The following is a 44,723-nucleotide window of genomic DNA, read 5'->3' on the forward strand; positions in this document are numbered from 1 at the left end:
CGACCTTGGTGGCGTCGGAGTCGACGCCGGGCGCGTCCGGGTCGGCGACGAAGTAGACGACGTCGTAGCGGGAGAAGTCCACGTGCGGATCGGCGGCGGCCAGCGCGTCGCGCAGATAGGCGGCCCTGCGCTGGGCGTTCCAGTCACGCTGTATGGCGTACTCCGTGGAGGTCCGCGGCATCTCCACCCACTCGCGCCCCGGATGCGGGCGCAGCCTGAACTTGCCGTACGAGGCCCGCTCGAAGAACCGGCTGGTGGCGGGGAAGTGGTCGGCGGCCAGCTCACGCGGCGCCGTCAGCGGCGGCGAGTCGGGGAAGGAGAGGAAGACCATGACCGCGTCCAGGGTCCTGACCGGGCGCGGGTAGCCGCTGTTCCAGGTGTCGAGCCCTTCCGAGTGGTGCGCGGCGGTGCGGCGCAGGGCGCAGGGGCCCGCGACGGGTTCGGCGATCGCGGGCCCCGCGACCAGCGAGGTGGCGGCCAGGGCGGTCAGCGAGGTGAGGATCGCGGCGGTGCTGCGCAACCGGGGATTTCCCCCTCCACGAGTGAGTCCCCAAGAGGGGAGCTGACGCGGCACGTCGACCTCCGGGTGCGGAATGCGGGACACCCCACCCACCTTGTGGCGTTCTTATGCTTTACGCCCTGTTTGCCTGGCCCTTCCGGGTGAGGACCGGACAGAGGGCGACACCCCGAGCGCTCACGGAACGTCACAAGTGATCGGCCTGCGGAGAAACCGGGCCACGGCCGAGCAGAAACGATCTGTCACGGAGAACGGAACGCGCTCGGGGTGGCGGAACGGCTGGCTGGCGTCTCCGGTCGGCCTCTATGATCGGCACACTTTCCTGCGCGGGCCCGTCCCCCACATGGGCCCCGCCGGCTGAACGACGCCCGACGAGACCTGTTCGAGAACGACTGCACTGCGGGAGCAAGCGGTGAACGGAACGTCCGAAGGGCCCGCCCCCATGACCGCCACACCGTCCGGCGGCCACGCTCACACCGTGACGGAACGTGGCGGACCGGAGCGCGCCGACTACCGCGGCGCCTTCGCGCACGCCCCTCTCCCCCTCGCCGTGGTCGACGGCGAGGGACTCGTGGTCGACGCCAACGACGCCTTCGCCGCCCTCCTCGGCGCGCCCCCCGACGAGCTGGCCGGGCGCGTCGCCGCCGACCTGGTCGACCTGGCGTCCGACGCCCGCACCTGGCACACGTACCGCGAGGTGCTGCGCGGCCGGCAGGCCGAGCTGCGCTGCACACGGCGCCTGAAGCACCCCGACGGGCACTCCCTCTGGGCGCGGATCACGGTCTCGCCGATGCCGGAGTCCGCCGACCGGAGCGGCGGCGGGACCGTGCTGCTCGCCGCCGCCGACATCAGCGCGCGCCGCGAGCTCCAGGCCAGGCTGCGCCATGTGCAGATGCACGACCCGGTGACCCGGCTGCCCAACCGCAACCTGTTCTTCGAGCGCCTCGCCGCCGCGCTCGAAGCCGGGGCGTACGACGACGCGAGCACCGGCCGGGTGGGCCTGTGCTACCTGGACCTCGACGGGTTCAAGGCGGTCAACGACACCCTCGGCCACCGCATCGGGGACCGGCTGCTCGCCGCCGTCGCGGAGCGGCTCACGCGCTGCGCCGACCTGGCCTGCCGCGGCAGGCCCACGCCGCCGCTGGTGGCGCGGCTCGGCGGCGACGAGTTCGCGCTGCTCGTGGAGGAGTCGACCGGCACCGAGGAACTCGCCGACCTCGCCGAGGCGACACTGCGGGCGCTGCGGGAGCCGTTCGACCTGTCGGGGCAGCGGCTCTCCGTCTCGGCGTCCGTCGGCGTGGTGGAGCGGCGCGCGGCCGGCACCACCGCGACGGGTCTCATGCAGGCCGCCGACACCACGCTGTACTGGGCGAAGACGGACGGCAAGGACCGCTGGACGCTCTTCGACCCCGAGCGCAACGCCCACCGCATGACCCGCCAGACGCTCTCCAGCTCGCTCAGGCCCGCCATCGACCGGGGCGAGTTCGTCCTCGACTACCAGCCGCTGGTGGGCTTCGACGACGAGGACGTGCGCGGGGTCGAGGCGCTGGTGCGCTGGCAGCACCCGCAGTTCGGTCTTCTGACGCCGAATCGGTTCATCGGTCTGGCCGAGGAGGACGGGTCGATCGTGCAGCTCGGCTGCTGGGTGCTGCGCACGGCCTGCCGTCAGGCGCGCCGCTGGCAGCTCGCCCATCCGGAGCGCGAGCCGGTCTTCGTCAGCGTCAACGTGGCGGTGCGGCAGGTGTGGGACTCCGACCTCGTCGCGGACGTCGCCGGCATCCTCGCCGAGACCGGGCTGCCGCCGCGGCTGCTGCAACTGGAGCTCACCGAGTCCGCCGTCATGGGCTCGACGGGCCGCCCGCTCCAGGCTTTGAGGGCGCTCAGCGAGATGGGCGTGCGCATCGCCATCGACGACTTCGGCACGGGCTACTCGAACCTGGCGTACCTGAGCAGGCTGCCGGTCTCCGCCCTCAAACTGGACGGCTCCTTCGTACGGGGCTTCCAGTACGAGGAGGGGGAGACGCAGGGCAACCCCGCCGACGCGGTCATCGTCGAGGCGATGGTGCAGCTGGCCCACCGCCTCGGTCTGACGGTGACCGCCGAGTGCGTGGAGACCGCGGCCCAGGCCACGCGGCTGCGGCGCATCGGCTGCGACACCGGCCAGGGCTGGCTCTACTCCCGGCCGGTGGCGGCGGATCGTATCTCCGTACTGCTCGGCGAGGTGAACACCGGCGCCTGAGAGTCCCGGGTCACGCCGTGGGCAGGCCGTAGGCGTCGGCGATCAGGTCGTACGAGCGCAGGCGGACGTCGCCGCTGTGGGCGTTGCCCGTGATCATCAGCTCGTCGGCGCCGGTGCGCTTGGCGAGGTCGTCGAGGCCGGTGCGGACCTGGTCGGCGGTGCCGTGGATGACGTTGGCGTTCCAGCTCTCGACGAAGTCGCGCTCCATCTCGCTGAACGCGTACGCCTCCGCCTCCTCGGGGGTGGGGACGAGGCCGGGGCGGCCCGTGCGCAGGCGGACCATGTTGAGGGCGGCGGCGAGAACCTGGCGGCGGGCCTCGTTCTCGTCGTCGGTCGCGAGCGCGGAGACGCCGATGAGAGCGTACGGGGCGTCCAGGACCGCGGAGGGCTTGAACGACTCGCGGTAGAGGTCGAGCGCCGGGATCGTGTTCTGCGCGGAGAAGTGGTGCGCGAAGGCGAACGGCAGGCCGAGGACGCCGGCGAGGCGCGCGCTGAACCCGGAGGAGCCGAGCAGCCACAGCGGCGGCCGGTGCGGGGACTGGACGCCGCCGGGCGAGGTCGCCTGGACGGGGCCCGGCACGGCGTGGATGCGGCGGTAGGGGTGGCCGTCGGGGAAGTCGTCGTCGAGGAAGCGGGTCAGCTCGGCGAGCTGCTGCGGGAACTCGTCGGCGCCTTCGTTCAGCCGTTCCGAGCGGCGCAGGGCGGCGGCCGTGGCGCCGTCGGTGCCGGGAGCGCGGCCGAGGCCGAGGTCGACGCGGCCCGGGGCCATGGCCTCCAGGGTGCCGAACTGCTCGGCGATGACCAGCGGGGCGTGGTTGGGCAGCATGACGCCGCCGGAGCCGAGGCGGATGCGGCCGGTGTGGGCGGCGAGGTGGGCCAGGATCACCGCGGGGGACGAGGAGGCGACGCCGGGCATGGAGTGGTGCTCGGCGACCCAGTAGCGGTGGTAGCCGCGGGCCTCGGTCAGCTTGGCGATCTCGACGCTGGTGCGCAGCGCGTCGGTGGCCGTGCGGCCGGCGCCGACGGTGACGAGGTCCAGGACGGACAGGGGGACGGGCGCGGTGCCGTGCCGCTCGCCGCGGATGCCTTCGTCGGTCGGGTCCACTGTCACTGGGGCCTCCTGCACTGCGTACGTGCTCTCGCGTTCTTACGTGGGTACGGACGGGCCAACAGGAGGCTCACTCCGTTTATTCCCCCCGCCGCTCCGCCTTCCGCCCGCTACCGTGACCGCCATGGCTGATCCGCTGAAAACCCTGGTCGACGGAGTCGAGGTCGAGGTGCCCAACACCATCCCTGACATCCGCGCCGCCCTGCCCCACGAGCGGCGCGCGGAGTTCGACCGGGCCATCAACGCCGCGGGGGTCGACGAGATCCACGCCGTGATGCGGCACTGGATGCTGGAGGCGGTGCCCGACCCGGACGCCGAGGAACGCCTCGCCAGGCTGGCCTCCGACGAGGCGGAGCGACGGGGCACCGACGGCCCGGAGGGGCGGGGCACCGACGGCCCGGAGGGGCGGGGCGCCGACGGCCCGGAGGGGCGGGGGTCCCGTTGAGCCCTCGCCACCGCCGCGTCCACCGCGTCACCTACGCGCCGCCCGCCGACGACACCCTCGCCAAGATGGGCGACGCCGAGGCCTTCCGCGCCGCGCTCGTGCGGACCCTGGGCCGCGACCCGTACGGCTACGGCTCGACCCCCGTACGGGACGACCCCGACCGCAGGGAGGCGACGGTCAGGGGCGCCATAGTCCTCTACTACGTCTCCGCCTCGGTCCACACGCTGACCGTGGTCAGGCTGATCCTCAGCCCGTGACCGCCGCGGAGGCCCGCGCGGCCCGGGTCAGACCTGTACCGGCGGCTCCTTGGTGAACAGGGTGCCGAGCTCCGGGGCGTTGACCCGGCGCTCGGCGAGGCGCAGGGCCTCCCAGACCGTGACCTGGTTCGCGGTCAGGACCGGCTTGCCGAGGGCCGACTCAAGGTCGCGGACGTGGGCCGCCGTGTGCAGGGCGGTGTCCGGCAGGAGCACGGCCCCGGCGTCCGGGTGGTCGCCCGCGCGGGCCAGCGCGATGACCTCGTCGCGGCCCCAGGTGCCGACCTCCGCCGCGGTGACGACGCCGCTGCCCCGCACCGAGACGACCTCCGTGCCCGCCGACTTCAGGAACGCCGAGAAGTGCGCCGCGACGTCCTCCGGGTAGGTCGCCGCGACCGCGACGCGGGCCGCGCCCAGCTCCCGTACGGCGTGGGCGAAGGCGAACGACGTCGACGAGGCCGGCAGGCCCGCCGCGACGGCCAGGTCCCGCACCTGGTCGTGGGCGCCGTCCCAGCCGAAGACGAAGCTGCCGCTGGTGCACGCCCAGACCACCGCCTCCGCGCCGGTGAGCCGCAGCTCCTCGACGCCCGCGGCGAGCCGCGCGGCCGAGCCCATCTCCAGGAGCGCGTCGACGCGGTGCGCGTCCTCACCGATGTCCGTGTGGACGACCTGCAGCCGGACGTCGCTGCCGAGCATCTGCTCCATGCGGGGGTAGTCGTCCTCGGCCGAGTGCCCCGGGTAGAGAAATCCGAGTGCCGTCACGTCCAGCCTCCTCCTTCTGCGGGTGGAACTTCGGGCAGGCCCCGCGGCGGCGGGGCGAGCGGCCTCGCGTCCGGCCGCGCCCCCAGGTCGATCAGCGCCTGGTAGGGGCCTACCGCACGCGTACCCAGCCGGCGCAGGGCGGACCACATCGTCACCTGGTTCGCCGAGATCACCGGCATCCGCAGCTCCGCCTCAAGCTGCGGGATCACGTCGTACGTCGGGAGGTTCGTGCAGCTGATGAAGAGGGCGTCGGCGCTGTCACGCACCGCCTGGCGCGCCATGTCGGCGACGTCCCGGTAGGAGACCTTCCAGATGTGCCGGGTCAGACCGAGGTAGGCGCGGGCCGTGACCGAGACGCCCGACTCGGCCAGGTACTCCTCCAGGACCTCGGTCACCGACCAGGTGTAGGGCGTGACGAGTGCGACGCGCCGCGCGCCCAGTTCGCCGAGCGCCTCGATGAGCGCGCCCGACGTGGTCACGGAGGCGACCGCGCCCTCGCGGGTCATGGCCTCGCACATCGCGCGCTCACCCGCGATGCCGCCGACGAAGCTGCCCGACGTGCAGGCGTACGCGAGTACCTCGGGTTCCGCGGCGCTCAGCGCGCGGACCGCGTCGGCGAGCGTCTCGTGCTCGCTCACCAGGCGCGCCAGGTCGAGGCTGACCTCGACCGGCACGTACGGGGTCCGGGTCAGATGGAGGGAGACCTCGTCCGGAACCCAGCGCCAGAGTTCGCGGTCGAGGACGAAGTCGAAAGGGGCTACGACGCCCACACCGCGCTGTGGGTGCGGGCCACCGAGGAAAGAGACGTCCATGAGCAGGCCCCATGTTCTTACGTGGTGTCAGGGACCGGCCGAGGGCCGGGGGGAGCGGGGAGCCGGCGACGCGCCGGGACGTCGGGACGGGGAACTCCGCGCGGCCGACCGCGCGGACGGAGGGTACGAGCGCGGGCACGGAGAGCACTCGTTTCCCGGAGTGCCGATGCGCCATCGCCTCTGTTGACGAAGGTAGGTTCGGGTGCCAGCGTGGTCAATCCGCACATCTCAGACGGCTGGGCCGCGCCCCTCCAGGGAAGCGGCACCCCTTTGCGAAACGGTTTCCCCCCGATGTCCGAACCGTCACTCCCGTCCCGTTCGCAGACAACTGTCCTGGTCCTGGACGCCACGCCTCCCACCCCGCCGCCCCGCCTCGGCAGCCTCACGGGACGGGCCCGCGTGCTGCACGCGGACGACACCACGCTGGCATCTCAACTCCCTTGCGCAGACGCCCTGTTGGTGTGGGACTTCACCTCGGACGCGGTGCGCCGCGCCTGGCCGGGCGAGGGCCCGAGGCCGCGCTGGGTGCACACCGCGAGCGCCGGCGTCGACCACCTCATGTGTCCTGAACTCGCCGCGTCGGACACCGTGGTGACGAACGCCCGCGGCGTCTTCGACCAGCCGATCGCGGAGTACGTCGCCGCGCTCGTCCTCGCCATGGCCAAGGACCTGCCGCGCACCCTCGAACTCCAGCGGGAGCGCTCCTGGCGCCACCGCGAGAGCGGCCGGGTCGCGGGCACGCGCGCGTGCGTGGTGGGTTCGGGGCCCATCGGCCGGGCCATCGCCGGGACGCTGAAGGCGCTCGGCATCACCACCGCGCTGGTGGGCCGCGCCGCGCGCCCCGGCGTGCACGGGACCGCCGAGCTCGACCGGCTGCTCACCCGCGCCGACTGGGTGGTCTGCGCGGCACCGCTCACCGAGGAGACGCGCGGCATGTTCGACGCGCGGCGCTTCGGCGTCATGCGGCCGTCGGCCCGCTTCGTGAACATCGGGCGCGGCCCCCTCGTCGTCGAGGACGACCTGGTGGCCGCCCTGTCGAAGCGGTGGATCGCGGGCGCGGCCCTGGACGTCTTCACGCACGAGCCGCTGCCCGCCGACAGCCCCCTGTGGACCGCTCCGGGGCTGATCGTCTCCCCGCACATGAGCGGTGACACGTTCGGCTGGCGCGATGAACTGGGAGCCCAGTTCATGGAGCTGTACGAGGACTGGGCGGCGGGAAGGCCGCTGCGGAACGTGGTCGACAAGGAACGCGGGTACGTCCCGGGGCACTGAACGCGACGCCCCGGCCGCCCGGCACCGCCGACTCATCGCTGAGGAGCGCGCATGACCCAGCTCACGGAGCTCACCGCCGTACAACTCGTGGACGGCTACCGAAAGGGTGAATTCAGCCCGGTCGACGCGGTCCGTGCCGTGCTGCGGCGGGCCGAGGAGACACAGCCGTCCCTGAACGCCTTCGTCCGGATCGAGGCGGAGCGGGCCGTCGAACAGGCGGGTCTGAGCGCGGCACGGTGGCGGCGCGGGGAGCCCCTGGGCCTGGTGGACGGCGTTCCCGTGTCGGTGAAGGACCTCCTGCTGATGCGCGGCGGCCCGACCCTGCGCGGCTCGAAGACCGTCAGCGCGGACGGGGCCTGGGACGAGGACGCCCCCTCGGTGGCGCGGCTGCGGGAGCACGGCGCGGTGTTCGTGGGCCGCACGACGACCCCCGAGTTCGGCTGGAAGGGCGTCACCGACAGCCCGCTGAGCGGCGTCACCCGCAATCCGTACGACACCTCCCGCACCTCCGGCGGCTCCAGCGGGGGCAGCGCGGCGGCGGTGGCGGCCGGCGCGGGCCCGCTGTCGCTCGGCACGGACGGCGGCGGCTCGGTGCGCATCCCGGCGGCGTTCTGCGGGATCTTCGCGCTGAAGCCGACGTACGGCCGGGTGCCGCTGTACCCGGCGAGCCCGTTCGGCACGCTCGCCCACGTGGGCCCGATGACCAGGGACGCGGCGGACGCGGCGCTGATGATGGACGTCATCGCGGCACCCGACGCCCGCGACTGGTCGCAGCTCGGTCCGGCGCGGGGGAGCTTCCGCGCGGACCTCGACGCGGGCGTACGCGGCCTGCGCGTCGCCTACTCCCCCTCGCTCGGCGGTCAGGTCGCCGTGCGGCCCGCGGTGGCGGCGGCCGTGCGGCGCGCGGTGGAGACCCTCGCGGCGCGGGGGGCGTACGTGGAGGAGACGGACCCCGACTTCTCGGAGCCGGTGGCCGCCTTCGAGACCCTGTGGTTCAGCGGCGCGGCCCGGGTCGCGCAGCACATGAGCCCGGCGCGGCGCGCGCGGCTCGACCCGGGGCTGCGGGAGGTCTGCGGGCGGGGCGCGCGGTACAGCGCCCTCGACTATCTCGCCGCGGTCGACGTCCGCATGGACCTCGGGCGGCGCATGGGTCTCTTCCACGCGGCGTACGACCTGCTGGTCACGCCGACGCTGCCGATCACGGCGTTCGCCGCGGGGGTGGAGGTGCCCCGCGGGTCGGGGTTCCGCCGCTGGACGGGGTGGACGCCGTTCACGTACCCCTTCAACCTCACGCAGCAGCCCGCGTGCACGGTCCCGTGCGGGACGGACGAGGAGGGGCTGCCCGTGGGGGTGCAGATCGTGGCCGCGCGGCATGCCGATGCCCTGGTGCTCCGCGCCGCGCAGGCCCTGTACGCGGCAGGGACCGGGGGGATCGCGCCGCCGGCCCAGAGTCCTCGCTAGACGCGCCGGAAGGTCAGCGTCTCCCCCCGCGCCCCCACCCGCCACAGGTCGTTGCAGGCCTCCGCCATGCGGTCGAGGCCCTCGACGACCTGGCCCCAGACGATGCCGGGGACCCAGCCGACGTCGCCGTTCAGGAGCAGGTTGTTCCGTTCGTAGAAGAGGGCGAGGTCGACGACGGTGGTGCCGGCCCGGACGTCGGCCGCCTGTTCGTAGCCGTACGCCTGGGTCCCCAATTCCGTACCCGAAAAGGAGAAATAACAGAGATCTCCTGGGATGGGGGTGACTGTGGGGTTTTCGAGGGGCGGCTCACGGTCCGCGAATGCCGGGAAAAGGGCGTAGATCTCATTGCGCGCGTATTTCGCGTGGTAGACGTCCGAGCCGAGCGGAAGTGCTTCCCACACCGCCGCGCAGGCCATGGGGGCCCGGTCGTCGAGCAGCTTCGCCGTGCACTGGACTCCCCGCTTGGCGAGGGAGACTTCGATGAATCGCTCTGCCATGTGTCCCATGCTCCTCTCCGGAGTCAAGACCACAACGATTGCATCATGGGCCGAAATTGAGCGGCATATTCCGCGTCGGGTCGGGTAGCCGCGCGCCCATGGCTCCACCACGTGGGAACAATGAGGGATCAATAGGCAGAGCGGTCCGCCGCCGCGCCCTGCTCAGCGGAGCGGGAGGGGCGGCGCTGGCCGCGTTCGGCGTCTCGGCGTGCAGCCGGGTGCCAGAGGAAGGGAAGGTTGAGGGGGGCGATCTGCTGGACCGGCTGCGTGACAGCGGCACGGTCAGGATCGGGGTCGCGGGCGAGGTCCCGTTCGGCTACATCGACGAGAACGGCGAGGTCACCGGTGAGGCGCCGGAGATCGCCAAGGTCATCTTCCCGCGCCTCGGCGTACCCGAGGTCAAGGCGGTGCCCACCAAGTTCGGCGCCCTCATCCCCGGCCTCACACAAGCACGGCAGTTCGACGTGGTCTCGGCGGGCATGTACATCAACCCGACGCGCTGCGAGCAGGTCCTCTTCTCCGACCCCGACTACCTGATGCTCGACTCCTTCATCGTCGAGAAGGGGAACCCGCACGGCATCAAGACGTACGAGGACATCGCGGAGAAGGGCCTGAAACTGGCGAGCGGCACCGCCTACGCGGAGATCGACTACGCCAAGGCGGCCGGGGTGAAGGACGTGCTCGTCCTGCCCGACCAGGTGGCCGGGCTCGACGCCGTGGCGCAGGGCAGGGTGGACGCCTTCGCCGGCACCAACGTCACCGTGCGCACCGTGGTCAAGGGCAGCGCGCGCGCCGAGGCGACGGAGCCCTTCCAGCCGGAGGTCGACGGCAAGCCCGCCTACGGCGCGGGCGGCTTCGCCTTCCGGCTCTCCGAGAAGAACCTGCGCGACGCCTTCAACAAGGAGCTGCACAAGCTCAAGAAGAGCGGTGAACTCCTGCGCATCGTCAAGCCGTTCGGCTTCACCGAGGACGAGATGACGGATCTGACCCTCGCCAAGCTGTGTCCGCCTGCGAAGGGCGCCTCCTCATGATGTCGTCGGAGTTCTTCCAGAACTGGTTCCTTCCCGGGATCTGGATCACCATTCAGGTGACCTTCCTCAGCGCGGCCCTCGCCTTCGTGATCGCCTTCCCGATCGGCGTGCTGCGCACGTCCCGCCTCTGGATCGTGCGGTTCCTCGCCGGGGCCTACTTCGAGATCTTCCGCAGCACGTCGTCGCTGGTCTTCATGTTCTGGATCGCGTTCACCGTGCCGCCGGTCTTCAACATCAGCTTCCAGCCGATGTTCGCGGGCGTGCTCGCCCTCGGCATCACCTACGGGGCGTACGCGTCGGAGATCGTCCGCGGCGCGCTCGCCGCGGTGCCGCAGGCCCAGCGCGAGGCGGGCATCGCCCTGAACTTCACGCCGCTGCAGCGGCTGCGCCGCATCGAGCTGCCGCAGGCCTGGCCGGAGATGCTCCCGCCGTTCAACAACCTGCTCATCGAGCTGCTCAAGGGCACGTCCCTGGTGTCGCTCATCGCGGTGGCCGACATGACCTTCGCGGGCGACCTGCTGCGGCTCGTGACGAACGAGAGCGCGCCGATCTACACCCTGCTGCTCGGCCTGTACTTCGTGCTCGCGTTCCTCCTCACCCGCGGCATGCGGCTCCTGGAGCGGCACGCCAAGAAGCGCGTCGGGCAGACGCCGGAGAGGACGAGCCTGTTCGGCGGGATGCGGTCCCGGTCGTCGATCGACGCCGTGACCGGGACGGGGGTCGCCAAGTGAACTGGGACTGGTCGCACGTCGACGACTTCATGCCGCTCTTCTGGGACGGCGTGGAGCTCACGCTCAAGGCGCTGTTCTTCGGCACCCTGATCGCCTTCTCGCTCGGTCTGGTCTGGGCGATCGCCCAGCGCTCGGAGAAGAAGTGGGTCCGGTGGCCGGTCACGGTGGTGACCGAGTTCATCAGGAACACCCCGCTCCTGGTGCAGTTGTTCTTCCTGTTCTACGTGGTGCCGGAGTGGGGCCCCTCGATGTCCCCGCTCACCACGGGCATCGTCGGTCTCGGACTGCACTACTCGACGTACACGTCGGAGGTCTACCGGGCGGGCATCGAGGGCGTGCCGGCCGGCCAGTGGGAGGCGGCGACCGCGCTCAGCCTCTCCAAGCGCCGGACCTGGACGTCGGTGATCCTGCCGCAGGCCGTGCGCCGGGTGATCCCCGCGCTCGGCAACTACGTGATCGTCATGCTGAAGGAGTCGCCGCAGATGGCCGCCATCGGCGCGCTCGACATGCTGGGCCAGGCCCAGGGCTACAGCCAGGCGACCTTCACCTACGAGGCGATCAGCGTCGTCGGCGTCGCCTTCATCGTCATCGCCTACCCGGCCTCTCTTCTTCTGCGAGCCTTGGAGCGTCGTCTTGTCCGCTGACAACAGCACTTCCCAGGAAATCCCCAACCCCGCCGTCGACGGCAGCGAGCTGATCCGCTTCGACAAGGTGGTCAAGCGGTACGGCTCGAACACCGTCCTCGACCAGCTCGACTTCTCCGTCGCGTCCGGCAAGCACGTGACGCTGATCGGCCCCTCGGGGTCCGGCAAGACCACGATCCTGCGGCTGCTCATGACGCTGGTGAGACCGGACGAGGGCACGATCAAGGTGGGCGGCCAGTACCTCACCCACGAGGAGCGGAACGGCAAGCTCGTCCCCGCGGGCGAGAAGCACGTGCGCGAGGTCCGCAAGAACATCGGGATGGTCTTCCAGCAGTTCAACCTCTTCCCGAACATGAAGGTCCTGCGCAACCTCATGGAGGCGCCGGTCACCGTCCTCGGGCTCTCCAAGGACGAGGCCGAGCAGCGCGCCCGCGAGCTGCTCGACCTGGTCGGCCTCGGCGACCGCTGCGACGCCTACCCGACGCAGCTCTCCGGCGGCCAGCAGCAGCGGGTGGCCATCGCGCGCGCCCTGGCGATGCGCCCGCAGGTGCTGCTCCTCGACGAGGTGACGTCCGCGCTCGACCCGGAGCTGGTGGCGGGCGTCCTCGACGTGCTCCGCGACATCGCGCACACCACGGACATCACCATGCTCTGCGTGACCCACGAGATGAACTTCGCCCGGGACATCTCGGACCAGGTGCTGATGTTCGACTCGGGCCACGTCATCGAGTCGGGAACGCCGGAGAAGATCTTCACCGATCCCGAGCACGAGCGCACCCGCGAGTTCCTCGGCGCGGTGCTGTGAGCGGAAGGCCGGCCCCGAGAGGCGCCGGCCGCCGTCCCGGAACCGGGACATGACCTTGGCATATGCCGACGTGGCGCGTTCCTGCTGACGGAGCCGGAGCGCGCCACGAATCTCGGCAACGGGCGCTCCTCGCGGGCACCCCGACGACTATCGTGGGAGCAGCTCGACTGTCCGGATCCGTTCCACGCTGGGGGAAGCCGTGGCGTTGAAGCACCAGGCGACCGCGGAGCACGACTCCGTCCAGAGCGCCCTGCGCGTGCTCGAAATCGTCGCCCGGCACGGCACCGGCGTGACCACCGTCGAGCTCGCCCGCGAGACCCGGCTGCCCGCCGGCCGCCTCGCGCCCCTGCTCCGCATGCTGCGCCGCGAGGGATACGTGAGGCAGCTCACCGACAGCCCGGCCGGCGCCTATGTGACCGGGGAGACCCTCGACCGCCTCGGCTCGTCCGGCCACCGCGAGCAGGCGCTCCGTGCGAAGCTCCAGAGCATCCTGGACGGCCTGCGCGACTCCATCGGCGCCGCGGTCTACCTGAGCCGCTACGTGGACGGCGAGATCGCCGTCACCGACTTCGCGGCGGGCCCGCGCACCCCCGCGGTCAACGAATGGGTGGACTTCCGCTCCTCCGCCCACGCCAGCGCCATCGGCAAGAGCCTGCTCACCCAGCTCGACGTGGACGGCCGCCGCGACCACCTCGCCCGCCACAGGATGGCCCGCCTCACCTCCCGGACGATCACGAACGAACGGGTCCTGCTCAACCGCCTCGCCACCCAGCCCGCCACGGTCCCCGTCCTCGACCTCCAGGAGTACGCGGTCGGCACCGTCTGCGCCGCCGTCCCCGTCACGGCGGGCTCCACGGCCGGCTGCCTCGCCCTCTCCCTGCCCGTCGAGCAGGCCCACCGGCTGCGCGACGCCGCGGACACCCTGAACCGGGGCGCGGCCCCCGTCCTGCTCTCGCTCGTGATCTAGCCGCGCGCCGGGTGTCCGCCAGGTGGCCGCCGGGTGTCCGGAGCACCCTCTCGGACCAGGTACTATTTATGAGTCAGCAGGCGCCGCTAGCTCAGTTGGTTAGAGCAGCTGACTCTTAATCAGCGGGTCCGGGGTTCGAGTCCCTGGCGGCGCACTTGCGAATGCCGAAAGGGCGTTCCCGGTCTTCCGGGGGCGCCCTTTCGCGTGTGTACGCCCTGCTGGGCCGCGCGGGGTGCGGTTTTCCGCACCCCCACTCAACGGCAACCCCCATACCGCCGGTGACCTGCGGTTTCTAGCGTGGTCTCCATGGACCTCACGACTCTCGCCCTCCCCCAGGAGCCCGCCGGCGGCATCGCGGGCTGGGCCGCCGACCTGGTGGACGTCATGGGCGGCCCCGGCGCCGGACTCGCCATCGCCCTGGAGAACCTCTTCCCGCCGCTGCCCAGCGAGGTGATCCTGCCGCTGACCGGCTTCGCCGCCGGGCAGGGCGTGATCAGCCTGTTCTCCGCGCTCTTCTGGACGACGCTGGGCTCGGTGGTCGGCGCGGCGGCCCTGTACGGCATCGGCGTGCTGTTCGGCCGGGAGCGCATGCACGCCCTGTGGGGGAAGCTGCCGCTGGTCAAGCGTGAGGACCTGGAGCGCACCGAGGCGTGGTTCGCCCGCCACGGCACCAAGGCCGTCTTCCTCGGCCGGATGGTGCCGATCTTCCGCAGCCTGATCTCCGTGCCCGCCGGGGTGGAGCGCATGCGGCTGCCGGTCTTCCTCGCCCTGACCACCGCGGGCAGCCTGGTCTGGAACTCCGTGCTCGTCATGGCGGGGTACTGGCTCGGCGACCAGTGGGACGCGGTCGAGACGTACGTGGGGCTGCTCTCCAAGGTCGTGCTCGGCCTCGTCGTGGTCGCCCTCGCCGCCTACATCGCCGTACGCGTGCGCTCCAGGAAGCGGGCGGGCGACGCTCCCCGGCACCGCCGCGCCGGTTAGGTGCCGCTAGTGTCGGACGATGTGAGGGAACCCGTGGCCGCCCCGTTCTTGCTCCGGGTCCTCGGTGTGCTCATCGGCTGTCTCACCGCCCTGCTCGGCCTGGTCTACTTCGCCGTCGCCGGGGCCGCCGCCGGCCCCTTCCTGCTCCTGCCGCGCACCCGCCCCCGCGCCCACGCGCTCCTCGCGTCCGGCGCCCGCAGGCTCACCGCCCTGGAGCGCGGGCGCCGCTCCGTCTTCTTCCACGACTCGTTCCCCGAGCACCGCGCCTCCGACCAGCAGATCCTGCGCTACCTCGCCGCCCGCACGTACTCCGGGCTGCTCTGCGGCGTCGTCGTCGCCATGGTCGACTTCGGCGCCATCCTCGCGGGGGCCTTCGCGATGTCGCTCGTCCGCACGTCGATGAGCTGGGTGGACCTGCTCAGCCAGTTCGTCCTCGGCGGGACCCTGCTCTTCCTCGCCGTCCAGGGGCTGCGCGCGCTCACCGACCAGGACGCCCGCCTGGCCCGCGAGTGCTTCGGGCCCTCCGAGCGCGAGCTGCTCCAGCGGCGCATCGACGAGCTGGCCACCAGCAGGGCCGCCGTGGTCCGGGCGGTCGACGTCGAGCGGCGCCGGGTCGAGCGCGATCTGCACGACGGCGTCCAGCAGCGGCTCGTCGCGCTCGCCATGCTGCTCGGCAGGGCCCGCCGCGGACGCACCCCCGAGCGGGCCGACGCGCTCCTCGCGCAGGCCCACAAGGAGGCCAGGGAGGTCCTGACCGAGCTGCGCGAGGTGGCCTGGCGGGTCTACCCCAGCGCCCTGGACAGCCTCGGTCTGCACGAGGCGCTCGGCGGGGTCTCCGAGCGGTGCGCGCTCCCCGTCCGCATGGAGTACGACGTGCCGGGCCCGCTGCCGTCCGCCGTCGAGACCGCCGCGTACTTCGTCGTGTCGGAGGCGGTGACCAACGCCGCCAAGCACTCGTCGGCCGATGAGGTCTCCGTGCGCGTACGGCAGCGGGGCGCCGTCCTGACCGTCCGCGTCCGCGACACCGGCACCGGGGGCGCCGACGCCGGCGGCAGCGGCCTGACGGGGCTGCGCAGCCGGGTCGCCGCGCTCGACGGCACCCTGGACGTCGACAGCCCCCTCGGGGGACCCACCACCATCACCGCGGAGCTGCCGTGCGCGTAATCCTGGCCGAGGACTCGACCCTGCTGCGGGAGGGCCTGGTGCGGCTGCTCGCCGAGGAGGGCCATGAGGTCGTCGCCGCCGTGGGCGACGCGGACGCGCTGCTGCGCGCGGTCGAGCGGGACGTCCCCGACGTCGTCGTCACCGACATCCGCATGCCGCCCGACCACACCGACGGGGGGCTGCGCGCCGCCGTCCGCATCCGCGAGGAGCGGCCCGAGGTGGGCGTGCTCGTCCTCTCGCAGTACGTCGAGCGCAACTACGCGGCCCAGCTGCTCACCTCAAGCGCCGAACGGGTCGGCTACCTCCTCAAGGACCGGGTCGCCCAGGTCGAGGAGTTCCTCGACGCGCTGGAACGGGTCCACGCGGGCGGCGCCGCCATCGACCCGGAAGTCGTACGGCAGTTGCTCATCCGCACCACGCACAGCGACCCGCTGACCCGGCTGACCCCGCGCGAGCGCACCGTCCTGGAAGCGCTCGCCGAGGGGCACACCAACGCGGCCATCGCGGAGAAGCTGCACATCTCGCTGAGCGCGGTCGAGAAGAACCTCAACGCGATCTTCGACAAGCTCGGCCTGTCCCGCACGACCGGCTACAGCCGCCGGGTCCTCGCGGTGCTGCGGTACCTGGAGTCCTAGGCGCCGCACATCCCCCGCACCGGTGAGGACGGAACCGTACGGGCGCGGTGATACTGGCACGGCTGCCCGCTCCGAGGAGCCGCCGTATGCCCGCGCTCTCCCGTCGGCCCGCCGCCCGGCTCCGCGCCGCCCACCCCTACGTGGTCGACTCGGCGCTCGCGGGCGCCGTGCTGTTCGCCGTGTCCCTGCAGTTCCTCTTCCCCGAGCGGGGCGGGGACGCGCTGTCCCCGCGGGGCTTCCTGCTCGGGGCGGGGACGGCCGTGCCGCTGGTGTGGCGGCGGCGCGCGCCCTTCCTCGTCGCGTGCGCCAGCACCTGCTTCACGCCCGCCATGGCCCTCCACCACCGGCCGCCGCCCGACGTCATGTACGGCGGGCTCGTCGTGCTGTACACCATGGCCGCGCTCGGCCGGCCGTGGCAGCGGCGCCTGATGCTCACCGGGTGGCTGATCGGCACGACGTTCACCATGGCGTTCCACGAGCGCGCGGAACCCTACGAGTACCCCTTCCACCTGCTGATCCTCGTCAGCGCGTACGTCCTGGGGTCCCTCGGCCGCGTCCAGCGCGCCTACACCGCCGCCCTGGAGGACCGGGCCAGGCGCCTGGAGCGGGAGCGGGCGAGCGAGACCGCGCGCGCCGTCGCCCTCGAACGCGCCACCATCGCCAGGGACATGCACGACATCCTCGCCCACGCGGTGAGCATCATGGTGGTGCAGGCCGAGGCGGGGCCCGTGGTGGTGCGCAGCGATCCGCCGCGCGCCGAGGCCGCCTTCGACGCCATCGCCGCGGCGGGCCGTGACGCCATGGTGCAACTGCGCCGCATCCTGGGCGTGCTCAAGGAGGAGCGGGCCCCCGGCGACCGCGGCCCGCAGCCCACGCTCGACGCGCTGCCCGAGCTGGTGCGACGGGTCGGGCACGCGGGCCCGGAGGTCCGGATGGCGGTGCACGGGCCGCCGCGCCCCCTGTCGCCGGACACCGAGGTCGCGGCGTACCGCATCGTGCAGGAGGCGCTGACGAACGCGGTGAAGCACGCGCGGGCGAGCCGAATTCTCGTGGAACTGGCGTGGGGCGCCGCCGAGTTGCGGCTCACCGTCACCGACGACGGCCGCGGCGGCGACCCGCCGGGCGACGGCGGGGGCGGCCACGGGCTCATCGGGGTGCACGAGCGGGCGAGCGCCTGCGGCGGGCACGCGGAGACCGGCGCCGGTCCCGACGGCGGATTCCGTGTCGCCGCGCGGCTGCCCACGGCATCCTGGGGGGATGAGTATCCGGGTGGTGGTCGCCGACGACCAGGAGCTGGTGCGCAGCGGCTTCTCGATGATCCTGGCGGCCCAGCCGGACATCGAGGTGATCGCGGAGGCCGGTGACGGCGCGGAGGCGGTCGCGGCGGTGCGCCTGCACGCCCCCGACGTGCTGCTGCTCGACATCCGCATGCCCGGGATGGACGGCATCGAGGCGGCCCGCCGGGTCTGCGCCTCCTCCGGCTGCCGGGTGCTCATGCTGACCACGTTCGACCTCGACGAGTACGTGTACGAGGCGCTGTACGCGGGGGCGAGCGGCTTCCTGCTCAAGGACGTCCGCAGGGACGACCTGGTGCACGCCGTGCGGGTCGTCGCCGCCGGTGACTCGCTCCTCGCGCCCACGGTGACGCGGCGCCTGGTCGCGGACGTCGTGGGCCGCCGCCGCACCGCGCGCGCCACGGACGGCGCGCCGCACGCCGAGCGGCTCGCCGCGCTCACGGCCCGCGAGGAGGAGACGCTGCGGCTGCTGGCCCGCGGCCTGACCAACGCCGAGATCGCGGCGGCTCTCGTGGTGAGCGAGCACACCGTGAAGACCCACGTCGGCAACGTCCTGTCGAAGCTGGCGCTGCGGGGCCGGGTGCAGGCGGTGATCTGCGCGTACGAGACGGGCCTGGTGGTCGCCGGGGAGCCCCGGGAGACCGGGGGGAGCTGAGCCTCCGGGGAGCCGGCCCGGCTCCCTCCGGCGGGTGAGGGCGTCCCCCGGGGGAGGGAGGCCCCAAGACCGCTCCGGGCGGCGATCCGCGGCCGGCGCTCCGGCACGACTCTGGGACGCGTGTCCGCACGCTTCCCGAGGCTCTTGAGGAGCCCCCATGCTCGCTACCCTCGCCCGGACGGCGACCCGCCGCCCGCTGACCGTCATCGCCCTCTGGGCCGGCCTGCTCGTCCTCGGCCTGGGCCTCGGCACCCGCGTCTTCGGTGACCTGACGTCGACCGTGGAGGACGTACCCGGCAGTGAGTCCGTGGTCACGGACGGACTCCTCGACGGACTCGACCCGGCCGGCGCCTCCTTCACCGCCGTCGTCTCCGGCGGCGGACGCGTCGACCGGCCGGGGCTGCGCGCCGAGGTGGCCGCCGCCGTCACCGAGGTACGCGCCCTGCCCGGCGTCGCCGAGGTCCCCGATCCCTACACCACGCGCGGCCTGGTCGCCGAGGACTCCCGGGCGCTGCTGATCCCGGTGACGCTCAAGGGCGGTCTGGACGACGACGCGGAGGAGGACACCGTCGGCGACGCCGCGGACCTCGTACGGGACGTCGAAGGCGCCGACGTGGCCGTGAGCGGCGGACCGCTGCTCGGCGAGCAGATGGGGACGCGGGCCCAGGAGGACGTGGCCAGGGCGGAGCTGATCACCCTGCCCGCGGTCCTGCTCGCGCTGCTGCTGATCTTCGGCGGGCTGCGGGCGGCGGGGCTCCCGCTGCTCGTCACGGTCAGCGGGGTCGCCGGGGCGTTCCTCATCCTGTTCGGCTTCAGCCTGCTCACGGACATCTCCGTGTACGCCGTGCAGATCGTCACCATGCTGGGGCTCGGGCTCGCCGTGGACTACGCGCTGCTCATGGTGGTCCGCTTCCGCGAGGAGCGCTCGCGCGGCCTGGAGGTGGCGGACGCCGTCCACGCCACGGTGGCCCGCGCCGGCCGCACGGTCCTCTTCTCCGGCCTGACGGTGGCCATCAGCCTGTCGGGACTGGTCTGGTTCCCCAGCCCGTTCCTGCGCAGCATGGGCCTGGCCGCGGGCGCCGTGGTGGTCGTGGACATGCTGGCGGCGCTGACGCTGCTTCCCGCGCTGCTCGCCCGGTTCGGCGGGAGGATCGCCGCCCCCGCGCCGGCCGCGGGCGCCGCCCGCGCGGGTGCCTTCTTCGCGCGGCTCGCGCGGTTCTCCGTGGCCCGGCCTCTCGCCGTCCTGACGCTGGTCGTCGCCGCGCTGGCCGCCCTCGCCGTGCCCGTGCCCGGGATGCGGATCAGCATCGGCGACGCCCGGCAGCTGCCGCACGGGACCGAGGCCAGGCAGCTCTACGACACCGTGCGCGCGCACTATCCCGCCGAGGCCGGCACCAGCCCCGTGGAGGTCCTGATCAGGCCGGGCGCCGAAGCCGGCTGCGAGCGCAGGATCCGGGCGCTGCCCGGTGTCGCGGCGGCCGAGCGGCAGCGGCTCTCCGACGGCACGGTCCTCCTCGAACTCACCCCGAGGGGCCCGTCCGACGGCCCCACCGCCACCGGGCTCGTCGAGCGCGTCCGCGACCTGCGGGGCGGCGAACCCGTCGAGGTCACGGGGAACGCCGCCCGCCTCGTCGACTTCCGCGCCATGCTCGCCGAGCGCGCGCCCTGGGCCGTACTGACCGTCCTCGTGGGCCTGTTCAGCCTCCTCTTCGCCTTCACCGGCTCCGTGCTGATACCGCTGCGCACCCTCGCCACCACCCTGCTCAGCCTCGCCGCCGCGCTCGGCGTGGTCACCTGGGTGTTCCAGGACGGGCACGGGGTGTCGCTGCTCGGCGGCGAGGGGCTGGGGGCGCTGAGCCTGACGGCGCCCCCGCTGATCATCGCCATCGCCTTCGGGCTCGCCATGGACTACGAGCTGTTCATCCTCTCCAGGATGCGGGAGAGCTGGACGGAGACCGGCGACCACCGCACCGCCGTCGTCGAGGGGCTGCGGCGCTCGGGGCGCGTGGTGAGCTGCGCGGCGCTGCTGCTCGCCCTCGTCTTCGCCGGGTTCATGACGGGCGGCTTCGCGCCGATCCTGCAGATCGGGCTCGGCCTGACCCTGGCCGTCCTCATCGACGCCACCGTGGTCCGGATGTTCCTCGTACCGGCGACGATGGCCCTGCTCGGCCGCCGCGCCTGGTGGGCGCCGGGTCCGCTGCGGCGGCTGCACGAGCGGTACGGCGTACGGGAGTCGGGGCCCGCGGAGGCGGCCACGGCTATGCCAGGACGACCCCGTCCATGAGCAGCGCCGCCACGAGCCCCGCGGCCAGGAGCCAGGAACCGAGCCTGGTCCGGCCGCGGCGGCTCAGTTCGATCACTCCGCCGCAGAGGATGAGCAGCAGTCCGTAGACCCCGACGACCAGGACCGACGACCGGCTCGCCAGGCGCAGCGCGAGGACGACCGCCGCCGCGGCCATGAGCAGCGAGGCCGCGGCGATCCGGGCGCGGCGGGCGCGGGCGGCGGGGGTGGGGCCGGGGGCCGGGGCTCCGGGCCGCGCGTCGTCCTCCGGCGCGTCCTCGTCGCCGTGCGGAAGTTCGGTCTGGTCGGACGTGCTCATGGGGCAGGAGCGTAATCGCTCGCCCTCACCCGCGCAGATACGCCAGCACCGCGAGCACCCTGCGGTGGGTGCCGTCCCCCGGCGGCAGGTCGAGCTTGGCGAGGATGTTGCCGATGTGCTTGCCCACGGCGGCCTCGGAGACGACGAGCCCGGCGGCTATCGCCGCGTTCGACTTCCCCTCGGCGACGAGGCCGAGCACCTCGCGCTCGCGCGGGGTGAGCTGGGCCAGCGGATCGCGTCTGCGCCGCAGCAACTGCCGTACGACCTCCGGGTCGACGACCGTCCCGCCCTCGGCCACCCGCGTCAGTCCCTCGATGAACTGCTCGACCTGGCCCACACGGTCCTTGAGCAGATAGCCGACGCCCGTGCCGTCCCCCGTGTCGAGGAGCTCCGCCGCGTAGGTCCGCTGCACGTACTGGCTCAGCACGAGCACCGGCAGCGCCGGCCGCTCCGCCCTGAGCGCGACCGCCGCGCGCAGCCCCTCGTCCTGGAAGCCGGGCGGCATCCGCACGTCGGTCACCACGATGTCCGGGTCGTACGCCGACACGGCGTCCCGCAGCGCCTCCGCGTCGCCGACCGCCGCCACCGTCTCGTGCCCGAAGCGGCCGAGCACGCCGATGAGCCCCTCCCGCAACAGCACGCTGTCCTCGGCGAGTACGACTCTCAGGCTTCGGCTCGGCACGGGATCTCCACGGACAGGACGGTCGGGCCGCCGGGCGGGCTGGTGACCGTCAGTGTGCCATCGAGGACGGCGAGGCGGTCGGCGAGCCCGGTGAGCCCGGTGCCGTGCGCGGGGTCGGCGCCGCCGCGGCCGTCGTCGCGCACGTCGATGCGGAGGACCGCGCCGGTGTGGATGGCGGTGACGTGGGCGCTCTGCGCGCCGCTGTGCTTGCCGACGTTGGCGAGCGCCTCGCGGACCGCGAAGTACCCGGCGGACTCGACTGCTTCGGGGAGGCGGGGCAGCTCGATCCCGGCCGTGTCCACGGGCACCGCGGAACGGTCCGCCGCGTCCTCGATGGCGGTGGCGAGACCGTAGTCGCTGAGGACCTGCGGGTGGATGCCGCGGATCAGCTCGCGCAGCTCGGTCAGGACGCGGCCCGCCTCGTCGTGGGCGGCGGCGAGCCGTTCGGCGAGCGGGCTGTCGGGTTCGGCGTCGAGCCGCGCCAGCCCCAGGCCCATTGTCAGCGCGACGAGGCGTTGCTGGGCCCCGTCGTGCAGGTCCCGCTCGATGCGCCGCCGCTCGGCCTCGAAGGCGTCGACGAGGCGGGCCCGCGAGCGGGTGACCTCGGCGAGGTGGGCGGCGAGTTCCGTGTCGCGGGGGGCCAGGAGGAGCCGGGCGAACGCGGCCCGCGCCGCGGCGTACGCGCCCAGCGGGTAGGCGAGCACCAGCAGGGCGACGAGCCCGAGCAGGGCGGTGCCGCAGGCCGCGGGGTAGGACTCGACGAGCCACAGCTTGGCGGGGCGGACGCCGTTGCCGGGGCCGCCGACGGCCGCCAGGTGGGCGGGGGCGGCGAGCAGCAGCGCGGGCAGGGCGACCGCGCAGGCCAGGACGGCGAGGTCCAGGGGCCAGAGGACGAGGGCGAGCAGCACGGCGTGGGCGAGCTCGCGCCAGGTGGCCTGCTCCTTGACGCGGAGCCGGAACCAGGCGTTGATGCCGGGGGCCTCGGGGGCGCGGTGCGGGCTGGGGGCGGGGGCGGGATCGACGGTCCGCAGGCGGCGCCGCTCCAGGGCGGCGAGGGGCACACCGCAGAAGGCGAGTGCGCCGAGCAGCGGGATTCCGACGAGTACGAGGGTGAGCGCGGCCCCGACGGCGGTGAGGGCCACCCCGACGAGCAGCACGGCGGCGCCGGTGATCACCCCGCCCGACAGGTACGCGGCACTGCGCCACGGCGCACCGCTCCCCAGATACCCCGGCGTCCGAAGCCGCCCCCAGACGCTGTCCCTTGGCATGGCTCAACGGTAAGCGGCCTCGTCATCCCAGCAAATGGGCCCGCCCCTGGGCTTCGTACCGCCCCACCAGCCCTGCCAGGTCGCCGGAGGTGAACCGCCGGTACCGGTGGCCGGCGTCCGCGTCGAAGGGCAGCCAGTAGACGGCGTCACCGCACCGGAACCCCTCTCCCCGAAGCAGCGAGCGGGCCACCTTGTGGGTCGCCGTGACCGGCATCCGCGGAGCCACCCGCACGAAGCGGGGCACGGCCTTGGGGCTCAGATCGGGCTGCGCCCGCAGGAACGCGGCGAACTCCTCCGGGGAGAAGTCCTCGCCCGGCGGCGGCGCGACCGCCGCCATGACCTGGTCCCCCGCCACGGGGTCGGGGACCGCGTAGACCGCCACGGCCGCCGCCCCGGGGTACCGCGTGAGGATGCCCTCGATCACCGCCGCCGCCAGGTTCTCGCTGTCGACCCGCAGCCGGTCGTCCGTACGCCCCGCGAAGTAGAGGAATCCCTCGGCGTCCCGGTAGAAGAGGTCTCCCGTCCAGTACCAGCCGCCCCGCACCCGCTCGGCCTGCGCCTTCGCGTTGCGCCAGTACCCCTCGAAGGGGTTCGGCCCCCGGTTCACCAGCTCGCCGACGGCCTCCCGCCCGTTCAGGAGCCGCCCGCCGGGGCCGAACCGCGCGGCCTCGCACTCGGTGAGCGTCGCCGGGTCCACCACCGCGAGGTCGTCCCCGGGCGCCGCGCGGCCGATCGCCCCCGGGGGTGTGCCGGGGGTCCGCTGTATCGCCGCGCCGCCCTCCGAGGACCCGTACCCCTCCACGAGCCTGACGCCGAACCGCTTCTCGAAGCGCGCCGCGTCCACCGCTCCCGCCTCGGTCCCGAAGCCGAGCCGCAGCGGGTTCTCCCGGTCGTCGGGCTCCTCGGGTGTGGCCAGGACGTACTGCACGGCCCGGCCCACGTAGGTGAAGTACGTCGCGCCGAACTCCCGTACGTCGGGGAGGAACCGCGAGGCGGAGAAGCGGGCCCGCAGCGCCACCGTCGCGCCCGCCGCGAGCGCGGGCGCCCAGTCGGCGATCACCGCGTTGCCGTGGAACATCGGCATGCAGATGTAGTGGGTGTCCGACGCCCGCACCCCGAAGTGGGACACCAGCGCGCGCCCCGCCGCCGCGAGCCGCCCCTGGCTGCACAGCGCCGCCTTGGGGGCGCCGGTCGAACCGGAGGTGAAGGAGAGCAGCATGCGGGTGGCGGGGGTGACGGTCCGCGCGAGCCGCGGGGTGGCGCCCGCGTAGGGGGCAAGGAGGCGCTCGTAGGCGTCCGTGCCGGTGACGAGGATACGTACGCCCGGCAGGTCGAGGCCGTCGAGCAGCGGCAGACGCGCCCGTTCGGTCACCAGGACCCGGCACTCGGTGTGCAGGATGTCGCGGGCCAGTTCGGCGCCGCGCCGCGTGGGGTTGACGCCCGCCACGGCCGCGCCCGCCAGCGCCGCCGCGCCGAGCCACTGGGGGTACTCGGGGGTGTTGTCGAGCAGGACCCCGACGTGGGGTTCGCCGTGCCGGGGCAGCAGGTCGCCGAGGAGCGCGGCTCTGGCCGCCGCGCCCGCGGCCACCTGGTGGTGGCTCAGTCGCCCGCCCGCGAAGCGCAGGCCGGTGCGGTGGTCTCCCCACCGCGCCTGGACGAGTTCCGCGACGGTCTCCATGGCCGCGCAGGGTAGATGACGCGGCGTCAGAAGTGGAGGGTCGTGCCCGGCGGGGGTCCACCGGGTACGCGCGGGTACCGCACACGCCTCGTGCGAGGGGAAGGCAAGGCGTGCGCGGCACCCGAGCTGTCCGGCTCCGGCGAGGGAGGGCGCCTAGAAGCGGACGTCGGAGCAGGCGTAGAACGCGTTCGCCGTGTCGGCGACCGTCCAGACGGCGACGATCACGTGGTGACCGCTGCGCCCGCCGGGGATGTTGCCGCTGTGCGAGAGGGTCGCGGGCGGCTGCTGGCTGTTGTACGGGACGGTGAGGAACGGCGTGGACTCCAGGGCCGCCCGCGTCACCGGCTTGCTCTCGTCCCAGCCCTGCTTGGTGATGAAGTACTTGAAGTCCGTGGTGCGGTGCCGTGCGGTGAACTGCCAGCGGAAGGTGTAGTTCTGACCGCCGCTGACCTGGGTGGTCGGCCAGGCGCTGCCGTTCGGCGCCTTGGGCGAGTCGAGCTGGCTGAAGCCGCCCACGCCCGCCGAACAGATCTTGCCGTCGGCGGGGCCCGCGGCCGGGAAGCCCTTGAGCCCCTCGACGCTCTGCGGTTCCCACTGGATGTTCCCGCAGTTCTTGACCACGCCCTTGGCGCAGTTGATCTGCCGGCTGGCCGGCAGGTCCGTGTAGCCGTGGCTGCTGGCGCCACCGGCGGAGAGCGCGAACGCGCCCACCGTGCCGAGGCCCACCAACGCCGCGTACATCTTCTTGTTACGCATGTGCCGCTCCTGACCGAACGTGGGGAGTTCCGGGGGACGTTCCGTGGGACGTGCGCGCGCTGCGGTCTAGACCAAGTTCAGATTATGGCCGGTAGTTGAACATGTCCATACCAATCACGGAGACGATCCATCCGCATCGGTGAGGGCGGCGCCCTCCGGGGGCGGCGGCTCGGGGCGCCTACTTCTGCTCGCCGTGGCCCGTGCAGAACGCCACCGTCAGGTCCTTCACCAGGGCCTCGCGCTCGCCGTCACCGAGTACGAGACCGCGGGTGGCGAGCCGCGTCACGGTGTCCTCGACCGAGTCGACCACCGAGGTCAGAACGGTGTCGCGGTGCCGGGCCTCCAGCGCCGCCACCCTGCGGCGACGCATCGCGTCCGCCACCTCGGGGGCGTACTCGATGCGGGCCGGCTGGGCCGAGAAGATCTGCACGCCGACCGCGCCGGTGTCGGCGGCGAGCGCCCGGGTCAGCGTGGAGCCCACCGCGTCGGCGTCGCGCAGGGTCTGCCCGTCCTCCTGGAAGGCGTCGGCGGGCAGCCGCGAGAGGACCCGGGCGGTGGTGGCCTCCACGCACTCCCGCAGGTACTGCTCGTGGTCCGCGACCGAGAGCGTCGCCCGCGCGGGGTCCCTGACCCGCCACACCACGAGCACGACGACGCGCAACGCGACCCCGCAGCGGTCCACCACCGGCATCGGCTCGCTCCGCCAGTGCCGCAGGCGCACGTCCACGCGGCGGCGGAGCAGCAGGGGATTCACCCAGAGGAGGCCGGTACGGCGGACCGTGCCGCGGTAGCGGCCGAAGAGGCTGAGCACCCACGCGCCGCCGGTCCTCCCCCGCGCCAGACCGCCGAAGCCGAAGAGGCCGAGCGTCCCCGAGCCCGCGAGCGCGGCCCACTGCCTGAGGCCGAGCCCGGCACCCCCGCCGCCGGGCGGCCCCGTCACGCGCAGCACCGGTTCGGGCAGGGCCCCGGCCCACCACAGCGACAACCCGCACCCGGCGACGCCCGCGCACCCGCCGAGCACTCCGGCGAGGCCGGGCAGCACGCGGCCCCGCCGCTCGACGACCGCCACGTCGACCTCGGGCACGGTCCGCGCGACGGGCACCGCGGCCCGCGCGGTCCACGCCTGCTCGCCGGCGCCCCGCCCGCGCCGCGCCACGCCGGCCGGCGGCGAGGCACCCGCCTCGGCGCCGGCGGCCTCCGCGGCGTCCCGGAAGAGGAGGTGCGGCGGAATCTCGGTGGTGGCCTCACTGTGAATCACCCGCACACCGTGCGCCACCCTCCCCGGCTGGGCCCGGGTTTTCGACAGGGCCTGGGGCTGGGGCTGGGCCTGGGCCTGGGGCTGGGGCTGGGCCTGGGCCTGGGGCTGGGCCTCGGATTGGCCCCCGGCCTGGACCTGCGCCTGAGGCTGGGCCTGATTCTCGGCCTGGGCCTGGGCCTGGGCCTGAGCCTGTGAAGCCGCCGTCGCACTCATACGTGCCTCCGCCTCATCTGTGCCTCGATGTCATACGTGCCTGGGTCTCATCCGTGCCTGGGTCTCATACATGCCTGGGTCTCATACATGCCTGGATCTCATACATGCCTGGATCTCATACATGCCTGGATCTCATCCGCCCCCGGGCCGCATCCATGCCCGGATCTCATACGTGCCTGGGTCTCATCCCTGCCTGGGTCACATACATGCCTGAGTCTCATCCCTGCCCGGATCTCATCCCTGCCCGAGCCTCGTTCACGCCCAGGTCTCCCCCGCACCCGAGCCTCATTCACGCCCGGGTCTCACCCGCGCCGGGGTTCCGCCCACGCCCAAGGTGACCGTGACCCCCGAGCCGCCGGCGGCGGGGCTCTCCTCCACTCCCTTGTAGCGGTAGCCCACATAGCGGTCGGCGTTGGACCAGTAGGCAAAGGGAGTGGCCCGCTTGCGGGCGAACGGGCGGGCCAGTTCGTATGCCGTGTAATACGTACGGGCGGAGTTCGCCCAGCCGCCGAAAAGCGTCACGTGGGAGCCCCACGTGGGATGCGCCGGATCGTGGAAGAGAAGGATGTCGCCGGGTTTCAGCTCGTCCTTCGTGACGCGCACGCCATAGGCGGGGAGGCTGCCCGTCCACGCGTTGCCGGGCAGGGCCCAGGCCATGGAGACGAAGCCCGAGCAGTCCTGCCGGTAGCCGTCGGACCAGAGCCGCGACATGCTGTACGGCACCCTCGCGGTGACCCACTTCGAGGCCCGCTCGATGATCGCCTCCCGGGTGGTCGCCCGGAGGGGCTTCGACACCGGCGGCCCCGCCGGTACCGGGTCACCGGCCACGGCACCCCCGGTGGCCGCGGCCGGGAGCGCCTGCCCGCCGAGCGCCACGCAGGACGCCACGGCGACGACGAGGAGCCGGCGGACACCCCGCATACGGTCCGGACGGCCGCGGTCACCCTCCGCATCGAATTCCTCGAATTCCGGAGCCGCCCGCAATCGTTTGCCCAAGGATCTCGCCGAAGAATGCTTCCGCGTCTGCACGTGCGCCAGTTTCGCAACTGTCCGCGTATGTCGCATGTTGACGGTCCGAATGATGGAAAAGGCCCTCCCTATGGCCCCGCACCAGGCCCGTGACGGCCCCGCACCAGGCCCCCGGCCACCCGCGGCCCGGCGCCCCCGGCCCCGGCCGTGGTCCGGGGCACCCCCGCGCGTCCGGTAGAGTTGTCCAGGTCAGCAGGCGCCGCTAGCTCAGTTGGTTAGAGCAGCTGACTCTTAATCAGCGGGTCCGGGGTTCGAGTCCCTGGCGGCGCACCGACAGCGAAGGCCCTCCGTTCACGCGGAGGGCCTTCGTCGTACGCACGACGAGCCGTTCCCCGTACGCGCCTACCGCTACGGTTGCGCCATGGCGCGCGACATTCAGGAGCGGATCAAGAAGCTCATCATCGATTCCAGGCTGCCCTCCGGGGCCTCGCTGCCGACCGAACCGGAGCTGATGGAGCGCCTCGGGGTCAGCAGGAACTCCGTACGGGAGGCGCTCAAGGCGCTCCAGGCGATGGGCATTGTAGAGATCCGTCATGGTTTCGGCACCTATGTCGGTCCCATGTCGGTCGCGCCGATGATCGAGGGCCTCGCCTTCCGCACGGTCGCGGGCCACTACCGCGGCGAGGACAGCCTGCTCCAGCTCCTGGAGCTGCGCGAAGCCGTCGAGACCGGCCTGATCGCGCGCCTCGCGGGCCAGGTCCCGGAGGCCGACCTCGCCGAACTCGACGCCTTGGTGGCACGCATGGAGGCCGAGGCCGCCACCGCGGAGGGCGGTGTGCGGGCCGAGACCGACCGCGCTTTTCACGCCACCCTCTACCGCGGACTGGGAAACCTGCTGCTCGGTGAGGTTCTGGAGGCGTTCTGGGACGCCTTCCACAAGGTCCGCACGGATCTGGTGGACGTGCCGCAGGACCCGCACGTCACCTGCCGGCAGCACCGGGAGATCCTGGAGGCCGTCCGCTCGGGGGACGCCCAGCGGGCGGAACAGGCCATAAGGGAGCACTTCGGCAACATTCGCACCCGCCTGGGCACACCTGTCCCAGCAGAGCACTCAAATCGCTCGTATGACCGGTAAACCCCTTGTATCGCTCTTGCGATCATGCCATGGGGCGTAGAACCCTGTTCGGGAGCCACTGGCTTTCATGAGGCGGACGATACGGGGCGCTCGGGGGCTCGCCGGTCCGCGCGACAAGGCAGGGATGGGGGTCCCGTTCGTGTCGCGATGCCTAGGGGGGCATCATGCAACCGGAAGGTTGTCGTTCCATGTCTAAGAGGACGGTGGCCTGCCACTGATGCGTCGATGAGGGTCGGAGGGGACCCGCGTCGACGGAAGGACCAACGAACGCGCGGGCGACCGCGTGCGGGGGGATGACTCATGACGTCGACGCCGACGGGCGCGCGGCAGAACGACCCGTCAGAAACGACCCGGCTCAGGGCCGTCTCGCACCGGACGGGCGGGTTCCGGAGAATCAAGAGAACCCTGCCGCGGTACGACTACGAGCACTACAGCCGGCTCGCGGGCCCGCTGACCCAGCCGGACCCGAGCAAACCGTACAAGGTGAAGTACCGCTCACTGCTCTCGCAGGAGCCGCACAAGATACGGGCCGCGCTGATGCTGGGCGCGGCCCCGCTGCTCTCCCTGGTCCTGCTCGGCTGGCTGCTCCAGCCCGAGCACTGGACGAAGCGGGACTACGTGGCCAACGACTGGCTGCCGGTGCTCGACGTCGTCATGCTCGTATCGATCGGCCTGATCGAGTTCTTCCGCTGCATGAACGTCCTCTCCAACGCGCACGCGACCCTCGTCGCCCGCGACCCCATACCCGTGGTGCCCGAGACGGGCACCAGAGTCGCCTTCCTCACCTCCTTCGTGCCCGGCAAGGAGCCGATCGAGATGGTGACGAAGACCCTTGAGGCCGCGGTCAAGATCCGGCACCGCGGCACGATGCACGTCTGGCTCCTCGACGAGGGTGACGACCCTGAGGTCAAGGAGGTCTGCCTGCGGCTCGGCGTGCGCCACTTCTCGCGCAAGGGCGTGGCGAAGTGGAACATGACGAAGGGCCCGCACCGCGCCAAGACGAAGCACGGCAACTACAACGCCTGGCTCGACGCGCACGGCGACGACTACGACTACTTCGCCTCGGTGGACACCGACCACATCCCGATGCCGAACTACCTGGAGCGGATGCTCGGCTTCTTCCGGGACGAGAACGTCGGCTTCGTCATCGGCCCGCAGGTGTACGGCAACTACGACAACTTCGTCACCAAGGCCGCCGAGTCGCAGCAGTTCCTCTTCCACGCGCTGATCCAGCGCGCGGGCAACGCCTACGGCGCCCCGATGTTCGTCGGCACCTCCAACGCGGTGCGCATCAAGGCCCTGAAGCAGATCGGCGGCCTGTACGACTCGATCACCGAGGACATGGCCACGGGCTTCGAGATCCACCGCGCGACGAACCCGGCGACCGGCAGGAAGTGGAAGTCGGTCTACACCCCCGACGTCCTCGCGGTCGGCGAGGGCCCCAACGCCTGGACGGACTTCTTCACCCAGCAGCTCCGCTGGTCGCGCGGGACGTACGAGACGATCCTCAAGCAGTTCTGGAAGGCGCCGTTCTCGCTCCCGCCGGGCCGCCTCTTCAACTACACCATGATGGTCATCTTCTACCCGATGTCCGCCATGAACTGGATTCTGGCCGCGCTGAGCTGCGCGCTGTTCCTGGGGCTCGGCGCGTCCGGCGTGAACATCGACCCGACCATCTGGCTGATGCTGTACGGCAACGCCTCCGCGCTGCAGATCGGCCTCTACATCTGGAACCGCAGGCACAACGTCTCCCCGCACGAGCCCGAGGGCTCCGGCGGTGTGGCGGGCATGGTGATGTCGGCGCTCTCGGCGCCGGTCTACGCGCGCTCACTCCTCGACGCGGCCCTGCGGCGCAAGAGCAGGTTCGTGGTGACCCCCAAGGGCGATTCGGCGAGCCCGGACACCCTGTTCGGGACGTTCCGCATCCACCTGTTCTTCATCCTGGTCTTCGGCGCCTCGATGGCCGCCTCCTTCGTGTACGGGCACGCGCACCCCGCGATGATCACCTGGGCCACGTTCGCCCTCCTGATCACGGCGGCGCCGATCTTCGCGTGGCGCTGGGGCATGCGGCAGGACAAGAAGAAGCGCAGGTCCGGCACGGGAGCGGGCCCTTCGGGGCCGCCGTCCGAGGCGGACCCGGCCGTCCCTCTGCCGCACGCGCCACAGCAGAAGCCCAGTTGGGCATCGCCCGACCAGACCATGCAGATTTCCCTTGGGGGACGTAAGAAATGAAAGACCGTTCCAGCCGCCGCCGTGCCCGCCGCATCGCGATAGGCGCGGCGGTCGTCGTCGCGCTGGCAGGCATGAACGGCCCGTGGCTGTGGCGCGTGGGCTCGGAGAAGTACCACGACTACAAGATCAACCAGCCGGAGTACAAGGCGGACAACGGCCACTGGGAGGTCGTGGACTTCCCCGAGGAGTACCGGCAGAACACGATCCACGCGGCCCTGCTGCACACCGGCAAGGTGCTCCTCGTCGCGGGGTCGGGCAACAACCAGAAGAACTTCGACGCGAAGAAGTTCGACACCCGGCTCTGGGACCCGGTCAAGGGGACCATCAAGAAGATCCCGACGCCCACCGACCTGTTCTGCACGGGCCACACCCAGCTCGGCAACGGCAACCTGCTGATCGCGGGCGGTACGCAGCGCTACGAGAAGCTGAAGGGCGACATCACCAAGGCCGGCGGCCTGATGATCGTCCACAACGAGGACCCGGACGAGCCGAAGACGATCCCCGCGGGCACGAAGTTCACCGGCAAGAAGAACGGCAAGACCTTCGTCTCCCAGGACAACATCCTCGTCGAGAAGGCGAAGAAGGTCTTCGACAAGCAGACCGGCAGGTTCCTGCGGACCGAGCCGGGCCTCGGCCGCGTCTACGTCGAGGCGGCCAAGAGCGGCACCAAGTACGAGACGGGCACCCAGGACAACTACCGCATCCAGGGCCTGAAGGGCTCCGACACCCGCAACGTCTACGGCATGGCCCAGAAGCTCGCCCTGGACAAGAAGGACTTCCAGGGGATCAAGGACACCTTCGAGTTCGACCCGGTGGCGGAGCGGTACATCAAGGTCGACCCGATGAACGAGGCGCGCTGGTACCCCACGCTGACCACGCTCAGTGACGGCAAGGTCCTCTCCACCTCCGGCCTCGACGAGATCGGCCAGCTCGTCCCCGGCAAGAACGAGGTGTACGACCCGAAGACCAAGAAGTGGACGTACACCGAGGGCATCCGGCAGTTCCCGACCTACCCGGCGATCTTCCAGATGACCGACGGCAAGCTCTTCTACTCCGGTTCGAACGCGGGCTACGGTCCCGACGACGTCGGCCGCAAGCCCGGCATCTGGGACCTGGAGACCAACAAGTGGAAGGGCATCCCGGGCCTGAGCGACCCCGAGCTGATGGAGACCTCGGGCACGGTGGAGCTGCCGCCCGCCCAGGACCAGAAGTACATGGTGGTCGGCGGCGGCGGTGTCGGTGAGTCCAAGGAGTCGAGCAACAAGACCCGGATCGTCGACCTGAAGGCGGACGCCCCGAGGTTCGTGGACGGCCCGGCGCTGGAGAAGGGCACGCGCTACCCGCAGATATCGACGCTGCCCGACGACACCGTGCTGATCTCCGGCGGCTCGGAGGACTACCGCGGGCGCAGCGACTCCAACATCCACCAGGCCCGCATCTACGACGCCAGGACCGGCGAGATGCGCCGGGTCGCCGACCCCGAGGTGGGCCGCAACTACCACTCGGGGTCGATCCTGCTGCCCGACGGGCGCGTGATGTTCTTCGGCTCCGACTCGCTCTACGCCGACAAGGCCAACACGAAGCCCGGCGTGTTCGAGCAGCGCATCGAGATCTACACGCCGCCGTACCTGTACCACGGCTCGCGGCCCACGCTGGGCAAGGGCCCGAAGAACATCGAGCGGGGCGGGAGCGGGACCTTCCCGACGAAGCACTCCTCCGCCATCAAGACGGCGCGGCTCATCAAGCCGAGCGCTTCGACGCACGTCACGGACATCGACCAGACGTCGATCGCGCTCGACCTGAAGAAGTCGCCCGGCAAGGTCACGGTGACGGTCCCGGACAACCGCAGCCTGGTGGAGACCGGCTGGTACATGCTCTTCGTCACGGACGACCAGGGCACGCCCAGCGAGGCCCGCTGGGTCCACGTGCCGTAGGCAACGCCCCCTGCGGGAGCGGGGAACTGCGCGTTCAGCCCGCGAAAGGCCGCAGACGCATCTGCCGGAGATCCGCGCAGATGCGTCTGCGGCTTCTCTGTGGTTGCTCGCGCAGTTCCCCGCGCCCCTAGCCGGCGGCCCTGGCCAGCCCCAGTGCGTACTCCGGCCACCACTGCCCGGCCTTCGGTCCGCCCCTGCACGTCCCGTCGGACTCGCCGGGCCGCTTGATCCACAGGTACGCGTCGATGAGCGGGTCGGACGTCTTCGTCGTGGGCACCTCGCCCAGCGCGCGGCCGGGCGGGTTGCACCAGGGGTCCTTGCCCTTGGTGTAGGGGCCGTTGCCGTTGCGCGCCGTGTCGATGACGAACGGCTTCCCGCCGATCTTCGCCGACAGCTTCTTGCCGAAGTCGGCGCTCGCCGCGGTCGTCTGGAAGTTGGAGACGTTCACCGAGAAGCCGTCGGCCTGCTCGACGCCCGACCACTTCAGGGGCTCCCACAGCGAGTCGGGGTTCTTCCAGCCCGCGTTGCCCGCGTCCAGGTACACCTTGGTGTTCTTCAGGGACTTGAGCGTGCCGATGGCGCCCTTGAGGAGGTCGTAGCGCTCCTCGTGGAACTGCTCGGGCGTGCAGTTGTCGACCATGTGGAGCACCGCGTCCGGCTCCAGGATGACGGTGGCGCGGCGGTCGCCGATGCCCTTGGCCACCTGGTCGACGAAGGCCCGGTAGGCGTTGCCGTCGGCCGCGCCGCCGCCGGAGTACTGGCCGCAGTCGCGGTGCGGGATGTTGTAGAGGACGAGGAGGGCGTCCCGGTCGGCCTTGGTGGCGGCCTCGGTGAAGCCGCGCGCCTGCTCCTCCGCGTTCTCCGGGACGATCCACTCGGCGACGGGCTGTTCGGCGATCTTCCGTATCAGCTCGGCGTCGTCCTTCTTGCCGTCCTTCTCGTAGGCGGCGACCTGCTTGGCCGCGTTGCCCTGCGGGTTGACCCAGTACGGGTCCTTGCCCTTGGGCTGCTGTGTGACCGGCGTACCCGAGTCGCCGCCCGGGTCGTCATCGGGGGAGGAGCACGCGGAAAGAAGCAGCGCGGCCCCCACCAGCGCGGCTCCCGTCCTCACCCCCCTGGCCGCGAAGACGCGTCCGCGGCCGGTGCCTTTGCGGTACATCCACTCCCCCTTGGGTGCACTGTCGGTGACTCAATCCTGACATACGCCTCCCCTGCCCACGAGGCCCGTCCGTCCTGCGCGAGGACCTGTGGAAGAGCTGTTACCGAAGCCTCCGGCAGCGGCCTCCACCTGCGGTGATGCCCAAGTGACGGAGGGTGCGTCCGGGCCCGGCTACCCCTCGGCCCGCGGGCTCATTCCTCCGCCCCGCCGGGCCCGCCCGCGCGGTCGGCCCCCGTGAGGTAGGCCGAGACGATCACGTTGGCCGTGTACGTGTGGGCGGCCCGGTCGAAGGCGCCGCCGCAGGTGATCAGGCGCAGCTCCGCGCGGTCCTCCTCGTGGGGGCCGTAGGCCTTCGCCGCGTCGAAGTGTTCGCGGGTGACGACCTCGACGTCCTCGACCGTGAACTCCGCGGTCGTGCCGTCGTCGCGGGCCACCCGGATCTCCTGCCCCGGGCGCACCGCGCTGAGGTCGTGGAAGACGGCGGGCCTGGTCCGCGTGTCGACGTGGCCGACGAAGAGGGCCACGCCGGGGGCCCCGGGGCGGGTGCCGCCGCCGTACCAGCCGACGGTGTCGGCCTGTTCGAAGGGCGGGGGGTCGATGGCGCCGTCGGGGTCGAGGCCGCGGGCGCTCACCGGGGCCTGGATGCCGAGGGCCGGCACGTCGACGCGGTGCGGCCGGGCCGGGGCCAGCGGCCGCTGGGCGCGCGGCAGCCCGGCGCCGAGGGGGCGGCCGACCGCCGCCACGTCGCCCGTGGCGGGTGCGGCGAGGCCGCCGCCCAGCTCGGAGAGGCCGCTGCCGCCGAGACCGAGGCCCGCGAGGAGTACCGCCCAGGCGACCCCGGTAAGGAGGCGTCCGTGCCCGGGTGGGGGTGCGTCACCGGACATGCTCACGTCCGCCCGTCACTCGGGGCGGTGCCGTCGGACGCTGCGGAAGGCCACGGCGACGGCCGCCGCACCGGCGAGGACGAGGCCGACCACGGCGTGCCGGGTGCCGGGTCCCGCCTGGGAGGGGTCGTCCGCCTCGTCGGAGGTGCGTGCGGCGATGTTGCTCGTGCCGCCGCCACCGGCCTTGGCAGGGGCCTCGGGCGCCGGGCCGTGCTGCTCCACGGCGACCTCGCCGACGCCCTGGTGGGGGTGGCCGTCACAGCTGACGGTCAGGTCGAACGTACCGGTCAGGCCCTCTCTGATCCGGGCGCTGCCGGTCAGCGTGCGGGAGCCGCCGTCCTGTCCCGTGAGCCGGGCGTCCCCCTCGAAGGCTCCGGACCCCGCCGTCCCCGTCGTGTCCTCGCAGCCCGAGACGCTCACCTCCACGGTGGCGCCGGGCACGGCGCTCGACGGGGCGACCTCGGCCCGTACGGACCCCTGGTCGTGGGCGTGGGCCGCGCCGCCCGGCAGCACCATGGCCAGGGCCAGGGCCGCGGGGGCGGCGCGCAGAGCTATGGGGCCTATACACATCGTGAACCTCCTGCTCCGAGGTTCACGCGCGGTGCGCGCCACCGCCCACCGGTGTGTGGCAAACGGGTCGTGCCCCCGCCGTGCCCCTAGATCCGGTCGACCAGGTCGGCGATGGAGTCCACGACCGTGGAGGGCCGGAACGGGTACTGGTCGATGCCGGCGCGGGAGGTCAGACCGGTGAGGACGAGGAACGTCTCCATCCCGGCCTCCAGACCGGCCAGGACGTCGGTGTCCATGCGGTCGCCGATCATGGCGCTGGTCTCGGAGTGCGCCCCGATGGCATTGAGCCCGGTGCGCATCATCAGGGGGTTCGGCTTCCCCGCGAAGTACGGCTTCTTGCCGGTCGCCTTGGTGATCAGTGCGGCGACGGCGCCCGTGGCGGGCAGCGGCCCCTCGGTGGAGGGCCCCGTCTCGTCGGGGTTGGTGCAGATGAAGCGGGCCCCGCCGTTGATGAGGCGGACGGCCTTGGTCATGGCCTCGAAGGAGTACGTGCGGGTCTCGCCGAGGACCACGTAGTCGGGGTCGTGGTCGGTCAGGACGTACCCGATGTCGTGCAGCGCGGTGGTCAGGCCCGCCTCACCGATGACGTAGGCGGTGCCGCCGGGGCGCTGGTCCTCCAGGAACTTCGCGGTGGCGAGCGCGGACGTCCAGATGTTCTCCACGGGCACGTCGAGGCCCATGCGGTTCAGCCGGGCCTGGAGGTCGCGCGCGGTGTAGATGGAGTTGTTGGTGAGGACGAGGAAGGGCCTGCCGGACTCACGCAGCTTCTTGATGAAGGCGTCGGCACCCGGGATCGGGACGCCCTCGTGGATCAGCACGCCGTCCATGTCCGTGAGCCACGACTCGATGGGCTTGCGCTCTGCCATGGGGTGTACTCCTGCGGTCTGCGGGTTCTGAGGGGCGCCGGGACAGCGCTGTGCCGACGCCCCCACCCTAATCAGGTAGCGGTGATCTTGACCCCGCCGATCTCGTCCGGAATCGGCCGCGTTCCGGTCCGGTCAGCTCCCCGTCAGCTCCCCGTCGCCGACTTCCACTCCTCCACGTACGAGGTGAGGTTCTCGGAGATGTCCGTCCAGTCCGGTTCGAAGACCTCGACGCCCTCGACGATGCGGTCGAGGGCGATGGCGTCGGCGTCGGTGGCCTTGATGTCCTTGCGGGCCGCGAAGCCGCCGCCGACCGAGCTGACCTGGGCCTGCGCCTCACGGCTGAGGAGGTGGTCCAGGAACTTCTTCGCGTTGGCGTTGTGGGGCGCCTTGGTGACCAGGCCCGCCGCGTACGGCAGGGCGAACGTCGTCGGCTTGCCGCCCTCCCTGGCGGGGAACCAGATGCGCAGGTTCGGCATGTCCTTGGACTGGGCGTAGTTCATCTGCACGTCGCCGTTGGCGGCGAGCAGCTCGCCCTTGTCGACCTTCGGCGCGAGCTTGCCCGTGGAGGCGGACGGGCCGACGTTGTTGCCCTGGAGCTTCTTCAGGTACGCCATCGCCGGCTTCCTGCCGCCGAAGTCGTGCATGGCCTTGATGAGCACGGCCGTCCCGTCGCCCGCGACGCCGGGCGTGGAGTACTGCACCTTGTTCTTGTACGTGTCCTCGGTGAGGTCCTCCCAGGTCTTGGGGGCCTTGCCGCCGGGCAGTTCCTTCTTGTTGTGGATGAAGCCGAAGTAGTTGTTCACGACGGCGGTCCACTTGCCGTCGGCGTCCTTGGCGGAGCCGTCGACCTCCTCGGAGCCCTCGGGCTCGTAGGACTGGAGGAGGCCCTTGTCGTCGGCCTGCTGGATGAAGGGCGGCAGCGTGATCAGGACGTCGGCCTGGGTGTTGGACTTCTCGCGGACGGCGCGCTGCACCATCTCGCCGGAGCCGCCCTCGACGTAGTTGACCTTGATGCCGGTCTTCTTCTCGAAGTCCTTGAAGACCTGGTCGTACCAGCCGTCGCCGTTCTCGCCCTTGAGGCCGTCGGCGCTGTAGACGGTGACGACCTTGTCGTCGGACGCGGCGGAACCGCTGCCGCACGCGGTGAGCGAGCCGGTGAGCACGAGGGCGCCGGCGACGGCGGCGAGCGTTCTGGTCTGCGGGGCGCGGGACATGACGTGGGGTACTCCTTGCGGGCGAGCGGGAAGACGGGTGGGCGGGTCAGCGGTAGGAGGCGCGGGTGCGGACGCGGGAGACGGCGAGGAGCACCAGCAGGGTCGCCGCCATCAGGACGACGGCGACGGCGGCTCCGGTGAACGTCGAGCCGCGGTCGGTGGCCGCGTAGATCCGCACCGGCAGCGGCGTCCAGTCGGGCGGGTAGAGCATCATCGTGGCGCTCAGCTCGCCCATGGAGAGCGCGAAGCAGAGCCCGGCGGCGGCGCTCAGGGAGGGCAGGAGCAGCGGCAGCTTCACCCTCCACAGGACGTACGAGGGCCTGGCGCCGAGCGAGGCGGCGGCCTGTTCGTACGCCGGGTCGAGCCGCGCGAGGGCGGCCGAGACCGACTGGTGGGCGAAGGCCGTGACGAGGACGGCATGGGCGAGGACGACGATCCACCGGGTGCCGTTGAGGAGCATCGGCGGTTCGCTGAACGCGACGAGGACGGCGAGCCCGACGACGACCGAGGGCACGGCGACCGGCAGCACGAAGAGCGTGTCGAGCACCCTCCCCGCGATCCGGGACCACCGGGGTCCCTGCTTCAGCGAGGCGGCGGCGAGCGCGGCCCAGGACCCGGCGGCGAGCGCGAGGAGACTCGCGGTGACGGCGGTGACCAGGCTGGTGGTGAGGGCCTGGAGGGATTCCCCGCGGGTGGCCGCCGCGTAGTGCCCGGTGGTGAGGCCGGAGGGGAAGGCGCCCGACCAGTGGGCGGAGAAGGAGGCCGCGACGATCACCAGGAGCGGCAGCGCGAAGAGGGGCAGGAAGAGGACGGCGAACAGGGCCCAGGCGGCCCACCTGCCGCCGCGGCTATGCACCAGCACGTCGGCTCACCACCCGGTAGAGGCCGTAGAGGCCGACGGAGATCGCGATGTTGACGACGGCGACGACGCAGGCCGCCGGGTAGTCGGACTCCAGGATCGCCTTGCCGTAGACGAGCGTGGGCAGGGTGGTGACCCCCTTGGCGCCGGTGAAGAGCACGATGCCGAACTCGTTCAGGCACATGACGAGGACGAGGCTGCCGCCGGCGGCGAGCGCGGGCAGCGCCTCGGGCAGGATGACGCGGCGCACGATCCTGGCGGGCTTCGCGCCGAGGCTGGAGGCCACTTCGAGCTGGGCCGTGTCGAGCTGCGAGAACGCGGCGAGCAGCGGGCGCAGCACGAACGGCGTGAAGTACGTGATCTCCGCGAGCAGCACGCCCCACGGCGTCGTCAGGAACTGGAAGGGCCCCGCGGCGGCCCCCGTCGCGTCCGTCCAGACGCCGTTGGCGATGCCCTTGGTGCCGTAGACGAAGAGCAGGGCGAGGGTGATGAGGAAGGACGGGAAGGAGAGGAAGACGTCGATGAACCGGGAGACGGCCCGGGCGCCGGGGAACGGCACGAAGGCGATGACCAGCGCGAGCGCGAACCCGAGCACCAGGCATCCGACGGTCGAGCCGAGCGCCAGCCACACGGTGGTGGCGAGGGCCTCCCGGAAGGCCTCGGAGGCGAAGACGTCCGCGTAGGGCTTGAGGGAGGTCCCTCCGGTGTCCGGCCGCACGGACTGCTGGACGACGAGGGCGAGCGGGTAGAGGAAGACGAGCCCGAGCACGGCGACGGGCGGCAGGGCCCACACCCAGCGGGGCACGGCACGGGGTGGCCGCGCGGGGGCCGCGGCGAGCGTGGCGCTAGCCATCGGCGGCCACCCCCGCCCTCCCGGACGCGTCCGCGCCCTCGGTCACGGCCGCGGTGAGCAGCACCGCGTCCTCCGGGGCGAAGTGCACGGTGACCCGGTCCCCGATGGCGGGCGGGGTGCGCAGTTCGCGGACGTCCGCCTTGATCAGCTCCCCGGCCACGTCGACGTGGAGCCGGTGCGTGGCGCCCCGCCACTGGACCTCGCTGACGTGGCCGGTGAGCGCGTTGGGTCCGTCGCCGAGGCCCACGAGGTGCGGGCGGACGCACAGCGTGGCGGTCGCGCCGGGCGCGGCGCCCGCGGTGTCGACCTTCAGCTCGGGCCCCTTCGGCCCGGCCCCCTTCGGCCCGGCCCCGGCGAGGGAGACGGTGCCCGCGCCGACGGTCACCGGGAGGAGGTTCGCGTTGCCGACGAACGAGGCCGTGAACTCCGTGCGGGGCGCCCGGTAGAGCTCCTGCGGGGTCCCGCAGTCCTGGAGCCCGGCCCGGTCCATGACGGCGATGCGGTCGGCCAGGGTCAGCGCCTCGACCTGGTCATGCGTGACGTACAGGATGGAGACGTCGGGCAGCTCCCGGTGGAGCCGGGCGAGTTCGGCGAGCATGCCCGAGCGGAGCTGCGCGTCGAGCGCGGACAGCGGCTCGTCGAGCAGGAGCACCCCGGGCCTGATGGCCAGGGCCCGCGCGATGGCGACGCGCTGCTGCTGGCCGCCGGACAGCTCGCGCGGGTACCGCTCGGCGTAGGCGCCCATGCCCGTCATCTCCAGGGCCTCGGCGACCCGCCCCGGGATCTCGGCCTTGGCGGCCTTCCGGGCCCGCAGGCCGAAGGCCACGTTGTCCTTGACGCGCAGGTGCGGGAAGAGGGCGTACTGCTGGACGACCATGCCGATGCCCCGCCGGTGCGGCGGCAGCCCGGTGACGTCGCGCCCGCCGATGAACACCCGCCCCGACACGGGCCGCACGAACCCCGCCACGGCCCGCAGCGCGGTCGTCTTGCCGGACCCGGAGGGCCCGAGCAGGGCCATGACCTCGCCGGGTTCGACGGTCAGGTCCAGCGCGTCGAGGACGGTGTTGCCGTCGTAGGCGACGGAGACCCGGTCGAAGCGGATGCCGCTGCCGCTCATGTGCCCTCCCTGGCGAGCAGCGCGGGCAGTTCGGCGACCGAGGCGAGGACGTGGGTGGCGCCGTGCTCCCGCAGCGCGGCCTCGCCGTGGGCGCCGGTCAGCACGCCCGCGACGACACCGGCCCCGGCCCGCACCCCGCTCGTCATGTCGTACGCGGTGTCCCCCACGACGGCGACCTCCCGCACGTCCGCCACGGCCCCGGTCCGCAGGAAGGCGCTGAGCACCATGTCGGGGTAGGGCCGGCCGCGACCGCCCGCGTCGGCGGGGCAGAGGGTCAGCTCGACGAGGCCGCGCCAGCCGAGCGCGTCCAGGATGGCGTCCTGCGTGACGCGGGCGAAGCCGGTGGTCAGGACCACGGTGCGGCCGTCCGCCCGCAGCTCGTCGACGGCTTCCCGTGCCCCGGGGATCGGGGCGATCCGGCCGCCGTCGACCAGCTCTCCGTACGCCTTCTCGAAGGCCGTGTTGGCCCGCCGCGCGAGCGTCTCCTCGCCGAACAGGTGCCGGAACACGGAGATCTTGGACTCGCCCATCGTGGCGCGTACGTAGGCCAGCTTCTCGGCGTGGTCCGCGGAGCCCGGTTCGACGCCGAGTTCTCCGGCGGCGGCGGAGAATGCCTGTTCGACGAGGCCCCCGTCGGCGACGGTCGTCCCCGCCATGTCGAGCACGACGAGCCCGACGCGTTGCTGCTCCATGATCATCTCCCTCACCAGCCCAGCTCGTTCGCGGTCCGCTCGGCGATGGCCGGCGAGCAGGTCATGCCGCGCCCGCCGGGCCCGGTGACGAGCCACACGCCCTCGCGCACCTCCTGGCGGTGGACGACACGGCTGGTGTCGACGCACTGCGCGTACACCCCGGCCCAGCGCCGCCCGATCTTCGGCAGCGGGCGCCCGAGGAAGCTCTCGACGACCTCGGTGAGGTGGTCGTAGGGGTCTTCGAGGGTGTCGAAGGCGAAGGGGTGCTCGTACTCGTGGGTGTCGCCGATGGTCAGGCCGCCGTCCGCGCGCTGCACCATCAGGAGCTGCATCCTGTGCGCGGCGGCGGTCGGCGTCTGCGCCTGCTCGGCGTTGAGCGCGTCGAGCGCGGGCGAGGCGTACGCCGGGTAGTACCGGAAGCTGTCCGCGTCGGCCACGGACGTCGTGAGCGGCTCACCGAGCGGTTCGGTCTGCATCATCTGGAGGCGGACGCGGCGCACCGGCAGGTCCGGCCCCGCCAGTTCGCGCACCAGGCCGCCGAGCCAGGCGCCGGTGGCCAGCACGACGACGTCACCGCGGTGCACGTCCCCGTGGTCGTCCCGTACCGCGCCGGCGCCGACGACCTCGCGGACCTCCCGGCCGGGCAGGAACGTGTAGCGGGGCGACTTCAGCAGCTCCTCCCGCAGCCGGAGCTGGGCGGTGCGGGGCTCCACGGCGGCGTCCCGCTCGCACCACAGGGCGGCGAGGAAGTCGCCACGCAGGGCCGGGTTGAGGGCGCGGGCCTCTTCGGCGGTGAGCAGCTCGTAGCCGCGGGCCGCCACGTCGGGCCTGGCGAGCGCGGCCTCGGCGACGGCGCGCTCGCGCTCGCCGCGGACGAGGGTCAGGGACCCGTTGGCCCGGAAGCCGAGGCCCGGCACGCGCTCGCCGATGCCCTCCCACAGCTCGCGGGCGCGCAGCGCGGTGTCGAGCTCCTCGCCGCCCGCGCGCCCGCTCACCCATATCTGCCCGAAGTTGCGGAGGGAGGCTCCGCGGGCCTCGCTCTCGCGCTCGATCTGTACGACCTCGTGGCCGCGTTCCACTGCGTGCCAGGCGTGCATGGTTCCCACCACGCCGGCTCCTACGACGATGACTCTCACGGCGGCAACGCTCCTGCCGCCGGGTGGCACGGACGGGACCGGGCGGCAACGGGACGGTTAACGGGCCGTCAAGCTTGGACTAGACCCGTTACCTTTCCGTTATCACTCAACTCCGGCGGGACGGCCGTGACCGCTTCCGCCTCAGCCGCCGAGCCGCGTGGTGAAGGAGAACCGGTCGCCCCGGTAGAGGGTGCGGACCCGCTCCATGGGGCGGCCCGCCGTGTCGCGGGAGAGCCGGTGGATGAGCAGCATGGGCAGGGCGGGAGGCGTGCCGATGAGCAGGGCCTCGCGGGGCGTGGCGAGGACCGTCTCGATCCGCTCGTCGGCGTCACCGAAGGCGATGCCGAGTCCGTCGCGGAGGTAGGCGTAGAAGGAGGAGTCCGGCGCGAAGTCGGCGTCGAGGCGGGGCACGCGGGCCACGGAGACGTAGGTGCTCTCCAGGCCGACCCGCTCCTCGTCCGCGAGCAGCACGCGCTCCATGTGCCAGGCCGGTTCGCCGGGCACGGCCCCGATCTCGGCGGCGAGCGCGGGCGGGCACGGGAAGCGGTCGAGCGAGATCAGGGCACGGCCGGGCGTGCGCCCCTGCCGCCGTACGCCCTCGGTGTAGCTCGCGAGCGACAGCGGCTGCTCCAGCTTGGGGCCCGCGGCGACCGTGCCGCGCCCCTGCCTGCGCAGCCGCCCCTCCAGGAGCAGTTCGCGCAGCGCCTGGCGCACGGTCTCCCGCGCCACCCCGTACCGCAGGGCGAGGTCCCGCTCGGCGGGCAGCGCCTGGCCCTCGCCCAACTCGTCCACGAGGGCGGAGATCCTGGCCTTGACGGCGTAGTACTTGGGGACGCGCCCGTGCTCGGGGACGCCGGAGCGGATGGGCGCGCCCGGCGCGTGGCCGAGCAGGTCGGCGGGGTTCTGTTGATCCACCCGGGGATGTTCGCAGACGTACGTGAACGGCAGGTCAGCGGTTTCTGCCCGCCGTCCCCCCGCGGTGGCGGCGGGCGGCCGCGACGAGGGCGGCGCCGCCGAGGACGAGGACGCCGGCGGCGCCGCCGAGGACGAGCAGGAAGCGCTCGCCCGTCTGCGCGAGCTGGTCGGCGGAGAGCACGGCGGGGGCGTCGGGGGCGATGTCGAAGGTGTAGGGGTTGGACTCGCCGACCCAGTCGCCGTCGTTCTTCCTGCGCTGGACGAGGGCGGCGGTGGCCGTGACGCCGCCGGCGACGGCGTCGCCGGTGAAGCCCATGCGCACCTTGGCCGTGACGGTCTTGCCCGGTCCGACCGTGAAACCGCCGAACCCGTGGTCGAAGACGCCGACGTTCTCGCTCTGGTCGGTCCTGTGGAACGCCACGGGGTGCCAGCGGGAGCCGTCGTGGAACTCCAGGCGGATGTGCTCGGGGCGCAGCGACCGCTCCTCGCCGACCAGGACGACGAGGGGGTGGACGCGGTCGCAGGGTTCACCGGTGGCGTTGGTGAGGGCGATCGACCACTCCTGTCCGCCGCCGCCCGGCCGGTAGGTGCGGGGGCCCTCGTGGATGCGGGCGTCGATGGGGAAGTCCGCGCGGTCGGCGGGGGCGCAGCTGGGTTCGAACCCGGCGCGCGGGGCGGGGGGCGCGGGCGCCGGGGCCGCCACCGTGCCCTCCCCGGCTCGGGCGGGCGCCCCGAGGACGGCGAGGGCGAGGCTGAGGGCGAGGGCGACGGCCACGGCGGTGGCCACGCCGGAGGCGGGGGAACTGCACAGGCGCATGTGTGACCTTTGCGGGACGGACCGCCGGGCGCATCCCGTCGGAGGTACGGAAGCGGCACCGCGGGCGGCGTTGCGTACGGGCCACCGGCGGCCCGGCGGGGACATGGCCAGGGCCTCGCGGTGACGGGGAGTTCCCCTCCGTGAACATGCCCCACCGAGCCCCCCACACCGCGCCCACCCCCACCTTTGCCCCCGATCGGCCGCCGCCCGACCGCAGGAACGGGGGGTTCCGGGGGCGGGGCCGGCGGGCGGCTTTGGCTGCGGGGCACGGTGAGGGGGGCGCTGCCCGGCCGCGGGAAGGGGGGCTCGTGGCGGGGCGGGGCGGGGTCGGCGGGCGGCTTTGGCTGCGGGGCACGGTGAGGGGGGCGCTGCCCGGCCGCGGGAAGGGGGCCCGTGGCGGGGCGGGCCGGGCCGGGCGGGACCGGCAGGGCCGCTTCAACCGCGGAGCACGCCGAATGGGGCCGCTGCCCAGCCGCAGGAACAGCGGGCCCGTGGCAGGGCGGGCCGGACCGGGCGGGACCAGCAGGGCCGCTTCAACCCCGGGGCACGCCGAACGGGGCCGCTGCCCAGCCGCAGGAACAGCGGGCCCGTGGCAGGGCGGGCCGGACCGGGCGGGACCAGCAGGGCCGCTTCAACCCCGG

Annotated in this window: 42 protein-coding genes, 2 tRNA genes and 2 pseudogenes (1 of these 46 only partly in view); 22 read left to right on the forward strand and 24 right to left on the reverse strand. The window is 72.6% G+C overall.

The annotated features are described in order from the left end of the window. Window positions 1–604, reverse strand: partial view of a M6 family metalloprotease domain-containing protein gene (locus AB0I16_RS10755; RefSeq protein WP_363248949.1) — the 5' end (the start) only. It extends 680 nt beyond the left edge of the window; 604 of the gene's 1,284 nt are visible here — the first part of the coding sequence; its start codon is at window positions 602–604; its stop codon lies off the left edge, out of view. Window positions 605–959: 355 nt separating this feature from the next. On the opposite strand from AB0I16_RS10755, the gene AB0I16_RS10760 reads away from it, so the two are divergent. Then, window positions 960–2,756: an EAL domain-containing protein gene (locus tag AB0I16_RS10760; RefSeq protein WP_363248950.1), complete on the forward strand. Its 1,797-nt coding sequence runs from the start codon at window positions 960–962 to the stop codon at window positions 2,754–2,756. Between the two features lie 10 nt (window positions 2,757–2,766). On the opposite strand, the gene AB0I16_RS10765 is transcribed toward AB0I16_RS10760, so the two are convergent. Next, complete coding sequence (locus tag AB0I16_RS10765) at window positions 2,767–3,861, reverse strand: LLM class flavin-dependent oxidoreductase (RefSeq protein WP_363249030.1); 1,095 nt, start codon at window positions 3,859–3,861, stop codon at window positions 2,767–2,769. A 127-nt stretch (window positions 3,862–3,988) separates the two neighbouring features. Between AB0I16_RS10765 and AB0I16_RS10770 the strand changes: the two are divergent. Both AB0I16_RS10770 and AB0I16_RS10775 read left to right on the forward strand, forming a co-directional pair. Beyond that, window positions 3,989–4,225, forward strand: a pseudogene (locus tag AB0I16_RS10770) (hypothetical protein); the annotation flags it as partial. A 149-nt stretch (window positions 4,226–4,374) separates the two neighbouring features. Continuing rightward, complete coding sequence (locus tag AB0I16_RS10775) at window positions 4,375–4,566, forward strand: hypothetical protein (protein ID WP_062779189.1); 192 nt, start codon at window positions 4,375–4,377, stop codon at window positions 4,564–4,566. 27 nt (window positions 4,567–4,593) lie between these two features. Here AB0I16_RS10775 and AB0I16_RS10780 read toward each other — a convergent pair whose 3' ends face one another. Together AB0I16_RS10780 and AB0I16_RS10785 are read right to left on the reverse strand one after the other, a co-directional pair. Beyond that, complete coding sequence (locus AB0I16_RS10780; RefSeq protein ID WP_363248951.1) at window positions 4,594–5,325, reverse strand: decarboxylase; 732 nt, start codon at window positions 5,323–5,325, stop codon at window positions 4,594–4,596. Continuing rightward, window positions 5,322–6,137, reverse strand: a complete 816-nt coding sequence (locus tag AB0I16_RS10785) for an aspartate/glutamate racemase family protein (RefSeq protein WP_363248952.1) — start codon at window positions 6,135–6,137, stop codon at window positions 5,322–5,324. Before AB0I16_RS10785 ends, AB0I16_RS10780 begins: the two co-directional genes overlap by 4 nt. Window positions 6,138–6,428: 291 nt before the next feature. Here AB0I16_RS10785 and AB0I16_RS10790 point away from each other — a divergent pair, with 291 nt between their 5' ends. Together AB0I16_RS10790 and AB0I16_RS10795 are read left to right on the forward strand one after the other, a co-directional pair. After that, window positions 6,429–7,409: a D-2-hydroxyacid dehydrogenase gene (locus AB0I16_RS10790; protein ID WP_363248953.1), complete on the forward strand. Its 981-nt coding sequence runs from the start codon at window positions 6,429–6,431 to the stop codon at window positions 7,407–7,409. Between the two features lie 51 nt (window positions 7,410–7,460). Continuing rightward, on the forward strand, window positions 7,461–8,870 hold the full coding sequence (locus AB0I16_RS10795; protein ID WP_363248954.1) for an amidase: 1,410 nt from the start codon (window positions 7,461–7,463) through the stop codon (window positions 8,868–8,870). On the opposite strand, the gene AB0I16_RS10800 is transcribed toward AB0I16_RS10795, so the two are convergent. Then, complete coding sequence (locus AB0I16_RS10800) at window positions 8,867–9,367, reverse strand: DUF3830 family protein (protein WP_363248955.1); 501 nt, start codon at window positions 9,365–9,367, stop codon at window positions 8,867–8,869. The genes AB0I16_RS10795 and AB0I16_RS10800 overlap by 4 nt on opposite strands. Window positions 9,368–9,465: 98 nt before the next feature. Here AB0I16_RS10800 and ehuB point away from each other — a divergent pair, with 98 nt between their 5' ends. The 12 genes from ehuB (at window position 9,466) to AB0I16_RS10860 (ending at window position 20,559) form a co-directional block, all read left to right on the forward strand. After that, window positions 9,466–10,398 (forward strand): ectoine/hydroxyectoine ABC transporter substrate-binding protein EhuB, encoded by a 933-nt coding sequence (gene ehuB, locus AB0I16_RS10805; RefSeq protein WP_363248956.1) that lies wholly within the window; start codon window positions 9,466–9,468, stop codon window positions 10,396–10,398. After that, window positions 10,398–11,129, forward strand: a complete 732-nt coding sequence (gene ehuC / locus AB0I16_RS10810) for an ectoine/hydroxyectoine ABC transporter permease subunit EhuC (RefSeq protein ID WP_363249031.1) — start codon at window positions 10,398–10,400, stop codon at window positions 11,127–11,129. Before ehuB ends, ehuC begins: the two co-directional genes overlap by 1 nt. Continuing rightward, window positions 11,126–11,773 (forward strand): ectoine/hydroxyectoine ABC transporter permease subunit EhuD, encoded by a 648-nt coding sequence (gene ehuD, locus AB0I16_RS10815; protein ID WP_363248957.1) that lies wholly within the window; start codon window positions 11,126–11,128, stop codon window positions 11,771–11,773. Before ehuC ends, ehuD begins: the two co-directional genes overlap by 4 nt. Further along, window positions 11,763–12,578: an ectoine/hydroxyectoine ABC transporter ATP-binding protein EhuA gene (ehuA, locus tag AB0I16_RS10820; RefSeq protein WP_363248958.1), complete on the forward strand. Its 816-nt coding sequence runs from the start codon at window positions 11,763–11,765 to the stop codon at window positions 12,576–12,578. Before ehuD ends, ehuA begins: the two co-directional genes overlap by 11 nt. Before the next feature lie 199 nt (window positions 12,579–12,777). Continuing rightward, on the forward strand, window positions 12,778–13,545 hold the full coding sequence (locus AB0I16_RS10825) for an IclR family transcriptional regulator C-terminal domain-containing protein (RefSeq protein ID WP_363248959.1): 768 nt from the start codon (window positions 12,778–12,780) through the stop codon (window positions 13,543–13,545). Between the two features lie 80 nt (window positions 13,546–13,625). Continuing rightward, window positions 13,626–13,699: transfer RNA gene (locus tag AB0I16_RS10830), tRNA-Lys, on the forward strand. A 152-nt stretch (window positions 13,700–13,851) separates the two neighbouring features. After that, window positions 13,852–14,526 (forward strand): DedA family protein, encoded by a 675-nt coding sequence (locus AB0I16_RS10835; protein ID WP_363248960.1) that lies wholly within the window; start codon window positions 13,852–13,854, stop codon window positions 14,524–14,526. 9 nt (window positions 14,527–14,535) lie between these two features. Then, window positions 14,536–15,690: a histidine kinase gene (locus AB0I16_RS10840; RefSeq protein ID WP_363248961.1), complete on the forward strand. Its 1,155-nt coding sequence runs from the start codon at window positions 14,536–14,538 to the stop codon at window positions 15,688–15,690. Then, the gene (locus AB0I16_RS10845; protein WP_363248962.1) at window positions 15,681–16,325 is read left to right on the forward strand and encodes a response regulator transcription factor; all 645 of its coding nucleotides are present in this window, start codon (window positions 15,681–15,683) and stop codon (window positions 16,323–16,325) included. The genes AB0I16_RS10840 and AB0I16_RS10845 overlap by 10 nt, the downstream gene beginning before the upstream one ends. 86 nt (window positions 16,326–16,411) lie before the next feature. Next, window positions 16,412–17,689 (forward strand): histidine kinase, encoded by a 1,278-nt coding sequence (locus tag AB0I16_RS10850; RefSeq protein WP_363248963.1) that lies wholly within the window; start codon window positions 16,412–16,414, stop codon window positions 17,687–17,689. Continuing rightward, window positions 17,583–18,275 carry a response regulator transcription factor gene (locus AB0I16_RS10855; RefSeq protein ID WP_363248964.1) on the forward strand — a complete coding sequence of 231 codons (693 nt, stop codon included), beginning with the start codon at window positions 17,583–17,585 and terminating at the stop codon, window positions 18,273–18,275. The genes AB0I16_RS10850 and AB0I16_RS10855 overlap by 107 nt, the downstream gene beginning before the upstream one ends. Before the next feature lie 157 nt (window positions 18,276–18,432). Further along, the gene (locus tag AB0I16_RS10860) at window positions 18,433–20,559 is read left to right on the forward strand and encodes an MMPL family transporter (protein WP_363248965.1); all 2,127 of its coding nucleotides are present in this window, start codon (window positions 18,433–18,435) and stop codon (window positions 20,557–20,559) included. Here the strand turns inward: AB0I16_RS10860 and AB0I16_RS10865 are convergent. From AB0I16_RS10865 to AB0I16_RS10890, 6 genes are all read right to left on the reverse strand, one after another. Continuing rightward, window positions 20,534–20,875, reverse strand: coding sequence for a hypothetical protein (locus tag AB0I16_RS10865; protein WP_363248966.1), 342 nt, complete (start codon window positions 20,873–20,875; stop codon window positions 20,534–20,536). The two genes, AB0I16_RS10860 and AB0I16_RS10865, sit on opposite strands and share 26 nt — an antisense overlap. 25 nt (window positions 20,876–20,900) lie before the next feature. Further along, on the reverse strand, window positions 20,901–21,557 hold the full coding sequence (locus AB0I16_RS10870) for a response regulator transcription factor (RefSeq protein WP_363248967.1): 657 nt from the start codon (window positions 21,555–21,557) through the stop codon (window positions 20,901–20,903). After that, the gene (locus AB0I16_RS10875; protein ID WP_363248968.1) at window positions 21,539–22,825 is read right to left on the reverse strand and encodes a sensor histidine kinase; all 1,287 of its coding nucleotides are present in this window, start codon (window positions 22,823–22,825) and stop codon (window positions 21,539–21,541) included. Before AB0I16_RS10875 ends, AB0I16_RS10870 begins: the two co-directional genes overlap by 19 nt. Window positions 22,826–22,847: 22 nt before the next feature. Next, window positions 22,848–24,503 carry an AMP-binding protein gene (locus AB0I16_RS10880; RefSeq protein WP_363248969.1) on the reverse strand — a complete coding sequence of 552 codons (1,656 nt, stop codon included), beginning with the start codon at window positions 24,501–24,503 and terminating at the stop codon, window positions 22,848–22,850. Window positions 24,504–24,656: 153 nt separating this feature from the next. Further along, the gene (locus tag AB0I16_RS10885; protein ID WP_363248970.1) at window positions 24,657–25,259 is read right to left on the reverse strand and encodes a lytic polysaccharide monooxygenase; all 603 of its coding nucleotides are present in this window, start codon (window positions 25,257–25,259) and stop codon (window positions 24,657–24,659) included. A 178-nt stretch (window positions 25,260–25,437) separates the two neighbouring features. Beyond that, window positions 25,438–26,565, reverse strand: a complete 1,128-nt coding sequence (locus AB0I16_RS10890; protein ID WP_363249032.1) for an SPFH domain-containing protein — start codon at window positions 26,563–26,565, stop codon at window positions 25,438–25,440. Between AB0I16_RS10890 and AB0I16_RS10895 the strand changes: the two genes are divergently transcribed. Beyond that, the gene (locus AB0I16_RS10895) at window positions 26,509–26,712 is read left to right on the forward strand and encodes a hypothetical protein (RefSeq protein WP_363249037.1); all 204 of its coding nucleotides are present in this window, start codon (window positions 26,509–26,511) and stop codon (window positions 26,710–26,712) included. The genes AB0I16_RS10890 and AB0I16_RS10895 overlap by 57 nt on opposite strands. Window positions 26,713–27,099: 387 nt before the next feature. Here AB0I16_RS10895 and AB0I16_RS10900 read toward each other — a convergent pair. After that, a pseudogene (locus AB0I16_RS10900) lies at window positions 27,100–27,645 on the reverse strand (hypothetical protein); the annotation flags it as partial. Between the two features lie 310 nt (window positions 27,646–27,955). Between AB0I16_RS10900 and AB0I16_RS10905 the strand changes: the two are divergent. The 4 genes from AB0I16_RS10905 (at window position 27,956) to AB0I16_RS10920 (ending at window position 33,000) form a co-directional block, all read left to right on the forward strand. Further along, window positions 27,956–28,029, forward strand: a tRNA-Lys gene (locus AB0I16_RS10905). Between the two features lie 91 nt (window positions 28,030–28,120). Then, on the forward strand, window positions 28,121–28,834 hold the full coding sequence (locus AB0I16_RS10910) for a FadR/GntR family transcriptional regulator (protein ID WP_363248971.1): 714 nt from the start codon (window positions 28,121–28,123) through the stop codon (window positions 28,832–28,834). A gap of 300 nt (window positions 28,835–29,134) precedes the next feature. Further along, entirely contained in the window at window positions 29,135–31,066 is a 1,932-nt protein-coding gene (locus AB0I16_RS10915) for a glycosyltransferase family 2 protein (protein ID WP_363248972.1), read from the forward strand. After that, window positions 31,063–33,000, forward strand: a complete 1,938-nt coding sequence (locus AB0I16_RS10920; protein ID WP_363248973.1) for a kelch motif-containing protein — start codon at window positions 31,063–31,065, stop codon at window positions 32,998–33,000. The genes AB0I16_RS10915 and AB0I16_RS10920 overlap by 4 nt, the downstream gene beginning before the upstream one ends. A 127-nt stretch (window positions 33,001–33,127) precedes the next feature. Here AB0I16_RS10920 and AB0I16_RS10925 read toward each other — a convergent pair whose 3' ends face one another. From AB0I16_RS10925 to AB0I16_RS10980, 12 genes are all read right to left on the reverse strand, one after another. Next, on the reverse strand, window positions 33,128–34,159 hold the full coding sequence (locus AB0I16_RS10925; RefSeq protein WP_363248974.1) for a glycoside hydrolase family 6 protein: 1,032 nt from the start codon (window positions 34,157–34,159) through the stop codon (window positions 33,128–33,130). A 191-nt stretch (window positions 34,160–34,350) separates the two neighbouring features. After that, window positions 34,351–35,043 carry a class F sortase gene (locus AB0I16_RS10930; protein ID WP_363248975.1) on the reverse strand — a complete coding sequence of 231 codons (693 nt, stop codon included), beginning with the start codon at window positions 35,041–35,043 and terminating at the stop codon, window positions 34,351–34,353. A 15-nt stretch (window positions 35,044–35,058) separates the two neighbouring features. Continuing rightward, window positions 35,059–35,613, reverse strand: coding sequence for a hypothetical protein (locus AB0I16_RS10935; protein ID WP_363248976.1), 555 nt, complete (start codon window positions 35,611–35,613; stop codon window positions 35,059–35,061). A gap of 86 nt (window positions 35,614–35,699) precedes the next feature. After that, a complete protein-coding gene (locus tag AB0I16_RS10940; RefSeq protein ID WP_363248977.1) occupies window positions 35,700–36,479 on the reverse strand; it encodes an HAD-IIA family hydrolase in 780 nt (259 codons plus the stop codon). Between the two features lie 143 nt (window positions 36,480–36,622). Next, the gene (locus tag AB0I16_RS10945) at window positions 36,623–37,693 is read right to left on the reverse strand and encodes a 2-aminoethylphosphonate ABC transporter substrate-binding protein (RefSeq protein ID WP_363248978.1); all 1,071 of its coding nucleotides are present in this window, start codon (window positions 37,691–37,693) and stop codon (window positions 36,623–36,625) included. 46 nt (window positions 37,694–37,739) lie between these two features. Next, window positions 37,740–38,555 carry an ABC transporter permease subunit gene (locus AB0I16_RS10950; RefSeq protein WP_363248979.1) on the reverse strand — a complete coding sequence of 272 codons (816 nt, stop codon included), beginning with the start codon at window positions 38,553–38,555 and terminating at the stop codon, window positions 37,740–37,742. Further along, window positions 38,542–39,405: a 2-aminoethylphosphonate ABC transporter permease subunit gene (locus AB0I16_RS10955; protein WP_363248980.1), complete on the reverse strand. Its 864-nt coding sequence runs from the start codon at window positions 39,403–39,405 to the stop codon at window positions 38,542–38,544. Before AB0I16_RS10955 ends, AB0I16_RS10950 begins: the two co-directional genes overlap by 14 nt. Then, the gene (locus AB0I16_RS10960; RefSeq protein WP_363248982.1) at window positions 39,398–40,522 is read right to left on the reverse strand and encodes an ABC transporter ATP-binding protein; all 1,125 of its coding nucleotides are present in this window, start codon (window positions 40,520–40,522) and stop codon (window positions 39,398–39,400) included. The genes AB0I16_RS10955 and AB0I16_RS10960 overlap by 8 nt, the downstream gene beginning before the upstream one ends. Next, window positions 40,519–41,214 (reverse strand): phosphonatase-like hydrolase, encoded by a 696-nt coding sequence (locus AB0I16_RS10965; RefSeq protein ID WP_363248983.1) that lies wholly within the window; start codon window positions 41,212–41,214, stop codon window positions 40,519–40,521. The genes AB0I16_RS10960 and AB0I16_RS10965 overlap by 4 nt, the downstream gene beginning before the upstream one ends. A gap of 11 nt (window positions 41,215–41,225) precedes the next feature. Beyond that, window positions 41,226–42,350: a TIGR03364 family FAD-dependent oxidoreductase gene (locus tag AB0I16_RS10970; RefSeq protein WP_363248985.1), complete on the reverse strand. Its 1,125-nt coding sequence runs from the start codon at window positions 42,348–42,350 to the stop codon at window positions 41,226–41,228. Window positions 42,351–42,491: 141 nt separating this feature from the next. Then, complete coding sequence (locus AB0I16_RS10975) at window positions 42,492–43,265, reverse strand: GntR family transcriptional regulator (RefSeq protein ID WP_363248987.1); 774 nt, start codon at window positions 43,263–43,265, stop codon at window positions 42,492–42,494. Between the two features lie 34 nt (window positions 43,266–43,299). Then, window positions 43,300–44,082 (reverse strand): hypothetical protein, encoded by a 783-nt coding sequence (locus tag AB0I16_RS10980; protein ID WP_363248988.1) that lies wholly within the window; start codon window positions 44,080–44,082, stop codon window positions 43,300–43,302. Window positions 44,083–44,723: the final 641 nt, after the last annotated feature.

Origin of the sequence: Streptomyces sp. NPDC050703, assembly GCF_040654435.1 — a bacterium.
GTDB lineage: Bacteria > Actinomycetota > Actinomycetes > Streptomycetales > Streptomycetaceae > Streptomyces.

Excerpts from the sequence above, each read along its gene's own strand:
- AB0I16_RS10945 (WP_363248978.1), bottom strand. The coding sequence starts at position 37,693 with ATGTCCCGCGCCCCGCAGACCAGAACGCTCGCCGCCGTCGCCGGCGCC.
- AB0I16_RS10855 (WP_363248964.1), top strand. The coding sequence starts at position 17,583 with ATGAGTATCCGGGTGGTGGTCGCCGACGACCAGGAGCTGGTGCGCAGC.
- AB0I16_RS10880 (WP_363248969.1), bottom strand. The coding sequence starts at position 24,503 with ATGGAGACCGTCGCGGAACTCGTCCAGGCGCGGTGGGGAGACCACCGC.
- AB0I16_RS10865 (WP_363248966.1), bottom strand. The coding sequence starts at position 20,875 with ATGAGCACGTCCGACCAGACCGAACTTCCGCACGGCGACGAGGACGCG.
- AB0I16_RS10965 (WP_363248983.1), bottom strand. The coding sequence starts at position 41,214 with ATGGAGCAGCAACGCGTCGGGCTCGTCGTGCTCGACATGGCGGGGACG.
- AB0I16_RS10980 (WP_363248988.1), bottom strand. The coding sequence starts at position 44,082 with ATGCGCCTGTGCAGTTCCCCCGCCTCCGGCGTGGCCACCGCCGTGGCC.
- AB0I16_RS10835 (WP_363248960.1), top strand. The coding sequence starts at position 13,852 with ATGGACCTCACGACTCTCGCCCTCCCCCAGGAGCCCGCCGGCGGCATC.
- AB0I16_RS10760 (WP_363248950.1), top strand. The coding sequence starts at position 960 with ATGACCGCCACACCGTCCGGCGGCCACGCTCACACCGTGACGGAACGT.
- AB0I16_RS10875 (WP_363248968.1), bottom strand. The coding sequence starts at position 22,825 with ATGCCAAGGGACAGCGTCTGGGGGCGGCTTCGGACGCCGGGGTATCTG.
- AB0I16_RS10790 (WP_363248953.1), top strand. The coding sequence starts at position 6,429 with ATGTCCGAACCGTCACTCCCGTCCCGTTCGCAGACAACTGTCCTGGTC.
- AB0I16_RS10885 (WP_363248970.1), bottom strand. The coding sequence starts at position 25,259 with ATGCGTAACAAGAAGATGTACGCGGCGTTGGTGGGCCTCGGCACGGTG.
- AB0I16_RS10925 (WP_363248974.1), bottom strand. The coding sequence starts at position 34,159 with ATGTACCGCAAAGGCACCGGCCGCGGACGCGTCTTCGCGGCCAGGGGG.
- AB0I16_RS10850 (WP_363248963.1), top strand. The coding sequence starts at position 16,412 with ATGCCCGCGCTCTCCCGTCGGCCCGCCGCCCGGCTCCGCGCCGCCCAC.
- ehuB (WP_363248956.1), top strand. The coding sequence starts at position 9,466 with ATGGCTCCACCACGTGGGAACAATGAGGGATCAATAGGCAGAGCGGTC.
- AB0I16_RS10785 (WP_363248952.1), bottom strand. The coding sequence starts at position 6,137 with ATGGACGTCTCTTTCCTCGGTGGCCCGCACCCACAGCGCGGTGTGGGC.
- AB0I16_RS10775 (WP_062779189.1), top strand. The coding sequence starts at position 4,375 with ATGGGCGACGCCGAGGCCTTCCGCGCCGCGCTCGTGCGGACCCTGGGC.
- AB0I16_RS10860 (WP_363248965.1), top strand. The coding sequence starts at position 18,433 with ATGCTCGCTACCCTCGCCCGGACGGCGACCCGCCGCCCGCTGACCGTC.
- AB0I16_RS10915 (WP_363248972.1), top strand. The coding sequence starts at position 29,135 with ATGACGTCGACGCCGACGGGCGCGCGGCAGAACGACCCGTCAGAAACG.
- AB0I16_RS10940 (WP_363248977.1), bottom strand. The coding sequence starts at position 36,479 with ATGGCAGAGCGCAAGCCCATCGAGTCGTGGCTCACGGACATGGACGGC.
- ehuC (WP_363249031.1), top strand. The coding sequence starts at position 10,398 with ATGTCGTCGGAGTTCTTCCAGAACTGGTTCCTTCCCGGGATCTGGATC.
- AB0I16_RS10935 (WP_363248976.1), bottom strand. The coding sequence starts at position 35,613 with ATGTGTATAGGCCCCATAGCTCTGCGCGCCGCCCCCGCGGCCCTGGCC.
- AB0I16_RS10920 (WP_363248973.1), top strand. The coding sequence starts at position 31,063 with ATGAAAGACCGTTCCAGCCGCCGCCGTGCCCGCCGCATCGCGATAGGC.
- AB0I16_RS10800 (WP_363248955.1), bottom strand. The coding sequence starts at position 9,367 with ATGGCAGAGCGATTCATCGAAGTCTCCCTCGCCAAGCGGGGAGTCCAG.
- AB0I16_RS10930 (WP_363248975.1), bottom strand. The coding sequence starts at position 35,043 with ATGTCCGGTGACGCACCCCCACCCGGGCACGGACGCCTCCTTACCGGG.
- AB0I16_RS10795 (WP_363248954.1), top strand. The coding sequence starts at position 7,461 with ATGACCCAGCTCACGGAGCTCACCGCCGTACAACTCGTGGACGGCTAC.
- AB0I16_RS10910 (WP_363248971.1), top strand. The coding sequence starts at position 28,121 with ATGGCGCGCGACATTCAGGAGCGGATCAAGAAGCTCATCATCGATTCC.
- AB0I16_RS10955 (WP_363248980.1), bottom strand. The coding sequence starts at position 39,405 with ATGGCTAGCGCCACGCTCGCCGCGGCCCCCGCGCGGCCACCCCGTGCC.
- AB0I16_RS10960 (WP_363248982.1), bottom strand. The coding sequence starts at position 40,522 with ATGAGCGGCAGCGGCATCCGCTTCGACCGGGTCTCCGTCGCCTACGAC.